The sequence below is a fragment of the Bradyrhizobium australafricanum genome, from assembly GCF_020329495.1.
Lineage (GTDB): Bacteria > Pseudomonadota > Alphaproteobacteria > Rhizobiales > Xanthobacteraceae > Bradyrhizobium > Bradyrhizobium australafricanum.
On sequence record NZ_JAGKJL010000005.1, the window covers coordinates 172,866 to 230,536 of the forward strand.

47 protein-coding genes and 1 tRNA gene (2 of these 48 cut by a window edge) are annotated in these 57,671 nt (G+C 61.0%); 20 read left to right on the forward strand and 28 right to left on the reverse strand.

The features are described 5' to 3' along the window. A protein-coding gene (locus J6525_RS07115; protein ID WP_225643153.1) for a phospholipase D-like domain-containing protein crosses the window boundary here: on the forward strand, positions 1–1,984 show its 3' portion. 62 nt of this gene lie to the left of the window's left edge; the window shows 1,984 of its 2,046 coding nt (coding positions 63–2,046); its start codon lies off the left edge, out of view; its stop codon occupies positions 1,982–1,984. Then, complete coding sequence (locus J6525_RS47235; RefSeq protein WP_225643155.1) at positions 1,981–4,782, forward strand: DEAD/DEAH box helicase; 2,802 nt, start codon at positions 1,981–1,983, stop codon at positions 4,780–4,782. The genes J6525_RS07115 and J6525_RS47235 overlap by 4 nt, the downstream gene beginning before the upstream one ends. Before the next feature lie 928 nt (positions 4,783–5,710). Here J6525_RS47235 and J6525_RS07125 read toward each other — a convergent pair. The 3 genes from J6525_RS07125 to J6525_RS07135 all read right to left on the reverse strand — a co-directional run bounded on the left by J6525_RS07125 (position 5,711) and on the right by J6525_RS07135 (position 9,339). Then, on the reverse strand, positions 5,711–6,160 hold the full coding sequence (locus J6525_RS07125; protein WP_225643157.1) for a hypothetical protein: 450 nt from the start codon (positions 6,158–6,160) through the stop codon (positions 5,711–5,713). A 183-nt stretch (positions 6,161–6,343) separates the two neighbouring features. Then, positions 6,344–8,632 carry a hypothetical protein gene (locus J6525_RS07130; protein ID WP_225643160.1) on the reverse strand — a complete coding sequence of 763 codons (2,289 nt, stop codon included), beginning with the start codon at positions 8,630–8,632 and terminating at the stop codon, positions 6,344–6,346. A gap of 254 nt (positions 8,633–8,886) precedes the next feature. Continuing rightward, positions 8,887–9,339 (reverse strand): hypothetical protein, encoded by a 453-nt coding sequence (locus J6525_RS07135; protein ID WP_225643162.1) that lies wholly within the window; start codon positions 9,337–9,339, stop codon positions 8,887–8,889. Between the two features lie 187 nt (positions 9,340–9,526). Between J6525_RS07135 and J6525_RS07140 the strand changes: the two genes are divergently transcribed. Together J6525_RS07140 and J6525_RS07145 are read left to right on the forward strand one after the other, a co-directional pair. Next, entirely contained in the window at positions 9,527–10,912 is a 1,386-nt protein-coding gene (locus J6525_RS07140) for an AAA family ATPase (protein ID WP_225643164.1), read from the forward strand. Then, positions 10,912–11,214, forward strand: coding sequence for a hypothetical protein (locus J6525_RS07145; protein ID WP_225643166.1), 303 nt, complete (start codon positions 10,912–10,914; stop codon positions 11,212–11,214). The genes J6525_RS07140 and J6525_RS07145 overlap by 1 nt, the downstream gene beginning before the upstream one ends. A gap of 94 nt (positions 11,215–11,308) precedes the next feature. Here J6525_RS07145 and J6525_RS07150 read toward each other — a convergent pair whose 3' ends face one another. Beyond that, positions 11,309–11,548 (reverse strand): hypothetical protein, encoded by a 240-nt coding sequence (locus J6525_RS07150; protein WP_225643168.1) that lies wholly within the window; start codon positions 11,546–11,548, stop codon positions 11,309–11,311. 84 nt (positions 11,549–11,632) lie between these two features. Between J6525_RS07150 and J6525_RS07155 the strand changes: the two genes are divergently transcribed. The 3 genes from J6525_RS07155 to J6525_RS46920 are packed head-to-tail and all read left to right on the forward strand — an operon-like array spanning position 11,633 to position 12,281. Beyond that, complete coding sequence (locus tag J6525_RS07155) at positions 11,633–11,896, forward strand: hypothetical protein (RefSeq protein ID WP_225643169.1); 264 nt, start codon at positions 11,633–11,635, stop codon at positions 11,894–11,896. Next, positions 11,896–12,135 carry a hypothetical protein gene (locus J6525_RS07160; protein WP_225643170.1) on the forward strand — a complete coding sequence of 80 codons (240 nt, stop codon included), beginning with the start codon at positions 11,896–11,898 and terminating at the stop codon, positions 12,133–12,135. The genes J6525_RS07155 and J6525_RS07160 overlap by 1 nt, the downstream gene beginning before the upstream one ends. A 17-nt stretch (positions 12,136–12,152) precedes the next feature. Continuing rightward, positions 12,153–12,281, forward strand: a complete 129-nt coding sequence (locus J6525_RS46920; RefSeq protein ID WP_283848614.1) for a hypothetical protein — start codon at positions 12,153–12,155, stop codon at positions 12,279–12,281. A gap of 303 nt (positions 12,282–12,584) precedes the next feature. Here the strand turns inward: J6525_RS46920 and J6525_RS07170 are convergent, their stop codons facing one another. Continuing rightward, entirely contained in the window at positions 12,585–13,391 is an 807-nt protein-coding gene (locus J6525_RS07170) for a metallophosphoesterase (protein ID WP_225643251.1), read from the reverse strand. 563 nt (positions 13,392–13,954) lie between these two features. Between J6525_RS07170 and J6525_RS07175 the strand changes: the two genes are divergently transcribed. Then, positions 13,955–14,404, forward strand: coding sequence for a cupin domain-containing protein (locus J6525_RS07175; protein WP_225643174.1), 450 nt, complete (start codon positions 13,955–13,957; stop codon positions 14,402–14,404). A 41-nt stretch (positions 14,405–14,445) separates the two neighbouring features. Here the strand turns inward: J6525_RS07175 and J6525_RS07180 are convergent, their stop codons facing one another. The 7 genes from J6525_RS07180 to J6525_RS07210 form a co-directional block, all read right to left on the reverse strand. Continuing rightward, positions 14,446–15,315: a hypothetical protein gene (locus tag J6525_RS07180; RefSeq protein WP_225643176.1), complete on the reverse strand. Its 870-nt coding sequence runs from the start codon at positions 15,313–15,315 to the stop codon at positions 14,446–14,448. Continuing rightward, a complete protein-coding gene (locus tag J6525_RS07185; protein ID WP_225643178.1) occupies positions 15,312–16,169 on the reverse strand; it encodes a multinuclear nonheme iron-dependent oxidase in 858 nt (285 codons plus the stop codon). Before J6525_RS07185 ends, J6525_RS07180 begins: the two co-directional genes overlap by 4 nt. Continuing rightward, positions 16,156–17,793 (reverse strand): B12-binding domain-containing radical SAM protein, encoded by a 1,638-nt coding sequence (locus tag J6525_RS07190; protein WP_225643180.1) that lies wholly within the window; start codon positions 17,791–17,793, stop codon positions 16,156–16,158. The genes J6525_RS07185 and J6525_RS07190 overlap by 14 nt, the downstream gene beginning before the upstream one ends. Positions 17,794–18,185: 392 nt before the next feature. Further along, positions 18,186–18,377: a hypothetical protein gene (locus J6525_RS07195; protein ID WP_225643182.1), complete on the reverse strand. Its 192-nt coding sequence runs from the start codon at positions 18,375–18,377 to the stop codon at positions 18,186–18,188. A 525-nt stretch (positions 18,378–18,902) separates the two neighbouring features. Beyond that, positions 18,903–20,021, reverse strand: a complete 1,119-nt coding sequence (locus J6525_RS07200) for a trypsin-like serine peptidase (protein WP_225643184.1) — start codon at positions 20,019–20,021, stop codon at positions 18,903–18,905. Beyond that, positions 20,018–21,352, reverse strand: a complete 1,335-nt coding sequence (locus J6525_RS07205; protein ID WP_225643185.1) for a hypothetical protein — start codon at positions 21,350–21,352, stop codon at positions 20,018–20,020. Before J6525_RS07205 ends, J6525_RS07200 begins: the two co-directional genes overlap by 4 nt. A 21-nt stretch (positions 21,353–21,373) precedes the next feature. Further along, positions 21,374–22,024 (reverse strand): hypothetical protein, encoded by a 651-nt coding sequence (locus J6525_RS07210; protein WP_225643187.1) that lies wholly within the window; start codon positions 22,022–22,024, stop codon positions 21,374–21,376. 258 nt (positions 22,025–22,282) lie between these two features. Here J6525_RS07210 and J6525_RS07215 point away from each other — a divergent pair, with 258 nt between their 5' ends. The 5 genes from J6525_RS07215 (at position 22,283) to J6525_RS07235 (ending at position 27,900) form a co-directional block, all read left to right on the forward strand. Beyond that, positions 22,283–22,990 carry a hypothetical protein gene (locus J6525_RS07215; RefSeq protein ID WP_225643188.1) on the forward strand — a complete coding sequence of 236 codons (708 nt, stop codon included), beginning with the start codon at positions 22,283–22,285 and terminating at the stop codon, positions 22,988–22,990. A gap of 18 nt (positions 22,991–23,008) precedes the next feature. Continuing rightward, complete coding sequence (locus tag J6525_RS07220; RefSeq protein ID WP_225643190.1) at positions 23,009–23,851, forward strand: hypothetical protein; 843 nt, start codon at positions 23,009–23,011, stop codon at positions 23,849–23,851. A gap of 150 nt (positions 23,852–24,001) precedes the next feature. Then, positions 24,002–25,738: a hypothetical protein gene (locus tag J6525_RS07225; protein WP_225643192.1), complete on the forward strand. Its 1,737-nt coding sequence runs from the start codon at positions 24,002–24,004 to the stop codon at positions 25,736–25,738. Between the two features lie 395 nt (positions 25,739–26,133). Beyond that, the gene (locus J6525_RS07230) at positions 26,134–27,450 is read left to right on the forward strand and encodes a type 2 periplasmic-binding domain-containing protein (protein WP_225643194.1); all 1,317 of its coding nucleotides are present in this window, start codon (positions 26,134–26,136) and stop codon (positions 27,448–27,450) included. A gap of 45 nt (positions 27,451–27,495) precedes the next feature. After that, positions 27,496–27,900 (forward strand): Rap1a family protein, encoded by a 405-nt coding sequence (locus J6525_RS07235; RefSeq protein WP_225643195.1) that lies wholly within the window; start codon positions 27,496–27,498, stop codon positions 27,898–27,900. Positions 27,901–28,246: 346 nt separating this feature from the next. Here the strand turns inward: J6525_RS07235 and J6525_RS07240 are convergent, their stop codons facing one another. The 10 genes from J6525_RS07240 to J6525_RS07285 all read right to left on the reverse strand — a co-directional run bounded on the left by J6525_RS07240 (position 28,247) and on the right by J6525_RS07285 (position 40,906). After that, positions 28,247–30,157, reverse strand: a complete 1,911-nt coding sequence (locus tag J6525_RS07240) for an alpha amylase C-terminal domain-containing protein (RefSeq protein ID WP_249795938.1) — start codon at positions 30,155–30,157, stop codon at positions 28,247–28,249. Between the two features lie 52 nt (positions 30,158–30,209). Beyond that, entirely contained in the window at positions 30,210–31,511 is a 1,302-nt protein-coding gene (locus J6525_RS07245; protein ID WP_225643199.1) for a cupin domain-containing protein, read from the reverse strand. A gap of 18 nt (positions 31,512–31,529) precedes the next feature. Continuing rightward, entirely contained in the window at positions 31,530–32,777 is a 1,248-nt protein-coding gene (locus tag J6525_RS07250; protein ID WP_225643201.1) for a cupin domain-containing protein, read from the reverse strand. A 2-nt stretch (positions 32,778–32,779) separates the two neighbouring features. After that, the gene (locus tag J6525_RS07255) at positions 32,780–34,633 is read right to left on the reverse strand and encodes a GMC oxidoreductase (RefSeq protein WP_225643203.1); all 1,854 of its coding nucleotides are present in this window, start codon (positions 34,631–34,633) and stop codon (positions 32,780–32,782) included. 20 nt (positions 34,634–34,653) lie between these two features. After that, positions 34,654–35,703 (reverse strand): gluconate 2-dehydrogenase subunit 3 family protein, encoded by a 1,050-nt coding sequence (locus J6525_RS07260; RefSeq protein ID WP_225643205.1) that lies wholly within the window; start codon positions 35,701–35,703, stop codon positions 34,654–34,656. 230 nt (positions 35,704–35,933) lie between these two features. Further along, complete coding sequence (locus J6525_RS07265) at positions 35,934–36,110, reverse strand: hypothetical protein (protein WP_225643207.1); 177 nt, start codon at positions 36,108–36,110, stop codon at positions 35,934–35,936. A gap of 178 nt (positions 36,111–36,288) precedes the next feature. Continuing rightward, positions 36,289–36,378, reverse strand: a tRNA-Ser gene (locus J6525_RS07270). A gap of 546 nt (positions 36,379–36,924) precedes the next feature. Then, the gene (locus J6525_RS07275) at positions 36,925–38,376 is read right to left on the reverse strand and encodes a trehalose-6-phosphate synthase (RefSeq protein ID WP_092079243.1); all 1,452 of its coding nucleotides are present in this window, start codon (positions 38,374–38,376) and stop codon (positions 36,925–36,927) included. 202 nt (positions 38,377–38,578) lie between these two features. Continuing rightward, positions 38,579–39,412: a trehalose-phosphatase gene (gene otsB / locus J6525_RS07280; RefSeq protein WP_375166737.1), complete on the reverse strand. Its 834-nt coding sequence runs from the start codon at positions 39,410–39,412 to the stop codon at positions 38,579–38,581. A gap of 3 nt (positions 39,413–39,415) precedes the next feature. Then, complete coding sequence (locus tag J6525_RS07285; protein ID WP_225643210.1) at positions 39,416–40,906, reverse strand: MFS transporter; 1,491 nt, start codon at positions 40,904–40,906, stop codon at positions 39,416–39,418. Between the two features lie 184 nt (positions 40,907–41,090). On the opposite strand from J6525_RS07285, the gene J6525_RS07290 reads away from it, so the two are divergent. Further along, positions 41,091–41,459, forward strand: coding sequence for a DUF3175 domain-containing protein (locus tag J6525_RS07290; RefSeq protein ID WP_225643212.1), 369 nt, complete (start codon positions 41,091–41,093; stop codon positions 41,457–41,459). 190 nt (positions 41,460–41,649) lie between these two features. On the opposite strand, the gene J6525_RS07295 is transcribed toward J6525_RS07290, so the two are convergent. Further along, the gene (locus tag J6525_RS07295; RefSeq protein ID WP_225643214.1) at positions 41,650–43,683 is read right to left on the reverse strand and encodes a methyl-accepting chemotaxis protein; all 2,034 of its coding nucleotides are present in this window, start codon (positions 43,681–43,683) and stop codon (positions 41,650–41,652) included. 464 nt (positions 43,684–44,147) lie between these two features. Between J6525_RS07295 and J6525_RS07300 the strand changes: the two genes are divergently transcribed. Together J6525_RS07300 and J6525_RS07305 are read left to right on the forward strand one after the other, a co-directional pair. Continuing rightward, complete coding sequence (locus J6525_RS07300; protein ID WP_092079249.1) at positions 44,148–45,320, forward strand: FIST N-terminal domain-containing protein; 1,173 nt, start codon at positions 44,148–44,150, stop codon at positions 45,318–45,320. Continuing rightward, the gene (locus J6525_RS07305) at positions 45,317–46,690 is read left to right on the forward strand and encodes an ATP-binding response regulator (RefSeq protein ID WP_092079252.1); all 1,374 of its coding nucleotides are present in this window, start codon (positions 45,317–45,319) and stop codon (positions 46,688–46,690) included. Before J6525_RS07300 ends, J6525_RS07305 begins: the two co-directional genes overlap by 4 nt. A gap of 105 nt (positions 46,691–46,795) precedes the next feature. On the opposite strand, the gene J6525_RS07310 is transcribed toward J6525_RS07305, so the two are convergent. The 4 genes from J6525_RS07310 to J6525_RS07325 form a co-directional block, all read right to left on the reverse strand. Further along, entirely contained in the window at positions 46,796–47,536 is a 741-nt protein-coding gene (locus J6525_RS07310; protein WP_092079258.1) for a LuxR C-terminal-related transcriptional regulator, read from the reverse strand. Between the two features lie 280 nt (positions 47,537–47,816). Beyond that, positions 47,817–48,497: a response regulator gene (locus J6525_RS07315; protein WP_092090006.1), complete on the reverse strand. Its 681-nt coding sequence runs from the start codon at positions 48,495–48,497 to the stop codon at positions 47,817–47,819. A 135-nt stretch (positions 48,498–48,632) separates the two neighbouring features. Continuing rightward, on the reverse strand, positions 48,633–49,838 hold the full coding sequence (locus J6525_RS07320; RefSeq protein ID WP_312009753.1) for a c-type cytochrome: 1,206 nt from the start codon (positions 49,836–49,838) through the stop codon (positions 48,633–48,635). A gap of 26 nt (positions 49,839–49,864) precedes the next feature. Then, positions 49,865–51,580, reverse strand: a complete 1,716-nt coding sequence (locus J6525_RS07325; protein WP_225643218.1) for a PQQ-dependent dehydrogenase, methanol/ethanol family — start codon at positions 51,578–51,580, stop codon at positions 49,865–49,867. Between the two features lie 404 nt (positions 51,581–51,984). Here J6525_RS07325 and J6525_RS07330 point away from each other — a divergent pair, with 404 nt between their 5' ends. The 4 genes from J6525_RS07330 to J6525_RS07345 all read left to right on the forward strand — a co-directional run bounded on the left by J6525_RS07330 (position 51,985) and on the right by J6525_RS07345 (position 57,175). Continuing rightward, positions 51,985–52,470, forward strand: a complete 486-nt coding sequence (locus tag J6525_RS07330; RefSeq protein WP_028335209.1) for a (2Fe-2S)-binding protein — start codon at positions 51,985–51,987, stop codon at positions 52,468–52,470. A 90-nt stretch (positions 52,471–52,560) separates the two neighbouring features. Beyond that, positions 52,561–54,900 (forward strand): xanthine dehydrogenase family protein molybdopterin-binding subunit, encoded by a 2,340-nt coding sequence (locus J6525_RS07335; protein WP_225643220.1) that lies wholly within the window; start codon positions 52,561–52,563, stop codon positions 54,898–54,900. A 13-nt stretch (positions 54,901–54,913) separates the two neighbouring features. Continuing rightward, on the forward strand, positions 54,914–55,714 hold the full coding sequence (locus tag J6525_RS07340; RefSeq protein WP_225643223.1) for an FAD binding domain-containing protein: 801 nt from the start codon (positions 54,914–54,916) through the stop codon (positions 55,712–55,714). A gap of 348 nt (positions 55,715–56,062) precedes the next feature. Then, on the forward strand, positions 56,063–57,175 hold the full coding sequence (locus tag J6525_RS07345; protein ID WP_225643225.1) for a CaiB/BaiF CoA transferase family protein: 1,113 nt from the start codon (positions 56,063–56,065) through the stop codon (positions 57,173–57,175). Positions 57,176–57,340: 165 nt separating this feature from the next. On the opposite strand, the gene hppD is transcribed toward J6525_RS07345, so the two are convergent. Further along, positions 57,341–57,671 carry the 3' end of a 4-hydroxyphenylpyruvate dioxygenase gene (gene hppD / locus J6525_RS07350; protein ID WP_225643227.1) on the reverse strand. Its footprint extends 788 nt past the window's final position, so the window shows 331 of its 1,119 coding nt (coding positions 789–1,119); its start codon lies beyond the right edge, outside the window; its stop codon occupies positions 57,341–57,343.

The window sequence follows — 57,671 nt, forward strand, 5'->3', positions numbered from 1 at the left end:
CGGCGAAGAGGCTTTCGGCCGTCCAATTGGCTGCGTGACAACCAGCTTTACGTTCGACGCTGAGCTCTTCGAGGAGCAATGTCTCGCGCGCTTCCTGTCGATTCAAAGCAATCCGAACGAAACGGCGAAAGCGTACCTCATCGAGCGCGAGGAGAAACTCTCGCAATCTTTCGCCTGTGTACTGGTCGATAGCGCACACGCCGCTCGCGATCGCAGCCTGCGCTGGCACATGTTGCCCGTCACCCTGCCGGGCGGCGGGGTGTTGCATGCAAAGGTGACGTTGCTGGTTTGGGAGCACTTCATCCGGATTTTGGTCGCCTCCGCCAATCTCACCGAACCCGCCTACCGGCGCAATCAGGAGATCATGGCTCCCCTCGATTTCGGCCCCGAGGGCAATCCAGGACCGGAGCTGCTGACCGAGTGCGTCGCGTTCCTCAATCAGGTGCGCGCCTTCGCGCCAGGCTTTGACCGGTCCGACGTCGGTCCGCAGGCCGCATTGGCCGGATTTCTGACGGAGGTCGAACGACGCGCGCGCTTCCTTCCGCCGGCCGATCGCGACGAAGCCGAGTGCGCTCTCATTGGTCTCGTTCCGGGAGGCGATACGGTCGTTCAGCAACTCGCCGCCCGATGGGTTGGACCACGGCCGGATCGAGGGTGGGTCGTTAGTCCGTTCTTTGACGAAGACGCTCGCGCCGGATCGACGGCGGCGGAATTCGCGACGCTTCTCACGACGCGCGGCGAACGCTGGCTGCATTTTGGCGCACCGGGAAGAACTCTGCCGGACGGAACCGTGCAAATCGACGCCCCGGCTACGCTGACGACGCCATCGCATTCATCGCTCCGGCATGCGTTCTCGTTTGTCGAGCAGCGCCCCGAGATCGACGGCAAAGAGCAGGATCGGCCGCTTCATGCGAAATCCGTCTGGCTGGAACGTGACGAGCGCGCGCTGTACATGCTGGGATCGAGCAACTTCACCGCGGCGGGGCTCGGGCTGCATCCGCGCCACAACATCGAACTGAACCTCGCCTACAACATCCGTGATCGCGGATCGCGTTTTGGCAAGCTCTGCGCGCTGTCATGGCCGGAAGAGAATGAACTCGACGACATCGACGACGTCCAATTTCTTGGCGGATTGCCCGACTCGGCGGACAGCTCGGACACGCCCCCGTTGCCGGCCGCGTTTGGTCTGGCCCTCTTTTGCCTCGACGAGCGCGGCGGACGGCTCGAATTGGAGATTAGCGGCGATGCACCGCCCGTCTTCGCGGTCGAGTCCAAAGAGCAAGGGGCGCTCCTGGACAGCCAGAGCTGGATCAGCAGCGGAAGTCCCGGCACGATCGTTGTCCCATGGGACTCGAAGCGGTTGTCCAGCTCACTGGATGTCCGCTGGCAGGATGACGAAAAGCGTGAGTACAGCGCGCCATGGGTCATCAATGTTGCCGACATGGCGGCCTTGCCGCCTCCCGACGAGCTTGGCAGCCTCTCGCTCTCGGAGCTCATCGAGATCCTGACCTCCGCTCGACCGTTGCATGAAATCGTGGTTCGCCTCCTTCAACGCCGGGACAGCCAGAAAACGTCCGGAGCGACAATCGAAATCGATCCGCATAAGAAAGTCGACACGAGCCAATTTCTCCTGCGCCGTATGCGGCGCGTTGCCCAGGCGCTTGAGGGCATGCGCGAGCGCTTGCAACAGCCGGTCAGTTCGCTGGAAGCGCTCCGCTGGCGCTTGCGTGGGCCGATTGGACCCATTGCCTTGGCGAAACGCCTCTCCGCCGAAGACCCCGAAGGCGCTGCGTTCATGATTGCCGAAGTTGCCACGACCTTGCGCAGCGTAGCATGGCGACCGCTGGCGTCGCTGCGGCCTGCGGCAATCCGCTTCGAGATTGCCACGATCATGCAGTCGCTGCACGAGTTCGCTCGCCAAGCGCCGGCGGCGCCTGGGCTTCGGAATTACGTCACGTCCTCTTTCGAGGAGCTTCTTTTGTGACCTGGCCCGTCGACACCGCCGATCTCGGAGAACGCCTCGATCTTCGAAATGATCGCGTCAGCGACTCGGACGCGCTTCGCCAGCAGCGAACCATCGCTGAGATACTGCGGCGGCTCGGTCATCAGCCGGGCATCGTACTCGCCGATGAGGTGGGCATGGGCAAGACTTTCGTTGCGCTCGGCGTCGCCATGATCGCCGCTCTTGCCGACCGCGGGAAACGGCCCGTCGTCATTATGGTGCCGTCATCCCTTCATGGAAAGTGGCCGCGCGATTTTGCCGTGTTCAAGGAGCGCGTGATCGAGCGTCCTGGCGACGCGTCGCTTCGCGCCGAACCCGTTGCCTCTGCCTTGGACTTTTTCCGACTCATGGATAGCGAAGCGAAAAGCCGCCCTCACATTATCTTTCTCAAACACGGGGCTTTCCATGTCCAGAACATCGATCAGTGGGTTCGCCTCGCGCTGATCAAGCGCGCGATCAGCGGCATGCATCTTGGCGAAAAACGCAGCGCCCTGCCTCGGTTTGCGGCGGGGTTGCTGCGAACTAAATCCTCCTACAACGATCCCGAACTTTTCGCAAAGCTCCTGCGCGTTCCGAACCGGGAATGGCGAAACGTTATCAACGACCACTACAGGGACCGGCAGCTCACGGAAGCTCCCGTTCCCGAGGCCATCCAAAAAGTGCTCGATTCGAGCGACATCGACGTCGCCGGATTGCGCGAGTGCCTGCGTGACCTTCCGGCGCGGGAGTCGGTCTCCATCGACGAACGCCTGGAACGCGCGCGCCGCGCGATCAACGATGCGCTCCGCGCGATGTGGCCGTCGACGCTGGCAAAGGCGAGCTTTCGCTCGCCGCTCCTGATTCTCGATGAAGCCCATCATCTGAAAAATCCGGCGACCCGTCTGGCGTCCCTCTTTGTAACCGATGACGCGCGGGAGGACGCCGGCACGATCACGGGTGCTCTGGACGGCTCGTTCGAGCGGATGATGTTCTTGACCGCCACGCCGTTTCAACTCGGACATCATGAGTTGCTCAACGTCATTGGCCGCTTTCAAGGTGTTGCCTGGAAAACGCTGTCCCAAAGCACGAAAGAGGAGTTTGAAGCAGAACTAGCGTCGCTTGGCACAACTCTTGACCGGGCTCAGCACCGCGCCGCTGAACTCGACAAGCGCTGGTCCTCTCTCCGTCCAGAGGATGTCGCCGGTCCGAACGGTGGCGAGCTATCCGTCGAGGATTGGTGGCAGGACACGATGTCCAATCCCGCAGCGCGGCCGGAACGCATTCAGATCGTCATGAGGGCCTTCCAGCAGGCGCAAGACGCCATGAAGGAAGCCGAAGCACCTTTGCGCAAGTGGGTGATCAGGCATCTCCGCGACTCGTTGCTCCCAGGCACCACCGTACCGCGACGCTCGCGGCAGGTCGGCCGTGCGATCTCTCTGTCGGCCGACGGCTCCGGCGGATTGCCTGTCGGCGACGACGCTTTGCTCCCGTTCCTTCTCGCCGCGCGCGCACAAGCCGTCGTCGTTCGCGAAGGCATGCGAGCCGGGCGAGCCACGTTCGCCGAGGGCCTCGCGTCAAGCTACGAAGCATTTCTGGAGACGCGACGCGGCGCACCGCTCGGCGAGGACGAGGAGGAGGCAGCGAAGTCAGTTGCTTCCGACAAGCTCGTAAACCTCTATGTCGAGAAGCTGGCCGCCGCGCTTCCTAATGAAGCGGCTTACGCGCAGCATCCGAAGATTGCTCCGCTGGTTTCGCGCGTCCTTGATCTCTGGCGGCACCGCGAGAAGGTGGTGGTCTTTTGCCATTACCGCGAAACCGGTCGCGCCATCGTCAGGCACCTCTCCGCTGCATTGGAAGAGCAGCTTTGGAACGACGCCGCACAACGGTTTGAGCTCGGATATGCAGATGTTCGCAAAGCCGTCATCGATTTTGGCGCGCGCTTCGACACGGACGGCGGCATGCGCCAGCCTCTGGATGATGAACTAATCGGACGGCTTGCGCCTTATGCTGAACTGAGCGACGGCGAACGGGAGAAGGTTCACGATGTCGTCCGCCGCTTTGTGCGAACGCCTTTGTTCGTCGCCCGCTACTTCGACATTCGCGCCCGCTCCGGCAAAGAAACATTGCAGGCGGCCTTCGACACCCGCGACCTGTCGGGCGTCGCGCTAGGCGAGAAGATCGACGGCTTTTTGAAGTTTATTGCCCGGCGATGCTCGCCTCGGGAGCGGCACGACTACCTGGACGCCTTGACCCGAATGCAGCCAGGAATCCGCGGAGAGACTCAACGCGATACGGACGATGATTTGAGCCAGATGAAAGGCGCCATCGTGATGCCAAACATTCGGCTCGCGAACGGACTTGTAAAGCAGGAAACGCGCCAACGATTGATGCTCGCTTTTAATACCCCGTTCTTTCCGGAGATTCTCGTCGCCTCAAGCGTTCTCGCCGAAGGCGTGGACCTTCACCTAAGCTGCCGTCACGTGATTCATCACGATCTAAGCTGGAACCCCAGCACCTTGGAGCAACGAACCGGCCGGGTCGATCGGATCGGCGCCATCGCCGAAACCGTTGCCAAGCCGATTGAGGTCTTTCTTCCGTATGTCGGCGGCACGCAAGACGAAAAACAATTTCGCGTCGTCATGGACCGGGAGCGCTGGTTTCAGGTGTTGATGGGCGCCGACTATCGAACCGACGAGTCCTTTACGGAGAAGGCCGCGGAGCGGATACCTTTGCCCGCCGCTGCCGCAAAGGCCCTTGCGTTCGACCTATCCGTCAAATCCGCCTCCGACGTCCAAGAATAGGACCGCCCTCGCTGGGCTCGGTCACGCTCCAGAGACACGTCGCCCGTAGGAGGGTCGATCGGATGCCCGCGTCAGAACTCGTGCCCTCGCTTCCATAACTGCTCATTCCGCGAATTGATGAGCCCAGCGGATCGCACGCTCTCGACACACCTATTCATACCTGCGGATGGTGTCGTACGCCTCACCGGATTTCATACCATCGCGTCGAGCCAATGAAAGCTGGTCCCGACGTTGCGTTTCCGGTTTGGGCACCACGGAGGCCCCATCAGCCGGCTCAAAGAACGACGCTCAGCGAACCTTTATAGTTCGCTGAGCGCATCTCTACTCTGTCGCGATCGCGAAGCTCTCGACAGCGAGGAAGCGGGTCCGGCCGCGGGTCCAAATTTCCGCGACATAGATCTCGCCGCCATTGGCAAGGTAACCATCCTGCCGGAATATCACTTCTGCCGTTTTGCAGTAGCGTCTCGCGAGGGTGCGAGCGCCTGCTTCCGCGGCAGTCATGATGTCCGTAACCAGGACGCCATTACGAACGAGACCGGGTCGCATTGGCCGGACCGAACAGTCCCGCCGAAACGGTCGTGTCAGCGCCCTCCCGTCGTTGATTCTCGAGTGGAAAATAAAGGCCTGCACTAGACCTCCTGAGTTTGCGCCACGGACACATGTCCGTGGTAACCCGCGCGAACGCGGAAGCAGGAGAAAATCGGCCAACCCGCGCGGACGCGGAGCTCGAGAAGGTAACCTCAGTCGCGAATGACCTTTAGGTGCCAAGATCTTTCGTCGCAGACGATGTATGTCTCAATCCTCTTGAGGTCTACATTGTTTAGGGCGGAAGGTTAACGGCCGTTAGTTTTGTGACACCAAGAGCCGAAAGTGGCGCCACCCTGACGAGCAGTAAGTCGTCAGAAGCATGTCTCCTTTCACGAATGTTTCAGAATGGCAGTTCGGACTCCGGGCTCTCGACGGCGACCTTCAGCGCCGGCGCCTCGCGATCACCGGGATCGACGCAGCGATTCCGCATCCGGCGCAGGGTCTGCTTTGCCTCGACGACAGAATACCCGCGCGCGTGCAGGTCCATCAGCGCTCTGCCGAGGAGGTCGCGATCCGTCCACGTCAACTCGGACAGGCGAGACGTGATCAGGGCGTGGACCAGGGCCATGCCGATCTCGCGGGCGTCCGGCGCTGCGCGGCTATCCATCCGGTTTCGCCAAGCGGCGCTCCGGAGACGCGTCTGCGCCCGCACGATTTCCACCGGCACGCGCCGGCCCATCTTCTTCGGCTTAAAGACCTGCGCATCGGGGCGATCCGGGATCCGAAAGTGTTCCTCACGGCGCGTCCTGTCGATCTGCTCGACGACCCGATCGATACCCTCTGGCTTCATGCTAATTCATCCCCGTCTTCCGGTGCACGGCGTGTTCACAATGCTCCGAGATACGGGCTCCGTCCGCAACGCGCAAGGATCTGAGGGACATGGCCGGAGGACGTGGCCGGAGGGCGGGGCTCCGCAGGACGTAACCGGAAGCCGGGACGCTGGCGCCTGGAAGGCCTGCAGTACGCGACCGGATCACCGGCAGCGAAAGATCGGAGGTGTTGGGCCGGAGGTTCCGGATGCCAGCTCAATGTCGACGGTGACCCACCCACGAGGACCGGTCGAGCACCAGCCTCCGGAAGGCCGGGTCGTCGGCGAGGTCGACCCCATGGCCGGGCGGCGACGGGCCTTCGCTGCGCGCCAGGCGGCCACGGCGACGGCCCAGTCATCGCGCTGCAGGCAGGCCTCCTGCCACTCCGTCAGGGAATCCTTGTCCACGACCCAGGCAGGAAGATTGGTGGTTTGGGCCGGAATTCGCACGGCCTGGGGCGGAACGGTGACAGGATCGACGGTGACGGGCTCATCGGACGGGGTGACGGGCGAAGACTCGACGGGCTGGCTGGGCTGCGAGGGAATGGGATCAGAAGGGCGGACTTGATATCTTGCAGCCTGGCGGACAACCAGGAGAACATCATCGAAATGGTCGTAAGCCGTTGCACGCGCGCAGATTCCGGCGTTGATGAGCTCTTTGACGATCTCGGATTTCACGACCGCAACGCCGGCCGACAGGCGGCGCTCGATTGCCTCGGCGATGAGTCCGCGGTGGACGCGCTCCTTGTGCTGCTGGGTGGAGGTGCCGGCCCGCCCCTTGATCAGGTCACGGCGGGTCTTGCGCTCCTCGGCGGTCGCCGTGGGCGGAAGCGGCGCGAGGTCGTCGTTTGCCTTAGCGTCCCGGCCGCGGTTTGAGAACTCGCCGATCTCGTCGGGGGTCTGCCCCAGCTCGAGGACATACTCGCGCTGAGCGGCGATCACCGCGCGCACGGCCTTGGTGTCGCCGTGGAGCTCGACCAGGCGCTGTGTCACAACGCCGTTGCCGTAGCTATATAGCCAGTCGACGAAGGGCGCGACTTTGCCGGGGCGGCACTTGCGGACGGCGGCCAGATAGGCCGGATCCTGGGTCGCCTGGGCAGTCTTGATGCAGAGGCGACGGGCGGCGATGCCGTCGTTCCAGATCGCCAACGACTCCTTGGGGTCAGCGCCGGTCTGCTGCTCCGCCTTGTGCAGCTTCGTGCGGCGGATCATGTCCCGGCGGTCGCAGGTGAGCGTCGGCAGGAACGCGCGCCATGCCTCCATCGTCTGGAAGTAGTCGTCGCAGACCTCCGCCGACCAGCCCACCGACAGGCAGTTCTTAGTCTTGTTGATGTTGGTGTGTCCGCCATCGGCGCCGATGTCGATCAGCAGGTTGACGATGGCCTTCTGGATCATCTTGTGCAGCTCGCGCTGCGACTTCTTCGTGAAGCCCAGGACGCGCGAGCCCGGCGGCAGCAGCCACTCGAGGTGCGCCCCGTCGACGCCGGCGCCATCCTCCTCGCGGCCGCGATGGGTGATGATGTTCGGCATGAACTCGATCGGGAATTTCGTTCGCAGCTTCGCGCGCAGAGCATCCATACCTGCCGTCCAGCCGTCGAGATCGACGACGAAGCCAGTGCAGCGACACTTGTCTTTCACCACGTAGCTGCCGTCGAGCGCCCAGATGCGTTCCATGCCGCTGAATTCGGCGGTCTTGTCGTTGCCGTAGGTGACGCCCCGGCCCTTTTCGAGCGCGGAATTGAACAGCTGGAAGGAAAGCAGGCCGAGCCAGCCTCGGATTGCCGGCGCGGGCGTGCCGTCCTCGTGCTGGAACGTCTCGACCACGGGCGCATAGTTGCGGCCGGCGAACCGGCCGCTGAGCTTCGCGCGGCGGATGCGCTCCTTGCGCTGCTTCGCGCTGCGGGCGCCGAGGATGTGATGCAGCAGTTCCGGGTCCTTGATGTAGTTTTCCCAGTTCGGCGGCGGATCCTTCGGCTCGGGGCGCTTCGGCAGCGGCCGGCCCTTCTCCAGCGCCTTCTTGCAGCGGTCCTGGTACTTGGCCTCGGCGCCGTCTTCGCGGGCCTTGAAGAACGCCTTGCGCTCTTCGGCGACCTGCTTGGCCTTCGCGATCGTGGCGGCCTTCGCGCGGGCCTCGGCGTCGAAGTAGCGCTTCCAGCCCTCGGCGGTGGTCGCGTCGGTGTGCGGGACGACCGGCTTCACCGGGCCGGTGACCACCTCGATCTTGTCTCCGATCCGGCGGGTGATGACCGGCCTGTGGGCGAACAGCTTGCGCGGCTTCGGCGCCTCGTAGGGGACCGGCTTGCCGTCGTCGGGACAGGGGATGTCGCCAGGCAAGATGGTCTGCAGGCCCCCGCCACGAATCCTGGCGTTCGGGGCAACCGCCGGCAACGCGTCGAGCGCCGCGCGGGGGGCGGCGGTGGCGTCGTTCAATGATGGGGGCGGCGTGTAGAGCATCGGGGTCCATGCTGATGGACCCCGATCCTTGAGCTGGCGGAAGCCAAGGTCAAGGACGAACGGCACCCAAGAATTCAAGATTCCGGTGGAGAGTCAGACGGTTAAGAGGCTGCTATGTGAAGCTAAGGCGTCAGGAATTGCGACCGCATCCGGTCGCATCGTGCCGAACTGCCATCATTGGATTCCGGCAAGCCCCGCCGTTATTGGGTTTCTCGACCACAATTCGACATTGCGATGTTACGAGACTCGAATTGTCAGTCGTCCTCATCGGGGTCCGCGACGTAGGCGCCCATCTGCCGGGCCACGAAGTCGGATGGCTCGTCGAGCCACCGGTCCGGGGGTTTGAAGCCGAGCAGGCTCTCGTTGAGGGCGACGAACTTGGCCCAGGCTGCGCCGAAGCGGACGGCGTCGTGGGCCTTCGAAAGGGTCGGTCCGTCCGTCAACACCCGCCCCCAAGCGTCGAGCTCGGGATTCCTGGGGTCGGCCTGCAGGAAGGCGACCAGCAGGCGCTCGATGAACCTGGAACGGCTCTCTCCCCTCTCCCGCGCGCGGATGTCGACGAGGTCGTTCAGGCTTTGCTGAACCCTCATCACAAGCCGCCCGTCTCGCAACCCCTCGGTGCTGACGCCGCCCTTCTTCCGGGTCGGTGCCTTCCGGTCCCGCTTGGGCCTCGGCAGCGTGGGACGCGTTTTCGATTCCTTCACCATGTTCGCGGCGATACCTTGCGCGTATGTACGGCGTATGCACAATGTCATGCGACAGAGACACGGCGTGCAGCGGGGGACTACATATGGATTCGAAGGATTCGTCTACCCCCGCCGCGATCGCCGAACTGCTCCGCCTGATCGAGGAGGACCGCGCTGAGAGCGCGCCCCAGCAGCGCGAGGGCCGCCGATGAGACCGCGTTTCGACCATCCGGCCCTGCAGACGCTGATGTTCGGCCGGTGGGACGACGCGTTTGCCCACCTCTGGTCGGTCTCCGAAAAGCTGCTGAGCCCGAAGCGGACGCTGGCGCTGCTCGACGCCGCCGGGGACCGCAAGGGCCTGCGCAAGCAGATCCTCGCGACTGTCGACGAACTGTACGCCGACGGCACGCCTCCGGTCGGCGCCCTGGCGCTGGCGTGGAGCATGCTGACGGTTGACCCGCGGCAGCCGCACATGTTCTGGCCCGTCCTGCCTCAGCTGCAGTTCGCCCTCGACGCCGCCGACCTGCCGTCGGACGACGACGCCGAGGTGCGTGCGCGCATCCGCATCTGGTGGCGCGCCACAGAGGGCGAGTGGGACCAAAGCGAAGTCTCGATTTTCAGGATCGCCGACGTGGAGACCAGCCGGGCGGACGACGAGGATCCAGTCGGTCCCATCCTCGACTTCGAGGCCGGTGTGGTCTCGACGACGCAGTCGTTGTACGCGGATTTGGGCTTGCCGACGCTTGTCGTCATGCCGAAGAGCAAGGCGGCGAAGCTCAAAGGCGACCACTCCGCATACAAAGCAATCCTCGACGTCGCACTCCCTTTGGTCGTCGCGAAGGACGTCGCCGGAATCCGCCGCACGCTGCACGCCGAGTTTCCTCATGCGACGACCGCCGTCGATCTCCTGCTGCGCGACTTGCGAGAGGGCGAGCCCGTCCGCATGAAGCCTGTTCTCCTGGTCGGCCAACCCGGCAATTCCAAGAGTCGCATGATCAGGCGCCTAGGCGACCTGCTCGGGATCGGCGTCTTCAGATTCGACGGTGGAAGCTCCAGCGACGGCGTGGGCTACGGCGGAACGCCTCGCGGCTGGGCCGAGAGCACGCCTTGCGTGCCAGCGCGCGCCGTGCTGGCCTACAAATCTGGCAATGTGATCGCGGCCGTAGACGAAATCGACAAGGCCAGCGCCAACCCGCGGAACGGGGCCCTGTTTTCGGTTCTTTTGGCCCATTTAGATCGGGAGACGGCTTCGCGCTTCCGCGACGCCAGCCTGGACGCCGAGCTAGACTTGTCTTGGGTGTCGCACCTCGCGACCGCGAACTCCGTCGACCCGTTGCCGGCGCCGCTGCGCGACAGGTACAGGATCATCCGCGTCCCGGTGCCGACGCTGCAGCACATGCCCGCGCTCGCCGCCAGCGTGATGCGCGATCTGGCCGCCGACGACGAAGCCCGCGCCGGCGACTGGCCGCTGGCGGATGACGAACTCGCCGTCATCGGCAAGGCTTGGCAGCGGGCCAGGTTCAGTATGCGGGCCCTGCAGAAGATAGTCGGCGCGACCCTCGAGGCGCGCGACCAGCATGCGATGAGGCACTGATGGCGGAAGACGGAGCGGCCAGGCGCGAACTGCTCAAGGACATCGAGTCCTATACCTGCGGCGAGGTGCCGTCGCCTATCGTGATGCTGCGCGCCCCTAGGCTGGAAGAGTGGGAGGCCAAAGTTCGCCGGAGGGGCAAGGAATTCGTGCTGGTCGTCAGCGGTGCGGTCCGTGGGCATCATGAATATCGCGACGGCGAGTGGATCAGCGTCAGCGCGATCGCCTGGTTCGATCGCAAGATGGGGTTCATCCGAACGCACAACAGGATCTACACGCTGGGCCAGCCGTCAGCCGAAGTCTGACGAGATCGACATTGGCGGAGGGCAGCTAACTCGCCTTCACTTCACATAGAATGCGTGATCTTTTTTGCCCTGCAGGGGCGGCGAATTACGTCGTTTACCCCGACGATACGTCTTTTACCCCGGCGCTGATTTCCCGATCGGTAACTTTAGGCTCGCGATGCGCTGCTGACGTCGAAAAATTTCCTGATCGGTAACTCGATAAAGGTTTTTCGTCGAAGGATTCATTTTTCGCTTGGGAGATGCAGACCTGCATCGGATGATTCCTCGCACGATCCCATGCGAACGGTGAGGTATTGTCGGCGAGGCGCAAGGTCAGACCGACGAGATGATCCACCCAATAGGCTTCTGCCGGGCGGACGGCGGGGACAGGTTGTAGGTGACGGAGAAGTCGGAACCCTCGCAGTTACGGAGGCAAGCAATGTCTGGACAGAAAGCGATGTGCCCGGGATGCGGAGCGGAGGCCGGCGTTTCGGTCGGCTATCGCGTCGCCGGCGACCGTCCGACCACGATTGTCGAATCCAACTTCATCTGCAATCACTCCGACGAGTGCCCCAAGAAGTTCAAGCCGAGCCCCTGCGTCGTGATCCTCGACGAAGCCATGGGCGTCGTGCAGATCGCCGGCAAGGGCAACGAGCGCTGGTTCGACAATGAATACACGCAGCGCGCGGCGGAGATCGCCTGATGCCCGCCCTCACCCGCCGCCAGATCCTCGCCGGAGCAGCCGCCACCGCGGCCATCGCAGCCATGCCGGCGAGCGCGATCACTGAGGTCGTTTTGTCGGGATCGCTAGAACTGGCGTCGATCGCCGCGTGTGATGGCGACTATTGGATCGATCAGCAGACCGGCATCGTCTGGAATATGATCGAAGGTGAGTGGCACAGCGCCGGGATATCCGGAAACGACGGTCCGGTTGGTTGCTAAGGCGTGGAGACATCCTGATGCAGACCACTGCGCACTTCGAAAAGGACTTCTTCACCGTGATCACCGATGCCAAGCGTCAGTCGGCCGAGCCCCTCGGCGGACGGGGCAAGAACGCGGTCGGGCCCCGTCGTTGTTACCCCAAATAAGAAAGTCAGGGCGAAAATCGATTCCTTTCCCGACTTCCTTACCCCCCGTCGTTCCCACCGGTAAGAAATCCAAGACAGGCCCCCCACCTTGTCTTGGATTTCTTACCCCCAGGATCCTTTCAATGTCCGACCCAGCCGAGCAGCAACCCGTCGACGAAGCCGCCGAGCTGGAGGCCGCGGTGCGCCAGGCGATCGAGGCGTGCGGCGGCGATCCGGTCGACGCGGTGCGGGCGCTGATCGTGATGAACAGCGCGCTCGAGCAGGAGCTCCGCGGCGGGGGCGGAGGCTGCCGAAGCGCAAGGACTAGCGGAAGCGCGGACGCGGGGTCCAGTCCGGGAGCTCGACGACGAGGTCGCGGATGAATCCCGAATTCTCGTGGCTGTAGCCTAGAGGATTGCAGACGATGCGCGTCGTCTCGCCGACCATATAGTCGTGGTGGTCGTGCACGTGACCGTGGACCCACAGCGACGGCCGGTGCTCCTCGATGATGTCGCTGAGGTCGGAGAGAAACGAGGCGTTCATCGCGCCGTCGCCGTCGTATCGCTCGTGCAGCGATCCGGGGTGAGGGCCATGGTGGGTGATCACCACGGAAGGTCCGTCGTGATCCTCATTCAGGCGATCGGTCAGCCAGCGGCGCTCAGCCAGGTGCCTTTTATAGGCCTCGATCGGCGTGAACGGCGCCGGGAATTCCGCCCCGCCGGAGGTCCTGATGAACTTGTGATCGTTCATGAACCTGCCGGCGCCCAGTCCGTGCGCCTGGCTCTCCGCATCGAAGCGATAGTCCGTCCACATCGTGCAGCCCAGGAAGCGCACGCCGTCGATCACCGGCACCGCGTCGGCGTCTAGGAACGTGACGTTGGTGCCGCGGGCGGCGTCGCGGATCTTGGCTGCGGCGTCCTGCAGCACGCTTCCGTAAAATTCGTGGTTGCCGGCGACGAAAAGCACCGGCTTGCCCCGCAGCCCGCGCTGGTTGGTCAGCCAGCTCACCGCCCGATAGGCGTGGTGGACGTCGCCGGCGAACACCGCGACGTCGAAGTCCAGCCCCTCCGGGACGTCGTAGTCGTGCGGCCACATTTCGCCGTGAAGGTCGGAAGCGACGAAGATTTTCATGGCCGGACGATCGTTCCTACGGCAGCAAGCCGCAAGGCTCTCGGCGGGGGTACAACGACAGGCAAAAAACGCGATCTTGGCCCGGCAAAGTACCCCAACTTCCAAGGATTCGGACTCGCACCAGCGCTTCAATGATGGCAACGTGAGACCGGCTCGCGGCTGCTCCACCAAGTGCTCCACCGCGGTGCTTCACCGCCGATTTCCGGCGGTTCGGGAAGTGCCTTGTTTTGTAGGGATTCTGCGTCGTCGCGATGCGGTGGCGGAGAGAGTGGGCTTCGCATCCATCTTACTGCGTACTTCGACGTGTCTATTGACCAGTAAGACGAGGCCCGCATTCGTAATGTGCAAATCGACATCGTCGACTTTGTGCATTGACTGCTGCGCGTCGATTGTCCCTGAAGTTGCGACCACCCCGGTAGAAATTCGCCGGCGCAGCGTCCCTTGCATCCGTGCATCTGCCGTGGTCTGACTTATCCTGCCGAAGGCACTGGAGAGCGGCATACAGGGGGCGCATAAAGGCTCTGAACCAATGAAGCACATCTGCGAATTAAGGAAGCGTCGTCATGCGTGATCCAATCAACGTTCAAGACTTGGAATGGAACGAATGGAACCACGGGGACAAGTTCGGCGGGAAATCAAAACGAATCTCCGATGCCGGGGGCGGTCAACGCATCGGGGTCATTCTTGAAGAGTTGCCGCCCGGCCGCCAGTCTTCCCCGGCCCATTATCATCTGTCGGAGGAAGAGCACATCTGGATATTGCGAGGGCAAGCTACGCTAAAGATCGGGGAGGAGCGGCGCCTTGTGCGGGAAGGAGACTACTTTTCCTTTCTCTCCGGCGTCGAAGAGCCTCACTGTCTAGTAAACGAGGCAGACGTTCCGTGCATTTACGTCGTGATCGGCGAACGGCGAAAGGAGGACGTAGTCATCTATCCAAAAAGCAGTAAGATATTCGTTCGCCTCCTCGATCGTGTATATCGGAACAATCCCGTCGAATACTGGCTTGACGAGTAGTCCATGAAAGAGTGGCGGACATCGCGCCAATCGATCAACCATCAGTGCGGCTGCGGTTCAACCACGCGAGGCAGCTCACCGCTCAATCTTGCTTCATCAGAAGCTTCGCGCGAACAGCAAAGAAATGATGCGTTAGCGACAAGCCCAATGCGCTCTAGCACACTGCACACTTCTAGGCGTGCCGGAGAATTGTGATCTTGAATCGCTCTACTCAATTCATCGTAATGAGACTTATCTAAAGTTGCTACCGCGACTGATCCGTCAGAGGGGTAGATCGCGAGGTATTCGGAGCCCGTCCCCGGTACAATTCTCTCTTTGTAAAAATCGCTGGCCACGCTACAGGAGTTAAGGCGCTTGATCTCGCGCAGCATACTCTTGACATCGAAGTCGAACGCCAAGAGCGCGCCGCCCTCGGTTAATGGCGGGGTCTTGGCCAGCGGCGGCCAGCCCTGAACAACGCGTCCAGCGTGCCAAATTGCCCAATCGTACGACATTACCTCCAGAACCCAGCTATTGGAACGCGAAGCAAGCTCCTTTGCTTGTTCGATAATGTGCGGACCAACGACATATCCGTCAAATGGCTCCAAGATCCGAATAGACGGGCTGGCATCCTCAGCGACCCGTGCGAAGAAGTTCGCCAGCAATCGATAGAAGAACTGCGTGCCGAAAAACGATAAAATAAGAGGGTGCGAATGCTCGAAGATGGCTTTAGAGGTTCGCTGCAGTGCGGCGGCGCGGCGATAAGCCTCTTCCTCAAGACCATAGAGTTTTGCCGTCTCCCCAAACAGGATCGCTTCACCTCGCGCTTCGGGGAAATGTTTGGCAATCGCTTCCTTTCGATCCTGATGAAATTCCGCTCGAAAGGAGAAATCCCACATCAGCCGCTGCACAATCTCGTAGGCTGCCCTCATGAGAATAAGCCCGTATGCCGTGTCAGGACTCTGGCTTTGCGAAGATGCGTTAATACGAGTTCGTCCTCACAAAACTCCTGCTCCAGCGTCAACCCTTTCAAGTTATGCATACGGTCAATGTTCCGTTCTAGGAACTGCCAGCACAGATCGTGTACCGGGTAAGCGTGCTGATCAATGATGTTGGTGTCGTTCCCAATCCGGCTAAATTGAAGGCCCGCAAGATGAACCTCCACAACCCGGTGGAACGGAAATCTTCCTAACGGCATATCGTTCACCTGCCGTCCGGTGGCTTGTTGATATCCGATGAGATGTCCAATATCCAATACGATGCCGGCGTCAGCGTTTTCCGCAACGACCGAGATAAAATCCAGCATGTGCATCGTCTCGAGAGAGAACGTCACAGGCGGGTTCTCAATCAGAAATGGACACGGGAAATTTTCGTTCAGGTAGCGCACCTTCTTAGCTACCTCTAGAGCAGACCTTTCATCAAAAATCGCGGGCACCAAGAAGGATCCAAGATATTGGCCGCGACACGTCCAGATTCCGACGTCCTGGCCGGTCCAAACCGCATTACAGTGGCTGGCGATAGCCGCAGTCCTTGAGACTACTTCTGGATCTTCGGACTCCTCCAGGGCGATATTGAAATTGATTGGATGAAAGACGATAGGAAGCCCAAGGCTGATCAAATCGTCAATATAATGCTTCACCCGAGCAAGCTGCAGGTAGTGAGCCCCAAAGCTGAGATAGTCGATCGTGTCAGAGTTGGGCGGGAGAAAATTACGGTAGTTCGGAAGAACTCCGGAGACGTCTGCTGCCAGGCCCACCCCGAGCGTGGGAATGCTAGAGAAATGCATCGTTCAAAAACTCCTCTAGCGTGCAAGCTGTCCCGCCGTCCCGGTAAAGAAAAGGAATGGCGCTTCTCAAACTGGGAATTTGACCAGCCTTCGCGGACGAGACGAGATTTCTCAGCACCAGGAATGGTAGGCGACGAATCGTCGCCGCGTTCAATGCTGTCCTCGCAGATTCCCTGCAGCCAACGGTCCGCCGTCTACGTTCGAGCTGTTGAAGCGCTCCAGCCAACCCTGACATCCACGGCCTGAGAGACCACAGCTCATCGAATATTTGCCTTACGGCACCGGGGGTGACGCAGTTGCGGGGTACCGGCAGGTCGTCGTTTGATAATTCAATCTGAAGCTTATCCTGATAGTGTCGACGTATCTCAGTGCCCAGATAAGGGGTCATGTACGAAAACAGGTGGTCCCATGGCACGTAGCTATCGAGTCCATTGCGTTCCAAAAAACTGAGATTGAGCGAAAGGTCGTCTAACGTCGTCTCCGCATCAAACATAATGAAATCGAGAAATAGTTGAATATCGTGTTCCTTCAGTAGCACGATGGCCCTATCATTCTCGGCAACTGTAACATCCTTAGCGAATCTTCGAAGCGCCGCGTCACTCCCACTTTCGATTCCAAGCTCGACCGCTCGTAGTCCTAAGCGTTTGAGTTCAGCGAGAGCCGATTGACCATGAATTAGTTGGTTAACGCGTGTTGAAAAGCTAAACGTAATGTCGGCGCGATATCCGTTCAGCGCACGGGCGATTTCCAATGATCTACGATAGTCCACGAAGAAATTGGCGTCCAAGAAGTAGATGTGTTCGTATTTCGTCTGACCGTCTCGTTCTAGCGCACGAAAATCGGCGACCACCTTCGCCGCACTCATTTTTCTCCACTTGCGGCCTATTAGAATGATGGCGCAAAACGAGCATCGAAATGGACAGCTTCGACTCGTTACCAGAGCCGTCGCCTGCCTAAATCGGCGAGCGCTTCGATCAAAGAACAATGCTTCGGATTCAGGATTCTCACGCTCGAAGTGAAAAGTGGGCGGGGGCAAGGCATCGAGGTCATTGAGCCGTTCTCTTTCCGAATTGATCCTCAAATTACCTGACTGGTGACCGGAGATACCTTTAACGTCATCAAGGGAGATGCCGTGCAAAAGACACTCCATCACATCGCGTAAAACCTCCTCTCCTTCATTTCGCACGATGATGTCGATCTCAGGATGATCTAGACTCATCGTCGAATGGCTCGCCGAAGCGTGAGGTCCGCCAGCGATTATGATCACGCTTGAATTGACGTGTTTGATGGCACGGGCCATCTCGAAGGCTGTGTGGGCGTTTGAGTTATAGAAGGAAAGACCAACGACGGGAAATTCTGCCAGCTTGAAATCCCGTACGATCGTCTCAATCGTCTTTTGGCTATCGGAAACATCGAAGCCAACGACGGAGATACCGTGCGCTGTAAGATAGCTCCCCAGAGAAGCCAGACCCAGCGGCTTGAAGCTCCCTGTCGTGTCGGCGCCATAAGGCACATTCACCAGAGCTATGGCGTTCCTCTCTCGGCGCACATCGAGCCGCGGATAGCGCCACGCATCGCGCGGGACCTCACTTTTCGGGCTGCTCAACTCAAGGCTCTCGCTCATTGTCGTAACCGTAGAGAGATGACGATCCTACGACGGCGCTTTTAGGTGGGCGAGTTCGTGCGTAGAGAGGTCGCGCCAAAGGTCCGTCTCTTCTATAAAGCCAACGGCCCGCAACTCGTCGCGAACATACCCGACACTTCCTCTATTCGGGTCGACAGTATTGTCGCTCAGCAGGTTGATAAAAGCGACCGCGCCCGGTTCGTCCAACCGAACAATGCAATCGCCATCCGTTACCAATATTCCGGAGCCCGACTTTTGCCAGAAGACCCCGTCACGCAAGCGCCAGACCACAGCCGGTTCTGCCAGATCTTGCAAGCACCGGCCCGCAGAAAGCCTAGGCACGCCAAACGTCGTGCCCAGCAGTCCATCGTGACGGGCGCTTTGCCTTAGCTTTAGATGGTCGCTGTTTTGCCGATCAGGGCAAAGAACTCCTCGCCTCCAACCGAGACTTTCGAAACGTTCGCCTGGTCGGCGAGGGTGCTTGGCGCGGACTTGACCGGAACAAGCTCAACTTGAACCTTTACTTGGTTCTGAGAGCCTGGGATGTCGAGCACTTTCTCATGCGTCGTGAAATTTGCAGCCATGGGCAATCCTCCTTCAATAGCACAACTAAAAAAGAGCGAGCCAAAGGTCGTTAACATTGAGAGATTTGGATGATGGCATGTAATTTCCAGCATCGCAACCTTAAATCGGTGGCCTACTTGAACTAGATTTTGAGATCCATCGCAAAGCCAAGGATCAACAGATCCGAAACGGATTATCACCACTCCTGGCATGAGCAACACGGGTGCCAGAACCACACCTGAATAGCGGAGCCACACGAATTCACGAACGTCGAATAGATCCTGAAAGCTGCAGCAGGATCACCATAGAAGCACCGCCCTAGTGATCGGGGACGACACACAATTATATGGCGCCGTCCCTTACAGTTCGCCTAGCGGCGCTCCGATACGTTTTGCAAATCGATGCCTATTCGCTTCGACGCCGTCGGTCTCGAGAATTTTGTTTTCAAATGCCAAAGCTAAATCCGAATTCTTTCCGAGGCCGCCTTAGGATATTGCTAACAGCCTAAGTGGTCGTATCAACTGCCTGTGCTTCGGGTTTCAAGATCAATCAAAGCCGTGAGCCTGAAATTCCTTGCGGAAGTCCGCCACGCGGTCGGGATTGCTAAGAACGAAGTCGACAGGGTAGCTACGAAGTCCGAGTAAACTCAGGAGGTCTTCCCATTCGTCCGGAGGATGCAAGCCTAGAACAAACCCTGCATCGGAGACTGTTGCAAACCAATCGTCTCGACAAAGTTCCCACCGCCGGCAATCGAGCGCAGATTTCCGAACGGTCCAATTCTTCTCAAGCAGATCGAGACGACAGCGGTAAGCGATCCCAATCTCGTTCATGTCGTGCAGTCGCTGCCCGATCTTGGGATCACATCCAGCGGACTTCCCGGCGTCGGCGAAAACCGATGGAATCACCGCGCCTGATGGCGAAGACATGCACTTAACCTTCGCGGAATCGAATCCCGGAATGGTCATGTGGCCTTCCTTCTCGCCACACAGCGCCTTGATGAGGCCCAGGACAGGTTCGGAGATTACACTGTTACTGCCACGAACGAGACCGACCAAACCCGCTTTGGAAACCACCGGACTTCCCGACATGCCAGGCTCATTCACCTGTCCTCCGACCGTCAACTCGAGCCTTTCCATGCGAACGCATCGGTTTTTTTTCAGGCAGTCGTCGTCGAAGTAGAAGCGCACGAATTTGGTGGTCGGCGGATCGCCCGCGGGAACGATGGCGGAGAAGCGGGATCCTGGCGATGGCGTTCCCCCGGCCCAGGCTGAGGGCACTTGGCGCACGTTAATTGCGCAACTGAGGTCTGCGACGACGAGGGCGACGTCGGCAGCTGGGCCACCGTTCAGCCCAACGAGATGGTGCACTGACTTTGGGATCGGCCGGTCGCTACAACCGTCTGGACGCGAGGTCCATCGGATCTCAAAGTTCGTCTCCGCTTCTCCATCGTTCGGCGCCGCGACGACATGATGGGCCGTTGCGATCAGGATCTGACCGTTTGCCGCGCCAATAAGAAAGCCCGCCCCAAGCTCCCCTCCCCTAGCGGGCACGATCTGAACAACTCGCGAAGCAACGCTGTCCTGGATATCGCTGAGCGACATAGCCAATGCGCCGGTAGATACGAACCAGGCAAAGGCCGTCGCAAAAATGCCTTTGAGCCTCATGCCAGCCATCTCTTCAGCAATTGGGCAAAACTCCACAGGTTCGAGAATATAAGCGTAACGACACCGATGATAAGGGTTAGCCCCGGATCCTCTTTCACGATCTCCAGATAGCTCTTACCTAGCTCGCGACCGGGCCAGGCGCCATCGACGTACAAGCTCCCCAGCCCGCCAGCGTCTCTCGTGCTTTGTGTGACCTCGAAGAGCCCACCTTCGGATGGCCCAAGCCTGACCTTCCATATGACTTTATCGGGTGCTTTCAATTTTGTGATCGGACACTGGCGGCCTCGTAGATCGGCATGCCCGGCAGACTCAATTCCAACCAGAGGCACACGCTGCAGGAAATCCACGCTGCCGCTTTGGATCGAGCATCTTGACGGAGCAGCGCCCCATTGCTGATTATCGAGCCCGACATCGTCGAACGTCACTTGAGATGCATCCAGCCGGAGCGGCGGGAGAACGGCGGTCACCGGCAGCGCATCCTTGTCCGCAGCATTCACCCTAATGTTGACGGACGTGTCCGAAACATCTGCAGGAGGACGAAAAGTTACGCTGGCGGGACCGTGCCAGATGTCACTTTTGAACTGGTCACACTGGTCAAACGGTTTTTCGGACGAGGGCAAGCTTGCCTTAAGGGTAAGGGTGCCGCGGGCATCGATCAGGAGTTCGTCAATTCGGTTCACACCTATTTTCTTGTAGGCGGAGAAGACGAGCAACGCATCCGGCGAATAGGTGAACTTCACCCCCTCGGGACGCTGCAAACCAATTGTCCTCCCCTTGATATCAATCGCATAGCACGGTTTGCCGGGCGCGGTACCAGAACTCAGGGTCACGTCCGCCGTACCCGTGCCCGAGTAGACGAGTTTTTCAATGGGAGTCGCTGACGAAACCTCAAAGCCGGCACTGTCCATTGTCTTAGACAATCGAACTGCCACGTGATCGGCCACCGCACGTAGTTCGATACGAGTGATTGGCGCTTTACGTAGTCCAATAGCAAGTACAACGATCGTCACAATAACAATGCAGACCGCTGCAACAACGCGCCCCGCTCCGACCAGACCACGGCCATCGCCGGCGATGGCTTGAAGCGCCAAGATATCCTGAGCCGTCGGGGTCGGGGTGGTATTAGAAAGGAAGGCATCAAGATAGCGCTTCTTCGTTCCTGCAAGGACCGCGGCTGCCGCGTCGGTCTCAACTGCATCCGCGGACTTCGCTGGCCTCTTGCATAAGTTCGAGACCCAAAGATAACAGCAGTTCTTAGCTGGGGCAGCATCTCCGCCGGCCGTTGTTTCATTCGGTTTGCCTGCCACAGGCGGCTTTGCGGGCGGATTCATTTTGTTGCTTTCATGACTTCATCATCGTGACGTCACGATATCGAAGGTTGCGGCGGTCGACTTCTCCAGGTCGCAATTGTCCCCCTTTCGAAGACAGGTCCTTACGAGCAGCCGGAACGCCGATGGGGTCTCGCCCGGCACACTTACGACAAGTTGGCGGAGCGAGGCAGTCTGGGAGGGTAACACCGTTTCCGGTTTGTCGAGCTCCGGCTTCAAATCCGCTCCCAAGGGCAAATAGGTGGCGCGCGCACCTTCGAACGGCCGCGCAGTCAGAAGGCGTATCCGTAGGCCTTTCCCCGTCGGCTTAGATGGAAGCGTCAAACGGACGGGCACGTAAACGACGTCAGCCCCCTTTTGCTGATCAGCAGGACGGAAGGCCACGAAATCAAAGCTCAGAAGCGCCGCGTGGTCGCGAAAGTGCTTTACGTCCCATGTCCTTGGCTTGCCATCCGAGAGATCCGCAGCCATGAAATAGCGTCCGCCGGACAAGGACGCTCCCTTCATGCGAAGTGGTTGCCCCACTGTGGTCGGTAAATCAGGGATGGAGATCGTCACCCGGTCGGCCGACTTCAACGACTTTAGGTCAGCGTCGGAGGGCACCGGCTCGCTCATCAAGCCGACCAAGCTCACGTCGGGCGCCCCGAAAGGCACGGAAATCAGCCCCTCGCACATCTTGCTGTCCGCACGCCATTGGTAGTTGGCAGGATCGTCCGTAAAGGGAGGCTCCTGCTGTGCGCAGCAATATGCCGACGCGCCAGTCCGCGGGCATGCCGGCTCGGCTGCCATGGCCGCCGTCGATAGGACAACAGCAGCTAAGGCTGCGTGGCCCGGGGCAATTAGTTTTATCACCAGGCTGCTCCGTCGAAAAATCTGCAGTCGCACAATCAATTTAATCTGGTAAGGTGATGCCCTACCCCAGATGGAAAGCTTATGCGAACGCCACCGCCATTTACAATGGTCATGTTGGCAGTCCTCCTTACCGGGACGGCGTCGCTGGCCACTGAACCTGCTCCGGTCACAAGGGCCAAGTCCATTGCTAAGGACTACGAGACAGCGCTCAGCCGTCTCACCGGCGGCTTGGATGCCGTGAAGGCCCTTTGGCGTCTGCAGGCGGCCGGAGTCGCTTTGGCGGGTCTTGGAGACATGAACCTGCAGAACAAGCTCTTGAACCGCTTCCATCCGGTCGACTCCAAGGGAGTAAGACTCACGGGTGACGCGGAGATGAACGCATCGGAGCGCTTCCTTCAGCAATTATCCACTGTTCCGGCAACGGCCGATAGGTTGGACAAATGTGTCGCCGCAATCGTCGGCTCCGCACCGGAGTTCGTATTCCTGCCCTTGGATCATGTCCTGCTCGCCAAACGATTTTTGCCGGCGCCGGCGGTGGATGCCTTCCTGCACGCGGCCGACTTAGTCGGACGCGTGGACTCGCTCACTCCGACTGAGGTCGATGAGTTGTACTCGGCTTTGCGTACAGCGATGCGCGTGGACGCAGAAAGACAACTTTCGGCTTGCGTCCAGGTCGTCTCGAATTACCGGGAAATTCGTTTACGTGGCGACGCGGATTTAGATTTGCTTCAAAAGCTTGATCCGAACATCGCACATAGTCCAATTAAGGATCTCAGGACGGTCAATTGAGGCCGTCGAAAGGGTCACATGGCTCGCTTTGCATTGAATATTCAAAACGTCAATCGCTCTCGTGTCGCCAAGTTGTGCAACAGGCTGGCACACCTTGCGCTGTTCGCTGCGTGGCTAATGCCCCTAGCGTCCCTGACCTTCGCGGCAGGGATCAAACTCGACGTCGACGCATGTCCCACCAAACCGAAGGTGACGGTCCCTATTGGGGAATTGTTGGCACAGGCAGAGGACCTTCGGGAAGCGGCTAATCGGCTCCGTCAATATGACTATGACAGATGCTATCGGTTGGGACGTAGCTGCTTCACCGAGGTCGATTCGAAACAGATGACCGGAGTCGAAGACGCCTCATACAAGGCCTGCCGGCTCCTTGAGACAACCGACCGGACTAACCAGGCGATTTGGCTTGAGAAGAAGAAAGCCTTCATCGGGTGTGTCATCGATAATCTGGAGAAACGAGCTGAAGCACTCGAGCGCGGAGCAAAGGGCAACGACGGAACTGACGGCGTCACGGCATCGCTTGAACAACTAAAGAGCCGCCCCGGGAGCATCGATGCAGCGACTCTCAGAAAGCTGGGCGGAGACGTGACATGGTGCTCGACGCGCGATCCAAGCAGAGTTCGGGTGCTTTGCAAGGACTGCACTGGCCTTCTCGCAAATGCTCAGGGGCACCAGTTTATGCTTTGGCGAGTTGACCCAAGTGGGCACCTTTGCTTCGTGGACTTCGACGGCTTGACGACATGCCGCTCCGTCAGCGTCAATGACGGTCTGTTGACGCTGACATCAGCCGACGGACAAGTTGATGACGTCATCAAGATCGTACCGCGCATTGGACAATCCTGGTCTGAAGGTTGCTCGCGGTAACAAGCCCGGAGAATCTAAAAATGCGACCTCCGCTCTCACGATATTCTGTTCGAATATGGATCTTTCCCACGAGTCTCTCTTTCGCCATAACGAAATAATGGTCTCGTTCTGATGATGCTTTCTCGATTAAATCGCAGGCATGCGTTGGGCGTGGCCATTCCGGCCATCGTTGTCTTGGCCGCAGTCACGGCTGGCTTTACGTTTTTTCGAAGGCACGACAATGAAGCATTCGTACACACCTATGTGGCAACGGTGCAAGCTAATGGCCGAGCGTTTCTGATTGGTCATGACAGCCTGGTGAATGACATTCCGCGGCGCGTTTTGCAGTCAAATGAAAAGGACCAGTGGAAGCAACTGTCAGGCGTGTTCTATTCTGATGTGAGGGCACTCGAGAAATTCTATGCGCCGATAGCGGAATGTCTAAACAAGGGAAGCTGTTGGCCCCAGGACGAGGACGGTCCGTTCTGCGGCAAAGCCGCGCTTGAAATGCTTGCGTATGAGGACGTCATGCGTCGTCTCACGCTGATAGAAGGCATAAGTATCAACAGAACCAGCGGAGATGACCCACTGGGCGACTCGTTCGGCTCGAGTTTTCAAGTCGCCCCGATCAGCAATCTGAAGACGATAACTGAACGTGCCTGCGCAAAAAAGCTGGACAGCCTTGTTCAGTCGTTGGCGACTAAGCGGCCGGAGAGAATCGCCGCGGCGCGAGCAGCCTGGGAGCAAATCAAGAAAAGAGAGTCCGTCCTGGAAATGCGCGACTTTCCGGTCTCCTTCGACGTGGCCTTCGAGGCTATATCGAAGTCGGAGTTCGAACAGGCTGTTCAAAAGGCGAGTGAAGCGACAAAAGAGAAGATTCAGGCACAACTTTGCCAACTGCATCGGGATATGGAAGGCGTCCCCGCAGATTTCGACAGCCGCGAAAAAGATTTTCCAAAGTACGTACTGAGTCCAGCGTGCCGACTTGAGCAGGATGGTTCGCGCAAGTGCATTTGGTCTGGCTTCTATTCACAAGCAAATCGTTTGATCATCGGCCGAGCCATCGCATCTGCTGATGAAGCGCGCCAAACGTCCTTCCTGAACGAGATGGTGAAAGTATGTGTTCCGTCGAGTTGTCAACTCAAGCAGGAGACGGCGCGATCCGGCCAGAATGCGCTCGGTTTTGCTTGTAAAGGACTTGATCGGGAGTACGAATGTCCGGGTGATGTGAAGCCACTCGTTGTCTCACTGATGACTTGCTTTAACAGTAGCTCATTGGAGATTAGTACTCCCGCTCCCAAAGCGCCAATCCCTCAAGAGGAAACTGTCGTAACGCCTGATATCAAAGAGGTCGCCGATGGCTACCGCCAATGTCAGGGTAAAATAAGCCTGAGAGGCTGTCTCGCGCAGATTCGCGCTGTCCGGTGCCAGGGCCCCCAAGGCAGCGCTACTAAAGCTAGTTGTGGTGCTGATGTTCTCGCTTCACTGAAGTCGCTTTCGTCTCAGTGCCTAACAAGCGCATATAGTTCAGTAAAGTGGAGCGCCGGTGACAGTTGGCATGTCGCCATACGCGAAACCGGCATGAGCATATCTTCGTCTCCTAAGCTGGAGAACTTGCTTGTTCTGCAGTTTTACGCATCGGAGGATACCGACGCCAGTTTTGGTCGCCTTCTGACAACGAGCTATGGCAGCGGAAGCTATGTTATCGTTGATGGAAAGCGTTTTGACTATAGTGTCAAAGCAGGTGATTTGCTGGAGGCGCTGCTGGCCGGGAACAGCGTGCAGATACCCCACTTGGATTACGCTGACCGATACGAGACGGTACCACTTTCAATGTTTCGAGTGCTCTACGGACAAGTGTCCGGAGTCTACAAAGGGTGTGGCTTTTGGGTAGGTGGAAGGCAGTAATTTCGGATTCTGCACAAGAAGGCGAGGCAGCATAAGCGGCTTGAGACGCATTGAGCGATGAGCTTTCGAAAATTGGCTGGCGATCCTCCCGGGGCGTCGCTCCTAAATCGACGAACACGCTTAACGTTCAACTGGTCGAACCTTTCATCGGCGGCCGCATCGAGCTTTTCGACGGCGCTTCGGCGTCGCAACGCTGCGCTGGCAACGTCCGCTCACGCGTACCGCGATTGGTTGTGGTGTAGCTGATTGGCGAAGCGGCCGCGGCGCCGAATGCGGACCACCGCAATGCCCATTTTCCATGGCAACCTATCGCGTCGCCCGTTAGGGATTGACCACTCTCCGTAGCGTTGTAAGATGCGCTCGGTGCCATCTTCTGGTGGAGGCGGATAGCAGTAATGGAGAGGCGGATTCGCAAGAATGTGCCCCTGCATGACCCGGTAATTCCGGCTCAACGAGTTATTTGCAATAGGTGGCACGTCAGCCAAGCCATCATGCGCGCTCTGGCGATAATCGCCATTACGTTCTTTCTCTGCATCGATGCCAAAGTTGCCTTCGCCCAAGGCAGCGTTGAGTGGCTGACGCTCCGCGTGGCACTCTATCCGGCCGTACCGCAAAGACGAGCGCTCTTCACGCAACTTGAGCAGCAATTCGAGCGGATGTATCCGGGCGTCAACATCGAGCTCGTAGAGACTTATGAGGATGGCGGTCAGACGAAATCATTAGCCGATAACTACTATTCGGGTGGTCTCGCCAAGGTCAAAGCCGATGTCTACGAGATTGACACCATCCTTCTGACAGACCTAGCCGACAGCGGCAAAATCCAACCCATTGAACTACCTTTCAATGACTTTGCCACGACAGCCGTGGACGCCGTCAGGCGGAACGGAAAAGTTTACGCTGTGCCGCACTGGATGTGCGGCAATTTCCTTTTCTATGACAACAGCGACGCCAGCGTTGTCGCCGTAGTGGAAAAGGCAACCAACTGGTCGGCCCTAGTTTCCGGCCTGAAGGCTCTCGACAAGAAGCTCCTCGTCGATCTGTATGGCCGCAGCACCCTCGGCGAATGGTACCTAACGGCCTACTCTGATATCGTTGGTCTGTCTCAAGCTCAAATCGACATTAAAGCAACTTCCCAGCCGGACCCGCGCGTCGTAAATGCGCTCAGCGAGTTGATCTCCGTCTGTGCGAACGGTTTTTGTCGAAGTGACGATTTACACAGCCGCACTGGCTACTATGCCCGCGCATTTGTGCGCAAGGAGGCTCACGTCTACGTGGGCTATTCTGAAACCATCTCCTATGGTCTCCAAGACGCAATTGAGAATTGTCTCGGACACTGCTTAACAAAGGATACCATCGGCATTCGCCGCCTTCCCGCGTTCTTTGAACCGCGCAAAGGCAATGGCGTAGGATGGGTTGATGGATTAGGAATCGACACAACCGTTCATGGACTAAAGAAAGCGCTCGCTGAAGAATTTGTTCGCTTCATCGTTTCTGACGTAGGCTATCGGCTTGCCCTCGAGCCCGAAGGAGACAGTGATGCACCGCGCTATCTCTTGCCCGCGCGCGACAAGCTTAATATTGCAAAAGCACCTCTTTACCCCGCCTTTCTGGCAGCGCATCAGGGCCGAGAAACAGGCATTCAATCGGGCATCAACGAAGCTCTGAGGCTCATGGCACCCAATCTAAATTTGGCCCTCCCGACAAACCCGTAAATCAAAGGTCGCCCGGCCTCAACTGACGCGAACAGGCACCGTAAGATGATTTTTCCGCGAACCATGCATTTGGCCAAAGGCCCGCCGCTTGTCGCAATTCTTGCATTGCTTGGAATCAGCACCCCTTGCGGACCTGCCTCCGCTTGGAATTCAGCGCGAAACTTGAGTGGTTACTGCGCAACACTTATCGAAGAGCTTGATAAAGGTGTAGCTCCATTGTCCTATCGTTCCGTTGTGTGCGTTACCTATTTCGAGGGCGTGGGCGACGCGCTAATAAGGCAGGGAGGCGCCGATCCGACGAACCGCTGTATGGCAGGGCATTATTTGAATTTAGATGATCTTCGCCACCCTAGAATTTTCCAGGAATACCTAAAGAAAAACCCAAATCGTGGTGACGATTTCGCTTCTGACGTTATTCGCGATTCATTAGCGGAAATCTGTCGGCAGTAGGCAGCCGTAACGCTAGATCCCTTCGGGCTCGGACGGATTTCCTTCCGAGATTGGAGAAGGACAATCGCGAGCGCCTATTGAAACTATAAATCCGCGACTCACTCCCAAGTTGACGTTCGGCTCGAGAAGACGGAAAGTTGATTAGTTTGCAGGTTCGCGCAGAGATATCGTCATCACGGTGCTGGCAGCACGTCGTCACCGTCGCTGATACCGATTGCAGCATACTCCTTCCCTCGGCGAGGAAGCAGACCGCGACGTCAGGATCGTCCTGACGACCGCTCGCTTGCGACCACAGCCGTTGTGGGTCGCCCGCGCCGTTGGCTCGGAGAACCATGATTAACCTCGTTCAAGTGTCGACGGCCAGTGCGAATACGACAACTCCATTGGCCGGCAGCACGATGCTCGCCGAACTCGGCAAGCCATGCATGGCCGGACCGCCAGCGAAAACCTGACCTCCATTTCCCGCGACCTGCGGATTGACCCAGCGGTCATAGACATCGCTGTTGAAGGCTTCCACCCACCTGCCAGGTTTCGGAAAGCCCAACGCGTACCCGTAGTGTGTGGACTCGCTCAAGGTCGCCGCAACGACGACATCTTCTCCGTGTCCCTCGATCCATCTGTGAAAGGCAAGGACCCGCGTCGGGTCGTGGGCATGAAATACGTTGGTCCGTCCGCGGCGAAGAGATATCAACCGTCGCCTCAAAGCGATCAACTCGCGCGTGAAACGTAGGTGGTCGCCCATCGCACGATCCTGGTGTAGTCCATCCCACCAGATCCGGTGGTCTGGATCGTCCACGGAATCGCTCCAATGCTTGTCCTCAAGAATCTCCTGGCCCATAAAGATCAGGGGTACCCCGGCGCCGGTCAGGAGGATTGCGTTGGCAACCCGCGCTCTACTTCTGGCGTACCATGAGCGCGAATTCGAGGGGTCGCAGGCGGAGGCGATGCGAGGACGACGGTCTTGCGGCGAGTGCGAACTTAATAGCAGATCATGGTTCTCCAGCATCTGTACGGCCCGCCAGGCTCCATCGAAGCCGCCCGGGGTCGAAAGAGCATCGCGGACGGGCGCAAGGTTCACCGTCGCGTCCTTTCCGCCCGTCGACTGTTCGATGGCGGCTCTCACGGCGTCTCGTATCCCTGCGTGCCAAACCTGATCGAAGCCAGCGCCTCCTGCGTCCGTGGGCGCGACGACCAGATCCTGCCGCTCGTTCCAGAACTCCGCAATCTGAGCGACGGCAGGGTTGAAATGACGCACGGTCGAAGTGAGGTCCTGACAGAAATGCCAGCCTCCGAACCGGTCGATCACGCTCACTTCGTCATATCTGATCCCGTCGGCGTGGTATTCGGCACTGAGGAATACTGCGTTATCGATCAGAAATTGCCTGACGCCCGCGTTCCAATAGGCGAAGACCAAGCCGCCCGCCCAACCCTGATCCGTGAAATAGAGACTGTCGTTGTTGTCGCCGGGCGGAAGCCGGTCGAAGAAATACATACTCTCGTCGCCGAAATCGCCTCCCGCATGGTTGTAGACGACGTCGAAGATCACCGCCAACCCGTAAACGTGCATAACGTCAACCAGAACCTTGAGCTGATTTGCCGCGCCTTGGATATCTTCCTGCTTCAACAGAGTCCGTCCCTTAGCAGCAAGAAGAGCGTTGGCTTGGGTCAAATAGGGGCCGATCTCAAGGGGCGAGACAGCATAGTCGAACTCCGGAGAGAAAAAGTCGACACCATTGTAGCCGAGACTGAATTTGGTCTGGAACTCGGCGATCGGCAGCATTTGAACAGCGGTCACACCAAGCGCGGCCAAATATTCGACGCGACCGAGAACGTCGAGGAATTTTGCGACGCGCCCGGCCCGCCGGTCTTTCCCAAATTGGTCGACCGCGTAGTAGGTGCCGACGTGGAGTTGATAGATGATGAGATCTTCGAATGCGGGCGCGCGAAATTCAGCATCGTGCCAAGGATACAACGCGGGATCCACAACGACGCAATTCCAATCCGGGGCGACGACTTCGCGCGCGTTCGGATCGCGCTTGAAGCCTTTCAAGGCGCCATGGGACACGAAGAACTTGTATTGGTTACCTGCCTTCAATCCCGGAAGAAAGCCGGACCAATATCCGTTCGCGTCCTTCACCAGCGCGAAAGCGTCCTCCTCGGTCCGCCAGGCGTTGAACGGCCCCGATACGTGCACCGCCGTGGCACGGGGAGCCCAGGCGCGGAACGTGCAGCCGCCGGCGACGGTCGTCGCGCCCATCGGCGTATCTGGACCCACCCGGGTTTGGTCAGCGGGCATCGCCGATCCTGTTCTAGTCGTAACCGCCGAACATCAGCAGAAGAATATCGGAATCCGTCGCGTTCATCATTCCGTGCAAGCCTCCCGGCTTGAGCAAGGAGAATTCGCCTGCACGCAATGTCCGGAGTTCGAAACAGCGTTCGCGTCGTGCGAACTGATACCAATCTCCGGTCACCATCACGGCTTGTCCTTCGAGCAGAAAGAAGATCTCCTGATTGTCCCGATGCCTGTGCAAACCGATGCCGCAATTATTCTTGAGGATGTGCAGATCCACGTAGTCGACGCTCAGAAACTTTTCCGAACGCTCCCCACCGGCCTTGCGGCCCGTGGCGTCGAACTGCCAAGGCTCCACGAGCCTCCCGAGTTCACCGCTGTCGGCGAACGCGAAATAGTTCGACAGGAGATTTCGATAGTGCAGGGTGCCGAGGCCGCCATGGGGGTTGGCGCTGATGCCGGCCTTCAGATAGGAATTCCATCCCCGGATGACCATCCCGAATTCATAGTGATAGTTCGCGCCGTCCTTCGAATCCCAATGCTGCGCCGTTTCGTCGGCCCATGCGACCTCGATACGGAGCGGAAGGATCGGGTGCATCGCGCAGTCGGGAGACACTGATCGGATATCGACGTCGTCCTTGCCTTCCCGGTCGAAGTCGCTCTTTGCGCCTCGTATGAGGTCGGGACGAACGACGAGCTCGCCCCTTTCGAGCGAGGCCAACGCCCGTCCGTTGCCGTCGGCTTGAAACACGGCACGCAGATCCACGCCCGAATCGCCCCAGAGCTCAATCTCGTAGCGATCCGTCGCCTCGTTATAGGGGACAGTGATGAGTGCACCAGCATCTTGTGCGTTTACCTTGAGGAACAACCGGATCGCGGGCCCCGGCACTCCGCCGATAGCCTCCGCGAGTTTGGAATCTGGCCCTGCACGATAGGATAGTTTGAGAAACGGTACCGTCTTCTCCGGAAGAGGCTCCATGGCGTCGAGGTCCTTCCACGCCTTCGGGGTGACCCAGCCGCGAAGCAGGTACGTATCGGTCACCTGGAAATCCCGCACGTTCTGCTTCTGAAAATCGGTCTTGTTGTCCTGAGCAACGGGATCGAGGATGTTCGAGTCCGCTCCCTGTGGTCCGGCAAAATCCAGATGGCCGAACGGAAACAGGGAGTGTAGTTCATCGGTCAGGTAGAAATGCCGCTCGGCGGCCAGGCGCTGCGTCTCAGCGACCGACAGCAACTTGCTCAGAGGGTTACGGCTATTGTAGTCGGGAGCCTGCCCCGGTGCGATCTTGAGGACGGTGTCGGAGCGGACGATAGACGGCATTCTGTCACCCCTTCTGCGTCACGACGAGTGATAGCCGAACGCGACGAACTTGAGCGGTCCTGGGTTGCCGGAGGGATTGCGGACGCCATGGATGCCGCCGCTTTTGGTGAAGAGGGTGATGCCTGGCTTGACCGGGATCTGCCGGCAGGGCTTCGGTCCGAGTCCGTAGATGTCGGGCATCGGATTCACGAGCGGATAGGTTGCGTCGACGTGCGGATCATCGCCGTCTCCGATATAGGCGATGCCCTCGCCTTCGATGAAGTAGTACAATTCCTCCGAGCCGATATGTTGGTGTGTACCTTCGACCGCGCCGGGCGGCAGCTCAACTTGGTGAAAATAGACTATCGTGCCACCCAACTCTCTCTGGATGATCCACCGCATACCCATGACGTTCTTCGTGCCGTCGAAGACGCCAGGGTTAGGAAGCGGACCGCGGAAATAATCCGCGCTGCTCGGCTCCATCATGGCGTTCTGATAGAAAACGGGCGGCACCTCGTTAACGTCCTTGACCCAGCCGCGTTGGAAATCGACACGATAGTTCTGGTCGAGGACGGTGTTGTCCGGAGAGTTCGGCGAAGGTTGTTTCGGTTCTTGGTGCGAACGGGCGTAGTCGTTGTCCCAGCCGGTGTTGTTGATCCGGTAATTGAACGGCCGGTCCAAATCCGTTTCGCGAAAAGAAACGTCGACTCCGGTAATGCCATGGATGTCCTTCAGGGCCGAACGAAATCCCGGGATCGCCGTGATAGGCTTGTGCAGTCCCATCTGGTCAAGGACCTTGAAGGAGTGCGACTCCGTTTCCGGCGGCTCCAATGTCTCCCATATCTCGACCTGATAGGCATTGACGTAACGGTCGTAGAACATCTTGACGTACCGTTTGAGATTTTCGCCGAGCGCCGGGTTCTTGTGCGTGAGCTCCACCCAGGCCATCACTTCGTTCCGGAGCAGCCGCCCCCGCTCCCGGACCTGCTCCGCGAGACGCCCCGCCCGGTATTCGATGCGCAGGGCGTTACACAGGAATTTGCTATCGAGATAGACTTCCGTCTTCAAGACGGTGAAGTCGGCGCGCCCGCGAACTTCCATGACATTGTATTGATAGCGCGGGCTCCGCGTCGCATTGAGATATTGCGCATGGTAGATGCGGTCCGGGAAGAAGACGATTTTGAAAATCTGATTCCACGGCGCCGTCACATTCGCGTTGAACCCCGCCGGCCCGGCCGGCGCCGGAATGACGGTATCTTGATCGATGGCCTTGAACCTCGGATCCATGATTAAACTCTCGTGAGCAAATGATCGGCCACGCGGAAGGAATTGGCTTCGATGGTAAGCGTCGGGTTCGCGCCGCCCGAGGTGGGCATGAAGCTACCATCGGTCACATAAAGATTGTCGAAATTCCAAGCCCGACACTCTTGATCGAGCACCGAGTCGGCAGGGTCCGAGCCGAACCGGGCACCGCCCAGGATGTGGTTCGCCATCCGGCCCAACGCGTTTTGAGCCATATAGACAGATCCCTCGCCCTGGATGGGATAGTTTCGCCCGACAGGATCGCCTCCATACTTGAGGATGTTGCCACACTGCTCCGCCATGACATCCATGAGATATCGGTCGTGCTGGTGCCAGTTCTTGATTACGTATGCGACCGGCCGGCCCCATTTGTCCTTGACCGTCGGGTGGAGTTCGATGCGGTTGTCGAATTGGGGAACTTGATTTCCCATGAAACTGATCGACAAACCCCGGCCGAACTCATCGTCCATGAACTTGATGAACCCATCACCACGCATGGTGGTATTCCCCATGAATCCGCTCCATAGCGTGTCGAGATCGGTACTTCCGTAGGTTCGAAACAGTGATAGCGGTAGAGCCTGATCGGAAGTGTTGTTGTAGATCGCGGCGCCGGCCCAGAGACCCTGCGCCTCGAGGAATTCGTCGACGGCACAACAATCGGTCGCCCAATCCGCGTCGAGGGCTTTTGACTTGTCGTAACGACCGGGCATGAGCGCTCTCGCGCCGCCGAAGCAATGGGTCAGAAAATATCGCCCAAGCAGCGGGTTTTGATTGATGCGCTCGTCGAAATTCCGATCGAGCGCGGCAGACAGCTTCAAGAGGCGTACGGTTTCGATCGCCGAACATGCGACAACCACCATCTTGGCGGTCACGATACGCGGGGTTCCGCCGGGATCCAATACGTGTATCGCGTTGACGCGGTTGCCGTCCGAGGAAAGATGCGTGACGACGCAATTGGGCCAGATCGCGAAGTTAGGCTCCTTAGCGACGGGACTGAGCAGCGAAACCCAAGTATTGGACTTCAGGCCCAAAGGATCGCCGTACCGGTTCACGTAGCTGGTCTTCGCGGCCTCGGCATCGAGCTTGCCGTTGGCGTCACGCGGGATCGTCCGTCCGCTCGGCGTGTGATCCTCGGTGATGACGGCAAGCGGCGTGCGGTAGGGTTCTATGTTGGATCCGAGCCGCTTTCCGAGTTCAACCATGCCATCTCGGGCAAACTCGCTGATGGGGTTTGGATTGAGAGGCTTCTGATACTTATTGCCGCTTACGAAGGGCTTTTTCTGATTCTGGATGCACCCGTTAATTCCGACCGCTTCTTCGGCAACGGCATAATATTTTTCGAAGGTGGCATAGTCGACGGGCCAATCTCTCGCTTCCTTCTGTACCGTCCCGGTCGGGTCGCCCTTGAGCGGCGTCCTTCTGCCGCTGTTGAACGTCCGCAACTGCATATCGGTCGGAGTGAACCGCAGCGAAACTCCGCCGTAAAGCTGTGTCCCACCACCGACTACCTGGGCGGTATAGCCCTCGATGGTCGCGTAGTCTTGATTGGCTTCGCCGCGGTAGATGTGTGGTTCGTCGTTGATGTCGGGTTCGACATGGCTGCTGTAGTAGGATACGCCAGAGTTCGCGAGGCCCGGAATGGCGAGTATTTTTTCCGGACTCGAGGAATAGATTTCATCCCTACGGAAGTCGCTACGTCGTCCGGGCACCTGATCGTACGGGCGAAACAGCGGCCCCTTCTCGATCACCAGCACCGACTTGCCCGCTCGAACCAGAATATTCGCTATCGGAGCCCCTCCGGCTCCGCTGCCGACGACGACCACATCGAAAGCGTGTTGCATGGGTGTTCGCACTTTCCGACTTAACGATAATATCGACTAGTCCCCAAGGGCGGCTCCAAAGCGGGCCTCCAATCGAACAACGTGGCCCCCGTTTGTTGGGAAACATAACGCTCAGAAAGATATCCCCAGCCGGCTGCACCGACATTCCCCGCATACTTTGGATGGGAAAAGGCAGCCGTAACCGCGTGCCGCCGCAAAAGATAAAGAAAGTAGGCCGGATTGTCGTATTCCCCGTAATCCCAACCGGGTATCGAATTGTCGCCGGGCTTGCTGGCAGCCATCGCTTCATAGAGCTGCACGTAATTCTCAGCCGGCATCTCATACGGATCGATGAAAGGATTTTGCTTCCGAAGAGCCCGGTCGATCTGCCTCAGACAAAGGCGATAGTCCGTTAGCCTGTGAGCTTCCTCCCGAGCCAATAGCTTGTCGATAGCGTTGACCTCGCCGACCGAAGTGTCCAACCGATATGCCTTGGCCATGTCGTTCTTGCGTTGGTCGCGATTAAGACCGAAATAGTAGCGCTTAAGAAAATTTTCGGACTCGGCGCTGCGGAAGGGCAGGATCTGTTCGATCAGTCTGTATAGCGTACGGAGCTCCCAAAGCTCCAAGACCAAGGGCTGAAGATAGCCATCGGTGAAAAAGCGGGACCACAGTCGGCCGTTCGCGAGTTGCACGCGCTGCGGATTTATAGGGTCCAATATGAATTTTCCGTCGATGTAAAATTTGTAGGTGTGGACCTGGCTTTGCGGGACTACGAACGAAACTGCCCTGTAACCCGTATCATCGCCCTGGAACAACACGCGCTTGAGAGGGATCGGCTCGTACAGCGTCGCAAACGTCCCAAGAATCCGTACCGGCCGCTCGTCGCCCGGCTTGAGCCGGTAGACAAATGTCACGAGATTACCATCGAACGGCGCGGGATTATCCTCGCGCATCGGGCCCACAATGGGAAATCGCCACGCCTCCGATATCGTGGCCGACGACGCCTCATCGAAGCCACTGCGGTTGATATGCTTCGTGCAGTGGTTCAGGACGTATTCGTCACCGGGATCAAGGACTGTTGCTGGCACGCTCCGACCTCCAACCCTCGGGATATCCTTCCAGCTAGGAAGCGGGTTTGCAACCTCCAAGTGCGTCAATCGTGGGCAAATGGTCGCCACTCTTTGCAGCATCGCGAGATCGCTGTCGAGCCGCGGCCCGCAGCGCGAACATTGATCGACGGCTGGAGAGGGGTCTCTGGGCTCGTCATCCGCCCACACCTTCTCGTTCCAGACCTTGCAACAGCGACGGCAACCAACCCTCAGGAGATCTCGGGCAATTTCGCGTAGCCGGGCGCGCATATTGACGATCCGGTTGGCTTCGACCCGGCGTCGGCACGAGCGTCGTTCAGGACGGATTTCCCATATTCGGTCGGCAGATCGTAGTCCGGGGCCAAGGCGGGCGCCACAGCGGCCTGTGCGCCGACGGCAGTAGCCATCTTCATTCCCCACGACGCGAAATCGTTACGAAGGAGTCGTCTTCCGTCGCCGCCTCAATGATGGCAACGTGGGCGAGCGCGGTGTCACATGACGTGCTACACCGCGGTGCTACACCGCTATTTCCGGCGGGTCTTGAAACGCTTGATTTTGAAGGACTTCTGCGCTGTCCGATGTCGATGGCGGAGAGAGTGGGATTCGAACCCACGGTACGGTTTCCCGCACACACGCTTTCCAAGCGTGCGCCTTAAGCCACTCGGCCATCTCTCCGGGAGGCCCTCTCTTGAAGGGCTGAGGCGGATTTTGCAAGGGAGCGCAGGCCGGGAGCGCGAAATTTCCACAACAGATTGAAAACATTGGGTAAATTGATAACGATGGCGGCCGCGTGCCGCGGCCTTGCGCGCGGCCGCGCGCGATTTTGGCCGGCGGTCGGTCAGGGACGGCGCAAATCAATGAGTTCATCCGATCGACGCGCCGTTTCGTCATTCCGGGGGCTCGCCGCAGGCGAGAGCCTGGAATCTATTGGGCCGCGTCACTCGTGGAAGAATGGATGCCGGGTTCTCGCCTTCGGGAGCCCCGTCGCGAGAACGCGAAGTTATGACCACTGACCGAGCAACACACTCAGTGCCGTCCCAGCGAAAGAGGGACCCATAACCACAAATGCCGATTATTGCGCGATGCTGCTACGACGAGCCCCGTTCACAACATCCACCGCGGCGTATGGGTCCCTGCCTAGTGCCCAATTGCGCACTAGGCAGGGACGACAGAACCGCGGATGGGCGAACTAACGCACCCATCCTGCATCGTCATGCTCGCTCAGTGATAGCGCGCGGCAAAATCCGCCGTGCGGCGCGGCCACAGGGTCGGTGGCTCCGGCAGCGCCGCGTTTCCCGCATTGTGCGTATCCTGCAGCGCCTCGATGAAATCGGCGAACCATTGCTGGATGGTGCCGCTGTTGAGCTTCTCCATCATGGCTTCCCAGCGCATCCGCCGCTCGGTCAGCGGCATCGCGAGGGCCGTCGCCAGGGTGCGCGCCATGCCGTCGATATCGTGCGGATTGACCAGCAGCGCGGCGTCGAGCTCGTTCGCCGCTCCGGCGAATTTCGACAGCACCAGCACGCCGGGGTCCGCCGGGTTTTGCGCGGCGACATATTCCTTCGCGACGAGGTTCATGCCGTCCTGCAGCGGCGTCACGACGCCGACCTGCGCGGTGCGGTAAAGGCCTGCGAGCACGCCCTGGCCAAAGCCCTTGTTGAGGTAGCGGATCGGCGTCCAGTCGACCTCGCCATGCACGCCGTTGACGTCGGTGACGAGCTTCGCCACCTCGCTCTGCAGATTGCCGTAGGCTTCGATCGCGCCGCGCGAGGGCGTTGCGATCTGCAGCAGCGACACCGAACGTTTCAGGTTCGGATGCAGCGTCCACATCTTGTCGAACGCCTTGATGCGGTTGACGAGGCCCTTGGAGTAGTCGAGCCGGTCGACGCCGATCGCGAGCTTCTCGCCGTTGAGGCTGCGCCGCAGCCGCGTCACGTCGGGATGCGTCATCGCCTTGGTCGCCTGCTGCGCGAACCTGCCGGGATCGATGCCGATCGGAAACACCGCGGCGCGGGTGCGGCCGAACGACGAATTGATCACGCCGTCGCGCACCTCGAAGTCGAGATCGTGCTGCACATAGCTCAGGAAGTTCTCGCAGTCCTCATCGGTCTGGAAGCCGATCAGGTCATAGGACAGCATCGCCTCGATCAGCTCGCGATGATTGGGCACGCCCGCGATCACCGCGCGCGCCGGCCATGGCGTATGCAGGAAGAAGCCGATCGGCTGCGTGACGCCGAGATCGCGCAGCTCGGCGCCGAGTGCGAGGAAATGATAGTCCTGGACCCAGAATACGGAATCCGGCTTGCGGAAGCGCAGCAACGCGCGCGCCATGAACGCGTTGACTTCGCGATAGCTCGCGTAGTCCTCGCGAGACGCACGAATCAGATCGGCGCGCGAATGCATCGCGGGCCACAGCGCCGAATTGGCAAAGCCTTCGTAATAGCCGCCATAGTGCGCGGCGGGCAGATCGAGCATCGCCAGCGCGCCCGCCCCGAGCGCTTCGACCTCTGCGAAAGGTTCCTTCAGGTTCCCGTCGCGGACGCGTCCGCTGGAACCAACCCATATTGCCCCTGTCTTTTCCACCACCGGCAACAATGCCGCAGCCAGCCCCCCCGTCATGGGTTCATTGGGTTTTCCGCGCGAGACGCGGTTCGATACGACGACGAGGTTCACCAGGTCCCCTCCTGTTGGTCAACTCGCGTATTAACAACCATTCATCAAGATGGTTCCTGACCAAGGAATCTCCCAATTGAAACCAAATTCTGGCGAACACGCACGGAACTCGCGGGAACTCGCGAAAAGAAAATTACGCGCGAGGTTGACGCCGCGACGCAAAAGCACCGTATTCGATTCGGCTGCGATGAATGCGTTTCGGTTAGGACAGGCTGACGTCCCTATCAACGTCGAGCAGATGCGCGAGGAATTCGCGCACATCGCTCGGTCCGTCGAAATGTCCGGCGACGCCGGTTGCGCGACGGCCGACGGAGAACGCGAGACCGTCGAAATCGGGCATGATCGCGAACACGGTCTCGTCGGTGACGTCGTCACCGATGAAGAACGGGCGCCGTCCCTTGAACGGCTCATGCGTCATCAACTCGAGCACGCCGGTCGCCTTGGTGAAGCCGGAATGCTTGATCTCGCAGACGCTCTTGCCCGGCAGCACCTCGATCGGCGCATTCGGCAACTCGGCGCGGATCAGCGACACCGCTTCATAGATCGCCTTCTCCGCCTGCGGCGCCAGCCGATAGTGCAGCGCCAGCGAATAGCCCTTGTCCTCGAGCAGAATGCCCGGGCTGAGCTTTGCGATCGCGGCAAGACGGCGCTTCAATTCCTTGTCGAGCGGCGGCGCGTGTGCGGCAACCGCCTCGCTGTCCGGCTGCAGCCGCATCTCGGCGCCGTGGCCGCCGATCGCAGGAAACACTTCCGGCGCGAAGATCAGGTCGATGTCATTGAGGGAGCGCCCGCTGACCAGCGCCAGCGCACCGTGGGTGCGCTCATGCAGCTGCTTCAGCGTGGTCGACAGTTCCGGCGGCACCCAGACCTCGCGCGGCGTCGGCGCGAAATCGAGCAGGGTGCCGTCGATGTCAAGCAGCACCGCGGCCTGGCGGAGCGGCGGAATCAGCGACGCCGGCGTCGGCACGCTGTCCGTCCTGGCGTCAGGGGCGATGTCATCATCCATGGGCATTTCGGCCACGTCATGCTTCGTCATAGTCTACTCCACACATGCCAGCGGTCGCGCGACAGATTCGAGCGATTTCCGCTCGGCCGCGACGGCATAGCGCCATGCGACCGCTGCGGCGACCATCATGAGTGCCGACCCCAGCAGGTAGCCGGCAAAGACGCTGTTGCGCGATCCGGTGTCGATCAGCACGCCGAACAGCGCCGGTCCAATCACGCCGCCGATGCCGGTGCCGATCGCATAGAAGGCGGCGATCGCGAGCGCACGGACCTCAAGCGGAAACGTCTCGCTGACGGTGAGATAGGCGGCGCTCGCGGCCGGCGAGGCAAAGAAGAAGATCACCATCCAGGCGATGGTCTGGGTCTGCGCGCTGAGCACGCCGATCGAGAACAGATAGCCGGACAGCGCCAGCAGCACGCCCGAGATGCCATAGGTCAGCGCGATCATGGTGCGGCGGCCGAGCGTATCGAACAGACGGCCGAGCAGCAGCGGCCCGAGGAAGTTGCCGGCGGCGAAGGGGAGGATGTACCAGCCGACATTGCTGGCGGCGACACCGAAGAAGTCGGTCAGGATCAGCGCGAAGGTGAAGAAGATCGCGTTGTAGAAGAACGCCTGCGCGGCCATCAGCGTGAGCCCGACCAGCGAGCGCTGCCGGTAGGTGGAGAACAGCGTCACCGCGACCTCGCGGAGCGGCGTGTGATCGCGCATCCGCAGCCTGATCTTCTCGAAGTCTGCGCTCGACTGCTCGTGGCCGAGCACGGAGGTCTCGATATCGGCGACGATCTTGTGGGCCCGGTCGGGGTAGCCATGGATCATCAGCCAGCGCGGGCTTTCCGGGATCCACATCCGCATCAACAGCACGACGAGGCCGAGCACCGCGCCGGTGAAATAGGCGATCCGCCAGCCGTGGTCCGGCGCAAGGAACGCGGGATCGAGCAGGATGATGGCGCTCAGCGCGCCGATCGCCGCCCCGATCCAGAAGCTGCCATTGATGACGAGATCGGTCCAGCCGCGATAGCGGGCCGGCACCAGTTCCTGGATGGTCGAGTTGATCGCGGTGTACTCACCGCCGATGCCGGCACCGGTGAGAAAGCGAAACAGCGCGTAGCTCGCGACATTCCACGACAGCGCGGTCGCGGCGGTCGCCGACAGATAAAGTGCGAGCGTGATGAAGAACAGCTTCTTGCGCCCGATCCGGTCGGTAAGCCAGCCGAAACCCAGCGCGCCGAGCACGGCGCCGGCGAGATACGCGCTGCTGGCAAGACCGACATCGGCATTGGAGAAGCTCATCGTCGGGCTGTCCTTCAGCGCACCCGACAATGCACCCGCGAGCGTCACTTCCAGCCCGTCGAGGATCCAGGTGATGCCGAGCGCCAGCACGACGCGGGTGTGAAAGCGGCTCCAGCCGAGATTGTCGAGCCGGACCGGAATCGAGGTCTCGATGATGCGGTCATCGTCCGGCGTGACCGGAGCCACGGCCTGTTGCGTCGTCGCGGAACTCAATTGTGTCGGCTGCACTGTCATCAGAATCGACCAATGAGAAAAACCCCGGAACGATCTGTTCCAAGGCTCACTCACCCGGAATTGCGGCAAACGGAGTGCCCGCCACGCGGTGTCAACGCCGCAGGCCGGCAAGGGTTCCCGCAATGCGGCATAGGAACCGCGATCGCGGCGAACTGTTCTCGGCTCAAAAGACACGGAGGCATCGATGGCCGCACACAAGAAAGCAACGCGCAAGACGGCGAGGACATCACCGGCACGGTCGACGAGCACGACGCGTCGCAGGCGTGGCACAAGCAAGAGGACGGCGAAGCGCTGGTCGCAGCGGGTGACAAAGGAGAGCGACGCGCTCGACCTCAAGCGCGGCGTGTTCAAGCAGACCTGCGCGAAGAAGATCGCATCATCGCTGAAGCAATCCGCCGAGCACAGCGCGCGCCGCAAGAGCGGCGCCTATCGTTCCGCGCTCTCGATGCTGACCTTCTATATCAACCGCGCCGGCAAGACGCTGCCGAAGATCGAGCGGTCGCGGCTGGAGCGCGCCAAGGTCGAGTTGAAGCATCAGTTCGGACGGGATTAGTCGCATCATCTCACCAACCAACAGCGTTGTCCCGGCGCAGGCAATTAATTCGTCGTCCTGGCGAAAGCCAGGACCCATACGCCGCGGCCCAACAAAAGGGCACGCGGCGAGTTGTGCTTAAAATAATAGTGAGTGGTGGTAATGGGTCCTGGCTTTCGCCAGGACGACGACGGATAGATCCGCGCGCGTCTTACGCCGCGCGGATATTGGCCATGAAGCGGTCGAGCTCCTCGCGCAGCCGCGAGCTCTCGACCGACAGCGAACGGGCCGAGTTCAACACCTCCTCGGACGCAGCTCCGGTCTCGGTGGCGCCGCGATTCACCTGGGTGACGCTGGACGCCGCTTCCTGTGTGCCCTGCGCGACGTTCTGCACGCTGCGCGCGATCTCCTGCGTTGCCGCGCTCTGCTGCTCGACCGAGCTTGCGATGTTGGTCGCGATCCCGGAGATCTGGCCGATGGTGCCGCCGATCTCCTTGATCGCTGCGACCGATTCCTGCGTCGCCGCCTGCATGCCCGAGATATGGGTGGAGATCTCGTCAGTGGCCCTGGCGGTCTGGCTCGCCAGCGACTTCACCTCGGCCGCAACCACCGCGAAGCCGCGGCCGGCGTCGCCGGCGCGCGCGGCCTCGATGGTGGCGTTCAGCGCCAGCAGATTGGTCTGCTCGGCGATCGCCGTGATCAGCTTGACGACGTCGCCGATCTCCTGCGCTGCGCGCGAGAGCTTGCCGATCCGGGCATCCGTCTGCTCGGCCTGACGCACGGCGGAATCGGCGATCTGGCTCGACTCCTTGGCGCGACGGCCGATCTCGTCGACGGACGCCGACAGCTCCTCGGTTGCGGAGGCGACCGATTGCATGTTGCTGGAGGCTTCCTCCGAGGCGCCGGCGACCTGGCTCGACAAGTTCTGCGTGGTCTCCGCCGTCCGGGTCAGCGTACCGGCCGCGGATTCGAGCTGCACGGCGGAGGCCGACACGTTGGAGACGATCGAGCCGACCGCGGATTCGAATTCGTCGGCAAAGCGAATCAGCTCGTTGCGCCGCGCGGTCGCACTCGCCTTGTTCTGCGCTTCCTGGGTCGCGGCATCGCGTTCGGCCTTGGCGATCGCCTGGACCTTGAACTCCTCTACGGCGCCGGCCATCTCGCCGAGTTCGTCGCGGCGGCCGAGGCCCGGCAGCACGACGTCGAAATTGCCCGCCGCGAGCTCGCGCATCGCCGCACACATCGCCGCGATCGGTCGCGAAATACCCTTGCCCAGCAGGAACGCCCAGACCAGCCCGAGCACGAAGCTGCCGGCGGCGAGCATCAGGATCAGCTGCTCGGTCTCGCCGATCATGGTGTGCGATTCGTTTTCAAGCCGCTTCTGGTCGGCGAGCAGATCGGACTTCATCGCCGCCGCGCCCTGGCTGATGGCGGCCGCGGACTCCGTCATCTCGACGGTCAGTTCGTCGATCGACTTCGCGTTCGCGATCAGCTTGGCGAGCGCCTCGCGGTACTCTTCGAGCAGCGCGGTGATGTCCTTCACGCTCTGGGTAATCCGCTCGTTATTCGAGGTGATCGCCTTCACCAGATTGTCGGCGAATTTCAGCCGGGCGAGCGCGCTGGAAGCGACCGTCTTGTCGCCGTTGACGACGAAGGTATTGACGGCCCCGGTGATCGACTGGAGCTGGTCGGCCACCTTCTTGGCGCCGAACTGGATCGACTGCAGCTCGGAATCATCGGCGTTGCTCGGGAGATCGTCGAGCTTGTAGCGCATCGAGGTCGCGCTGCGGGTCAGCTTGTTCTGCGCGGTCTGTGCGCTCTCGTTCTTGATGCGGACGATCTCGGCGAAGATCTTGGTGAAGGCGCGGAACTCGCGCTCCAGCTTGGTGATCTGCTCGAGCCGGGCCGGGTTGGTGGTGCCCTTCATCGACGCCATGATGGCATCCTTCAGGCTGCCCTCGGCGGCGAGCGCGGCCTTGGCGTCGTCCTCCTTGCCGGTCGCAACGAAGTAGCGCGCCAGCGAACGGTAGGAGATCAATTCGCGATCGATGTTGCGGGCCAGATCGGCTTCCGCGACGCTCTGGCGATAGGAGCCGACGCCGGCGGAGACCCGCTCGAAGCCCATATAGGCAAAGCCCATGGTGGCTGCCGAAAGCGCCAGCGTGACGGCAAAGCCGAGCATGATCTTGGCGCGAAATCTGAGGGTTGGGATCCTGATCGACAACGATCGCTTCAGCCCCGGCATTCCAACCCCCGTCTTCATTCTGAAAACCACGCGGGGTCCGGCAGCAACCCGCCCCAGACCCCGGAGCGCAAAACTAAGGCAAAATCGATAAGGCCCGGTAAATGGGCAGCGGCCGCCCGGTCCGGCGCGATACTACCTTGGTCGGGCTAGCCGGGTGGGTAAGGCGATTGACGCGCGGGTCCGGCCCGATAGTTTAGAACCGATCAAACCTGACCCTGCCCGGGCCAGGAGAACACACATCGGGAGGTGTCCCATGTCATCGCGTCGACCGGCGCTATTGGCGCTTGCGGCGAGCGTAGCTGCCGGCGCAGTCGCCCGGCCAATGGCATTTCCCCTCACGACCTGAAAGCCACGGGCAAGCCGGAACGCCAGCCATCGCGGCATGGTCCGGATGCCCTCACGACCCGCGCGGGTTCAATCGGCCGCGCCAAGAAAAGCAAAAATTCTGGTTAGGGAGAGCGCCTTTGGCGAAGCAGAACGGTAGCGCCGCCGACAGTATTGTCGTGGTGCAGGCAAAGACCGACGGGCCGCGGGAAGCAGCCGACGAGATCGCGCGCCAATTGGCGGCGGCTGATCTCGCGATGCTCGTGGTGTTCGTGTCGCCGGTCTACGAGCCGCAGACATTCATTGCCGAACTGTCCAGCCGCATGCCCGACGTACCGATCTTCGGCTGCACCACGGCCGGCGAATTGTCGCCCGGCGGTTGGGACGAGGACAGCGTCGTCGCGATGGGCTTCAACGCGGCCGATTTCGTCATCGCGGCCCGGCCGCTGTTCGACCTTTCGACATTTCGGGTCGATCACGGCCGCTCGATCTGCACCGAGTTGCAGAACGAATTCGCGCAACGCACCGAGCATTGCGATCATACCCATGATTCCTTCGGGCTGCTCTTCATCGACGGCATGTGCCAGCGTGAGGAGACCATCATGTCGGCGATCTATGCGTCGCTCGGCGACATCCCGGTGGTCGGCGGCTCCGCCGGCGACGGCCTGCGCTTCGAGAAATCGTGGGTCTTCCATGGCGGCGAGGCCTTTACCGATGCCGCCGTCCTGATCCTGATCCGGACCCGGCTGCCGTTCCGCCTGTTCAAGTGCGACCACTTCGAACCGACCTCGACCAAGATGGTGGTGACCGAGGCCGACATCGAGCACCGCATCGTCAAGGAATTGAATGCCGAGCCGGCCGCGCTGGAATATTCCCGCGCCGTCGGCCTCAGCGACAGCAAGCTCGAATTGTTCTCGTTCGCCGCGCATCCCGTGCTGGTTCGCGTCGGCGGCGCCTATTACGCGCGGTCGATTCAGCGCACCAACCCGGACGGATCGCTGCAATTCTTCTGCGCCATCGACGAGGGCATGGTGCTGACGGTGGCGCGCGAGCGCGACCCGATCGACGTGACGAGCCGCCTGCTCAAGGAGCTGACCGAGGATCTCGGCGAGGTCTCGATGTTCATCGGCTTCGAATGCGTGCTGCGCCGGCTCGACGTCGAGCAGCGCCAGCTGTCGCGGGAGATGTCGGAGCTCTATCGCCGCAACAAAGTGATTGGCTTTCAGACCTATGGCGAGCAGTATCGCTCCATGCATGTCAACCAGACGCTGACCGGCATCGCCATCGGCAAGCGGGCACTCGCGCCGCAATGACGGATACCAAGACCACGCGAATTGCGGCGCTCGAACGCGAGGCAGAGAAGCTGCGCAAGATCAACGCGGCGCTGATGTCGCGCGTCGAGCGCTCGACCGATCAGCAGCTCAACGCCTTCTCGCTGTTCGAGACCGCGATCGCGCTGGATCAGCAGGTGCGCGACCGCACCCAGCAGCTCAAGCAGGCGCTGCAATCGCTGGAGAAAACCAATGGTCGCCTGCTGCAGGCCAAGCAGCAGGCCGAAGCGGCGAGCTCTTTGAAATCATCCGTGCTGGTCTCGGTCACGCACGATCTGTTGCAGCCGCTGAATGCGGCGCGGCTGACGCTGTCCGCGCTGACCGAGATGGCAACCGAGTCCAAGAGCGTCGCGCTGACCGATCAGATCGACCGTTCGCTGGCGACGCTCGAGGACATGCTGCGGACGCTGCTCGACATCTCCAAGCTCGATGCGGGCGTGCTCAGGCCCGAATTCGGACCGGTCGCGATCGCCTCGCTGTTCGAGCCGCTGGAGCAGGAATTTGTCGCGACCGCCGCCAAGCGCAATCTCGGTTTCCGGATCATGCCGTCGTCCGCGGTCGTTCGCTCCGATCCGCTGATGCTGCGACGGATTCTGCAAAACCTCGTCGCCAATGCGCTGCGCTACACCCAGCGCGGCAGCGTGCTGATGGGATGCCGTGCCAGGGGCGATGACATCTGCATCGAGGTGCACGACACCGGGCCGGGCATTCCGGAAGCGCAGCGCGAAGCCATCTTCGTCGAGTTTCAGCGCGGCGAAACCAGCGCCGGCGACAAGGCCGGCATCGGGCTTGGTCTTTCGATCGTGCGGCGGTTTGCCGACTTGCTCGGACATGACATCAGGCTGAGCTCGCGCGCCGGCAAGGGCTCGGTGTTCTCGGTCACCGTGCCCCGCAGCCAGGATCCGGTTGCGATCCCGGTGCGCGAACAGGCCAGCGTCGACTATCGCTATGGCGGCATGGAGGGCGCCAAGATCCTGCTGATCGAGAACGACCTCTCGAGCGCCGAGGGGCTCGCCCATTTGCTGGAGAAATGGGGCTGCGACGTCGCGGTGACGATCTCCAAGACCGAGGCGCTCGAGCGCATCCATGCGCTCGACGGCATTCCCGACGCCATCATCGCCGATCTGCATCTCGACAATGGCGAGACCGGCATTCAGGCCGTCGATGTCATCCGCGGCGAGATCAACGCCAAGGTTCCGGCGATCATCGTGACCGCCGACTACTCGGCCAAGGCCGCCTCCGACGTATCGGCCTTCGGCCATGAGCTGTTGAAGAAGCCGATCAAGCCCGCCGAGATGCGCTCGCTGCTGTCGTTCCTGCTGGCGGCGGAGCAGTCGGGTGCGCGGTTATGAGCAGAGCGTTTTCGAGCGAAGTGGATACGGGTTCGCGTGAAGAAAACGCGTCAAGACAGAAACCTGGAGCCTTCCCGTTGCGATTCCATCGAAACAGGAAAGGCTCTAGGCGCCATGCGACGACGGCGAGGCCGTCACCGGCGCGTGGTCGTGCTTGCCGAAGTCCAGCTTCGACAGCGCGATGATGGCCTCGGTCCGGCTGCGCACGCCGAGCTTGCGCAGGATCTCCGAGACATGCACCTTCACGGTGGTGACCGAGATATCGAGCTCATAGGCGATGTGCTTGTTCTGCAGGCCGCGGCAGATCATGTCGAGCACGCGAAGCTGCTGCGCGGTGAACTGGCCGAGCTGCTGCACCAGCTCGCGCGCCTCGGCCTGGGCCTTCCGCGCGGCGGCGGTATCGCGAAAGCGCGGCGGCAGGCACACCGCGCCTTCGAGAATGCCGCGCAACAGCCGCGCCAGCTCAAGCTTCGGCGTCGACTTCGGGATGTAGCCGGAAATCCCGAGCGAGATCGCGCCGCCGACGATCCGGGGATCGTCATGCGCCGACACGATCACAAGCGCGCTGCGCGGCGCGGCGGCACGCACCCGGTAGGCGCCGAGCAGGCCCGTGGTCCCGGGCATCGACAGATCGAGCAGGATCAAATCGAGGCCGTCGCGCGCCGCGATCACATCCAGCGCACCGTCGATCGACGTCGCCTGCAGCACCTCGGCATCGGGAAACTCGGCCCCGATCACGCCGATCAGGGCGGCACGGAACAGCGGGTGATCCTCGACGATCAGCAGTCGAGGCGCACCCGCCTTGCCGAGCGGCGGCTCGTCCGCCAGGGGCGCGGTCGTGGTCAATGCTGCGCCGTCCTCCCTCGGATGCTCATGACAGCCATTGTGCGCACGACGTTATCTCAAAGCCGGGTGGCAGCCTATAGGCAGGATTTCGAATGCGTCCGCCTCGCAGTGCAGCACGGCTAGTGTCCCGAATCCGAAGTTCGCATCATTTGCCGCACCTTCGGAGCGAACTTCGGATTCGATAAGGACACTAGCAAACTTATGATTCTAGTGTGCTTTATGAATGCGAAGTTCGTGAAAGTGGCTGCCGCGAAATCGCACGAACTTCGCATTCAGCACACTAGGGCGCCTTCTCCGCCTTTGCGCCCGAACAGACCTCCGGGACCGGAAGCGGAATCTTGCCGAGCTCGATGATAGCCTTGTTGCGGCTGAACAGCTTCAGCTTGCGCAGGATCTCGGTGACATGCGCCTTCACGGTGGATTCCGCGAGCTTGAGCTCGGCAGCGATCTCGCGGTTCTGCAGGCCGCGGATGATCAGATGGAGTACGCGGATCTGCTGCGGCGTCAGCTTCTGAATGCGTTCGCGCAGCGTCCGCGCCGTCTCGGACTGTTCCAGCGCACCGACCGCGACGAAATCCCGCGGCGCCGAGACCGACCCGCTCAGCACGCGCGCGATCGCCTGCGAGAGCTCGCCGAGCGAGGTCGACTTCGGCAGATAGCCGACCGCGCCCATTTCGAGCGCCTCGCGGATGGTATGCTTGTCCTCTTCGCTCGAGACGATGGCGATCGGCAGCCGCGGATAGCGATCCCTGATCTTCTGGAAGCCGGAGAAGCCGACCACGTCGGGCAGCAGCAGATCGAGCAGCGCCAAGTCGATATTCGGCTCGCTGGCGAGGATGCCAAGGGCCCCCTTGATCGAGGTGGCCTCATAGATCCGGGCATCGGGATGCGAGATGCGGATGGCGTTGCCAAGCGCCTCCCCGAACAGGGGGTGATCGTCGATGATCAGGAACCCCATCATGAGGACCCTCGCACTGCTCAAGCCTCCGTTCCGATTGGATCGGAACGAGGCTCTCGATTCATGTTCTGACGCGTTTTCTTCACGCGAACCGGTATCCACTTCGCTCGAAAACGCTCCTCTTGCGAACCGCAGCTTCTAGTTCGATCCGCCGGTATCCTGCACGCTCTGCAGATAGACATATACGTTTCTGAGCTCGTCGTCGCTGAAGACGTCCTTCCAGGCCGGCATGCCCTTGGCCGGCCGCCCGTCATGGACCGTCTTCCAGAATGTCGATTCCATGTCGTCAGCATAGCGCTTCTTGAGCAGCCTGAGATCGATCTTTCGCTCGGCTTGCACCGCGTCCGGGCCGTGGCAATGCGCGCAGGTTCCGTTGAAGACCTCCCGCCCGGCGGTGGCATCCCCCTTGGCGTCGCCGGCGGTCGCGGCGGTCTGAACCGGTTTCTCGGCCGCCGCGGCCGCCTGCCCGACCGTGACGGGCTCGCTGGCGCCGACGGACGACGTCGTCGCGCGGTCGGCCTCGCCGAACTTCACCGGTGCGCTGTTCGGCACGCCATATTTGGCAAACAGGGCGGCAATCTCCCCCTGCAGCCCCGGCAGCACGCCGTCGACTTCATCGCGCAGCGCGCCGGACGCCTTGGCGAAACCGATCGCGGTCGCCCAGAGCAGGCCGTCGCCCTCGGTCGACACGATCTGATATTTGTCGCCGTAGCTGGTCTTGTTGAGCCAACCCGCCACCGGCGCCCAGATGAAGGCGATGTCGACCTTGCCCTGTTCGAGCGCCGCCATGCCCTCCTCCGGGCTGAGCACGGTGACCTTCCGGATGTCGTCGCGCAGCGCGAGCAGGTTCTGCGGCGTCGATTGATACTGCACCGCAACCCGCAATCCCCTGAGGTCGTCGATGCCGGCAAGCTTGCGATCCTTGCTGCCGACCAGCGCATAGCCCTCATGGGCGATCGGCTTCGAGAAGATCACCGCCGGGCCCATGAAATCGTCGATCAGCGGCAGGCCGACCATGGCGTCGCACTGTTTGCTGAGCAACGTCTCCCGCACCGTGCGCTTGCCGAAATAGGACTTGTACCAGTAGGTGCTCACCGTGCGGCCGATCTTCTGCGCCACCGCCTGGCCGATCTCGAGATAGAGGCCGGGCTTGCCCGGGTCGTCGCTCGAGAAAGGCAGGTTGCTCGGATCGGCGCAGAGCCGCAGCGGCGGCTTTGTCTCGTCGGCGCCGGCCGCCAGGGCCGGCACCATGAGCAGGGCGGAGAGCAGCACGGTCCGGATTGCATGTTCCAACCGCGTGTTGCGCGAGGGGGTGCGCAGTTCGTTTCGGGCGATGCAAGACACGGGCAATGCTGCCTCCTTGACGATCGTTACTGCAGGGCGAACACGAACAGCGAGCCGCCTTCGGGCGCCGCGGCGACCATCTTCTTGCCGATGTCACCGAGGAAGGCCGGCAGCGCCGCGGTGCGTCCGACCACGATCGCGACATACTGCTTGCCGTCGACCGAATAGGTCACTGGACCTGCACCGATGCCGCTGCCGAGGTTCTTGCTCCACAGCACCTTGCCGTTCTTGGCATCGATGGCGCGGAAGTCGCCATGCAGGTTGCCGGAGAACACCAAATTGCCGCCGGTCGTCAGCGTGCCGCCGTTGAAGGGCAGATCTTCCTTGATGCTCCACACCTTCTTGTTGGCGATCGGATCCCAGGCCACGAGCTCGCCGAGGAAGCCGCCGGGGCCCGGCTTGGTCGGGAATTCGGCGCCGAGATAGAACACGCCGCGCTTGTAGTTCACGTCAGAGACCGACCAGTCCATGCAGACATTGTTGCTCGGGATGTAGACGAGGCCGGTCTGCGGGTTGAACGACATCGGCTGCCAGTTCTTGCCGCCGATCAGGTTCGGGCAGATATCCTTGGCGGGATGGCCCGGGCCCGGACGCTTGTCCGGATCCTCTTCCGCCCGCATCGTGTTGACGTCCCACTTCTTGGCCCAGTTGGCGAAGACGTATTTCTCCGCGGAGATCACCTTGCCGGTCTCGCGGTTGGCCACGAAGAAGAAGCCGTTGCGGTCCGCCTTCATCAGCACGGGCGTCTCGGTGCCCTTGATCTTGAGGTCGGCGAGCAGCAGCTCGTTGACACCGTCATAGTCCCAGGCGTCGGCCGGCGTGCCCTGGATGTGCCACTTGATCTTGCCGGTGTTGGGATCGATCGCCAGCGTCGAGGCCGTGTAGAGGTTGGTCAGCTTGCCGAAATTGCCGTCGCCGGTGGAGCGCACCGCGGTATTCCACGGCCCCGGATTGCTGGTACCCCAGTAGACCGTGTCGGACTTGGCATCGTAGGAGCCGACCAGCCAGGCGGCGCCGCCGCCGTGCAGCCCGGTGTCGCCCTTCCAGGTGTCGCTGCCGGGTTCGCCCGGCGCCGGCACCGTGTAGGTCTGCCAGAGCAGCTTGCCGTCCTTGAGCGAGAACGCCTGCAACGCGCCGCGGACGCCGTATTCGCCGCCGCCGAAACCGGTGATGACCTTGTCGCGGACGACGAGCGGCGGCGAGGTGATAACCGAGCCCTGCTTGTAGTCGACGACCGTCGAGGTCCAGAGCTCCTTGCCGGTCTCGGCGTCGAGCGCGGTCAGCTTGCCGTCGAGCCGGCCGACGAAGATCTTGCCGTCGGCATAGGACACGCCGCGATTGTTGACGTCGCAGCAGGCGTATTGAAGCACGTCATCCGGAATATCGGGCTGCCAGGTCCATTTGCGCGCGCCGGTCGCGGCATCGATCGCATAGACGTATTTCGGGCCCCACGAGGTCGACACATACAGGTTCTTGCCGATCACAACCGGCGACGACTCGTTGGAGCGGAGCGAAGCCAGCGACAGCGAATAGACCAGCTGCAGCTTGCCGGCATTCTCGGAGTTGATCTGCTTCAACGGGCTGAAGCGCGTATTGCCGTAATCGTGGCCGGCGATTGCCCATCCGTTGGGATCGGACGCCGCCTTCACGACGGAATCATTAGCTTTCGACGCACCAATGCCTGCCAGCACCATGGCGACCAGCGACACGCCGGCAAAGAAAATCCCGCTCCTCAGCTTCATTGGCTTCCTCCAATATGGTTTCGTTGCCGCGATGGGTGCATCGCGCGCGCGTCTCTCGACCCAATTTCGTGAACCAGCGATCTTCCGTCGCTGCGTCGGCGATGAAAATGACAGCAACGCTTTTGCGTCGTTATAGGCGGAAGGTAGTAGCGATCGCGGCGACGATTTTGGCGTGCGGCGAGCACCGTCAGTTTGCCGAAAACCGCTTGCGCTGCCGGGCAATTTCGTCGCGCCGGAGCACGCCGCCGGCTGCTTGCAAATTGCCCATTGAACGGCCGCCTGCTAGGATCGCAGGCACTGCCCGGCGCCTTCATGACAGGGCCGCGACTACGACTTTGATCGCGGTTACGACCCACATGAAGCGTGGTCTACTGGGCCCATAACGAAGCTATTGGGAGAAACGCGTGTCTACAGTCAAACTGACGGTAAACGGCAAGGCGGTCTCGGTCGACGTTGAGGACCGAACCCTCCTCGTGCACCTCTTGCGCGAAAACCTGAACCTCACCGGCACCCATGTCGGCTGCGATACCAGCCAGTGCGGCGCCTGCGTCGTCCATGTCGATGGACGGGCGGTCAAATCCTGCACCATGCTGGCCGGCCAGGCCGCGGGCTGCAACGTCACCACGATCGAAGGCCTCGCCAAGGGCGACGAGTTGCACCCGATGCAGGCGGCGTTCCGCGACAATCACGGCCTGCAGTGCGGCTATTGCACCCCCGGCATGATCATGTCCGCTGTCGACATCGTGCACCGCCATGGTGGCAAGCTCGATGAGGAAACGGTTCGCCACGAGCTCGAGGGCAATATCTGCCGCTGCACCGGCTACCACAACATCGTCAAGGCGGTGCTCGACGCAGCCGGCCGCATGAAGGTTGCGCAGGCCGCCGAATAGCGCGCCACGCACCGCACACGATCAAGCTCACCACCGCCGGTCTCGATGGAAACGGCGGCAAATCGAATCTCCGGTCGGGAGGACTAGACAATGGGTGTTGAAGGAATTGGCGCACGTGTCGTGCGCAAGGAAGATCGCCGGTTCATCACCGGACAAGGACGTTACGTCGACGACGTCAAAATGGTCGGCATGAGCTACGCTCACTTCATCCGCAGCCCGCATGCCCATGCCAAGGTCAAGGGCATCGATTCCGCCGAGGCCATGAAGATGCCCGGCGTGATCGCGGTGCTGACCGGACAGCAGATCGTCGACGACAAGGTCGGCAATTTGATCTGCGGCTGGGCCATCACCTCGAAGGACGGCTCACCGATGAAAATGGGCGCGTGGCCGGCTATGGCGCCGGAGACCGTGCGCTTTGTCGGGCAGGCGGTCGCGGTCGTGATCGCCGAGACCAAGAACCAGGCCAGGGACGCCGCCGAAGCGGTCGTCGTCGATTACGAAGAGCTTCCCGCAGCGGCCGACATCAAGGCCGCGATCAAGCCGGGCGCGCCGCAGCTTCATCCCGAAGCTCCCGGCAACATCGTGTATGACTGGCATCTCGGCGACGAAGCCGCGGTCAAGGATGCCTTCAGCAAGGCGGCCAATGTGGTGACGCTCGACCTCACCAATAACCGCCTGGTGCCGAACGCGATGGAGCCGCGTGCGGCGATCGCGCATTACGACCAGGCCGAAGAGCACTACACGCTCTACACGACGTCGCAGAATCCGCACGTCGCCCGCCTCGTGCTGTCCGCGTTCTACAACATCGCGCCCGAGCACAAGCTGCGCGTGATCGCGCCTGACGTCGGCGGCGGCTTCGGCTCCAAGATCTACATCTATCCGGAAGAGATGGTGGCGCTGTGGGCCTCGAAGAAGGTCAACCGTCCGGTGAAGTGGACCGGTGACCGCTCGGAAGCCTTCCTCACCGACGCGCATGGCCGCGACCATGTCTCGAAGGCGGAGATGGCGTTCGACAAGGACAACAAGATCCTTGGCCTCCGGGTCAAGACCCACGCCAATTTCGGCGCCTATATGTCGCTGTTCTCCTCGGCGGTGCCGACCTATCTCTACGCGACGCTGCTGTCGGGCCAGTACGTGATCCCGGCGATCTATGCCGAGGTGATCGGCGTCTACACCAACACCACGCCGGTCGACGCCTACCGCGGCGCCGGCCGCCCCGAGGCGAGCTATCTGATCGAGCGCATGATGGAGACGGCGGCGCGGCAGTTGAAGGTCGATCCGACCGAGCTGCGCAAGAAGAACTTCATCACCCAGTTCCCGTATCAGACGCCTGTGATCATGGCATATGATATCGGCGACTTCCACGCCTCGATCGACGCCGCGATGAAGGCGATCGACTATGCCGGCTTCCCGGCCCGCAAGGCCAAGGCGAAAGCCGACGGCAAGCTGCGCGGCATCGGCATCTCCTGCTACATCGAGGCCTGCGGCATCGCGCCGTCGAAGGCGGTCGGCAGTCTCGGCGCCGGCGTCGGCCTGTGGGAGTCGGCTGAGATCCGCGTCAACCCGGTCGGCACCATCGAGGTGCTCACCGGTTCGCACAGCCACGGCCAGGGCCACGAAACGACGTTCTGCCAGATCATCGCGGAGCGGCTCGGCGTGCCGATCAGCCAGGTCTCGATCGTCCATGGCGACACCGACAAGGTGCAGTTCGGCATGGGGACCTACGGCTCGCGCTCGCTCGCGGTCGGCGGCACGGCGATCGTGAAGGCGATGGAGAAGGTCGAGGCCAAGGCCAAGAAGATCGCGGCGCATGCGCTCGAGGCGTCCGAGAGCGACATCGTGATCGAGAACGGCGAGTTCAAGGTCACCGGCACCGACAAGTCGATCGCGCTGCCGATGGTCGCGCTCGCCGCCTACACCGCGCATAACCTGCCTGATGGCATGGAACCCGGCCTGAAGGAGACGGCGTTCTACGATCCGACCAACTTCACCTTCCCGGCCGGCGCCTATATCTGCGAGCTCGAGGTCGATCCGGGCACCGGCAAGACCTCCTTCGTCAACTTCGTCGCGGCCGACGATTTCGGACGGCTGATCAACCCGATGATCGTCGAGGGCCAGGTCCATGGCGGTCTTGCGCAGGGCATCGGCCAGGCACTGCTCGAAGGCGTCGTCTATGACGGCACCGGTCAGCTCATGACTGCGTCCTTCATGGACTACACCATGCCGCGCGCGGACGACCTGCCCTCGTTCCAGCTCTCCCACACCACGACGCTGTGTCCGGGCAACCCGCTCGGCGTCAAGGGCTGCGGCGAAGCCGGCGCGATCGGCGCCTCGGCTGCCGTGATCAACGCGATCACGGACGCGATCGGCAACAACAAGCTGGAAATGCCGGCGACGCCCGATCGCGTCTGGCACGCCATTCACGGTTGAGGGAGGAAGAGCCATGTACGAAACAAATTATCACCGCGCTTCCTCGGTCGCTGACGCCGCCGCAACCTTCGCCAAAGGCGCGGAATCAAAATTCCTCGCCGGCGGACAAACCCTGCTTCCGGTGATGAAGCAGCGTCTTGCCGCGCCTTCCGACGTGATCGACCTCTCCAAGGTGCAGGAGATGATCGGCATCGAGGTGTCGGGCGACACGGTCACCATCAAGGCCGCGACGCCGCATTACGATGTGGCGCAAAGCGACGCGGTGCAGAAGGCGATCCCGGCGCTCGCCAATCTCGCGTCGATGATCGGCGATCCCGCCGTGCGCTATCGCGGCACGATCGGCGGCTCGCTCGCCAACAACGACCCGGCGGCGGATTATCCGGCGGCGGTGCTGGCGCTCGGCGCAACGGTCAAGACCAACAAGCGGTCGATCGCGGCGGATGATTTCTTCAAGGGCCTGTTCACGACGGCGCTCGAGGATGGCGAGATCATCACCGCGGTGTCGTTTCCGGTCCCGGCCAAGGCGGGCTACGCGAAGTTTCCGAACCCGGCCTCGCGCTTCGCGCTAACCGGCGTGTTCGTCGCCAAGACCAAGTCGGGTGACGTCCGCGTCGCCGCGACCGGTGCGTCGCAAAGCGGCGTCATGCGGGTCGCGCCGATCGAGCAGGTGCTGAAGGCGAACTGGGCGGCCTCGGCGCTCGACAGCGTGACGATCCCGGCGAGCGGCCTGCTCGCCGACATCCACGGCTCGGCGGATTACCGCGCCAACCTCGTGAAGGTGATGGGACAGCGGGCGGTGACCGCGGCCGGTTGATCAAGCATGATCCGGAAAAGTGCGAAGCGGTTTTCCTCGCGACAAACGCGAAGCGTTTGCGCGGAGATCATGCTCAAACAAAGGGCTAAAGCGTGATGACGAACCTCATCGCGCTTTAGCGCCTAAACACAAGTCTGCAACGGCGCGCAGCGATGCGCGCCGTTCGCGTTTTTACCGGCGGCACAGGACAAAAGGTGCTTGCCACATCCGGCTTTAGGCGAGACAATTTAGCTAATCAGCTAATTAAAATACCGTCCCACGGACGGCTGGGAGAACGCATGAAGTTCGGCACCAAGCCAGCCGTGACATCTCAGCCGCCTAGCGCCCCGCAACCAACGGAAGAACAACGTGCTCGATAAACCTGCCTCCCAGACCGCCGCCCGCACCTCGGGCCCGCTCGCCGGCTTCCGCATCGTCGAATTCGCCGGCATCGGTCCCGGCCCGTTCGCCTGCATGCTGCTCGCCGACATGGGCGCCGAGGTCATCACGCTCGATCGGGTCGGCGCCGGCAAGAATCTGAAGGCGGTCGCAACCCGCGGCCGCAAGGTCATCGAGCTCGACCTCAAGAACAAGGCGGCGATTGCTGAAGTGCTCGACCTGCTCGGCCACGCCGACGCGCTGATCGAGGGCTTTCGTCCCGGCGTGATGGAGCGCCTCGGCCTCGGCCCCGATGTCGTGCTCGCGCGCAATCCAAAACTGGTCTATGGCCGCATGACCGGCTGGGGCCAGGAAGGCCCGCTGGCCAATGCCGCCGGCCATGACATCAACTACATCTCGATCACAGGCGCGCTGGCCGCGATCGGAACCAAGGAGAAGCCGGTGCCGCCGCTCAACCTGGTCGGCGATTTCGGCGGCGGCGCGCTCTACCTCGTGGTCGGCGTGCTCGCAGCGCTTCTGGAAGCGCAGAAGTCCGGCAAGGGCCAGGTCGTCGATACCGCGATGTGCGACGGCGCGGCCTCGCTGATGTCGATGTTCTACGACATGGCCGCGCAGGGCCGCTGGAGCGGCGGCCGCGACCAGAATTTCCTGGACGGCGGCGCGCATTTCTACGGCGTCTACGAATGCTCCTGCGGCAACTTCATCTCGATCGGCTCGATCGAGCCGCAGTTCTACGCGCTGCTGCGCAAGCATGCCGACCTGACCGACGCCGACTTCGACGCGCAGATGGACCGCAAGGCCTGGCCGGCGCTGAAGGAGAAGCTGACCCGGGTGTTCAAGAGCAAGTCGCGCGCGGACTGGTGCCAGATCATGGAAGGCACCGACATCTGCTTCGCGCCGATCCTGACCATGGAGGAAGCGCCGAAGCATCCGCACATGGCGACCCGCCAAGCGTTCGTCGAACGCCACGGCGTCACCCAGCCCGCCCCCGCGCCGCGCTTCTCGCGCACGCCGTCGGCGATCCGCGAGCCGGAACTGGCGAATATTGGCGACGTGACCAGCGCGTGGAAGGCGGGGAAGTAATTCACCGTCGTCCCGGCGAAGGCCGGGACCCATTACCCCAAATGCCGGCTATTGTGCGACGTTGGGGCCGCGATCCCTTCTACAACTAGACTCGGTGGTTATGGGTCCCGGCCTTCGCCGGGACGACGACTGAGAGTTTTGAGCGAACGCGCTCCCCTCCAAGGCCTACGCCGCGTGATCGACCTTCAGCACGCCGCGGCGGATCTGGTCTTCCTCGATCGATTCGAACAGCGCCTTGAAGTTGCCTTCGCCGAAGCCGTCGTCGCCCTTGCGCTGGATGAACTCGAAGAAGATCGGCCCGATCGCGTTCGCCGAGAAGATCTGCAGCAGCACCTTGGTCTGGCCACCGTCGACCACGCCCTCGCCGTCGATCAGGATGCCGTTGGTCCTGAGCCGCGCGACGTCCTCGCCATGCTTGGGCAGCCGGGCGTCGATCCGCTCGAAATAGGTGTCGGGCGGCGACGGCATGAACGGCAGGCCGTCGGCGCGCAACCTC

What these genes read in the sequence shown, in the direction of transcription:
- J6525_RS07315 (WP_092090006.1), bottom strand. Translation starts at nt 48,497, where the DNA reads ATGATGGGGTTCCTGATCATCGACGATCACCCCCTGTTCGGGGAGGCG.
- J6525_RS07250 (WP_225643201.1), bottom strand. Translation starts at nt 32,777, where the DNA reads ATGGATCCGAGGTTCAAGGCCATCGATCAAGATACCGTCATTCCGGCG.
- J6525_RS07145 (WP_225643166.1), top strand. Translation starts at nt 10,912, where the DNA reads ATGGCGGAAGACGGAGCGGCCAGGCGCGAACTGCTCAAGGACATCGAG.
- J6525_RS07340 (WP_225643223.1), top strand. Translation starts at nt 54,914, where the DNA reads ATGTACGAAACAAATTATCACCGCGCTTCCTCGGTCGCTGACGCCGCC.
- J6525_RS07185 (WP_225643178.1), bottom strand. Translation starts at nt 16,169, where the DNA reads ATGCATTTCTCTAGCATTCCCACGCTCGGGGTGGGCCTGGCAGCAGAC.
- J6525_RS07190 (WP_225643180.1), bottom strand. Translation starts at nt 17,793, where the DNA reads ATGAGCGAGAGCCTTGAGTTGAGCAGCCCGAAAAGTGAGGTCCCGCGC.
- J6525_RS07170 (WP_225643251.1), bottom strand. Translation starts at nt 13,391, where the DNA reads ATGAAAATCTTCGTCGCTTCCGACCTTCACGGCGAAATGTGGCCGCAC.
- J6525_RS46920 (WP_283848614.1), top strand. Translation starts at nt 12,153, where the DNA reads ATGCAGACCACTGCGCACTTCGAAAAGGACTTCTTCACCGTGATCACC.
- J6525_RS07335 (WP_225643220.1), top strand. Translation starts at nt 52,561, where the DNA reads ATGGGTGTTGAAGGAATTGGCGCACGTGTCGTGCGCAAGGAAGATCGC.
- J6525_RS07220 (WP_225643190.1), top strand. Translation starts at nt 23,009, where the DNA reads ATGGCTCGCTTTGCATTGAATATTCAAAACGTCAATCGCTCTCGTGTC.
- J6525_RS07235 (WP_225643195.1), top strand. Translation starts at nt 27,496, where the DNA reads ATGATTTTTCCGCGAACCATGCATTTGGCCAAAGGCCCGCCGCTTGTC.
- J6525_RS07205 (WP_225643185.1), bottom strand. Translation starts at nt 21,352, where the DNA reads ATGAATCCGCCCGCAAAGCCGCCTGTGGCAGGCAAACCGAATGAAACA.
- otsB (WP_375166737.1), bottom strand. Translation starts at nt 39,412, where the DNA reads ATGACGAAGCATGACGTGGCCGAAATGCCCATGGATGATGACATCGCC.
- J6525_RS07305 (WP_092079252.1), top strand. Translation starts at nt 45,317, where the DNA reads ATGACGGATACCAAGACCACGCGAATTGCGGCGCTCGAACGCGAGGCA.
- J6525_RS07210 (WP_225643187.1), bottom strand. Translation starts at nt 22,024, where the DNA reads ATGTGCGAGGGGCTGATTTCCGTGCCTTTCGGGGCGCCCGACGTGAGC.
- J6525_RS07265 (WP_225643207.1), bottom strand. Translation starts at nt 36,110, where the DNA reads ATGGCTACTGCCGTCGGCGCACAGGCCGCTGTGGCGCCCGCCTTGGCC.
- J6525_RS07180 (WP_225643176.1), bottom strand. Translation starts at nt 15,315, where the DNA reads ATGAGGGCAGCCTACGAGATTGTGCAGCGGCTGATGTGGGATTTCTCC.
- J6525_RS07295 (WP_225643214.1), bottom strand. Translation starts at nt 43,683, where the DNA reads ATGCCGGGGCTGAAGCGATCGTTGTCGATCAGGATCCCAACCCTCAGA.
- J6525_RS07255 (WP_225643203.1), bottom strand. Translation starts at nt 34,633, where the DNA reads ATGCAACACGCTTTCGATGTGGTCGTCGTCGGCAGCGGAGCCGGAGGG.
- J6525_RS07325 (WP_225643218.1), bottom strand. Translation starts at nt 51,580, where the DNA reads ATGAAGCTGAGGAGCGGGATTTTCTTTGCCGGCGTGTCGCTGGTCGCC.
- J6525_RS07160 (WP_225643170.1), top strand. Translation starts at nt 11,896, where the DNA reads ATGCCCGCCCTCACCCGCCGCCAGATCCTCGCCGGAGCAGCCGCCACC.
- J6525_RS07135 (WP_225643162.1), bottom strand. Translation starts at nt 9,339, where the DNA reads ATGGTGAAGGAATCGAAAACGCGTCCCACGCTGCCGAGGCCCAAGCGG.
- J6525_RS07195 (WP_225643182.1), bottom strand. Translation starts at nt 18,377, where the DNA reads ATGGCTGCAAATTTCACGACGCATGAGAAAGTGCTCGACATCCCAGGC.
- J6525_RS07245 (WP_225643199.1), bottom strand. Translation starts at nt 31,511, where the DNA reads ATGCCGTCTATCGTCCGCTCCGACACCGTCCTCAAGATCGCACCGGGG.
- J6525_RS07140 (WP_225643164.1), top strand. Translation starts at nt 9,527, where the DNA reads ATGAGACCGCGTTTCGACCATCCGGCCCTGCAGACGCTGATGTTCGGC.
- J6525_RS07285 (WP_225643210.1), bottom strand. Translation starts at nt 40,906, where the DNA reads ATGACAGTGCAGCCGACACAATTGAGTTCCGCGACGACGCAACAGGCC.
- J6525_RS07230 (WP_225643194.1), top strand. Translation starts at nt 26,134, where the DNA reads ATGGAGAGGCGGATTCGCAAGAATGTGCCCCTGCATGACCCGGTAATT.
- J6525_RS07215 (WP_225643188.1), top strand. Translation starts at nt 22,283, where the DNA reads ATGCGAACGCCACCGCCATTTACAATGGTCATGTTGGCAGTCCTCCTT.
- J6525_RS07175 (WP_225643174.1), top strand. Translation starts at nt 13,955, where the DNA reads ATGCGTGATCCAATCAACGTTCAAGACTTGGAATGGAACGAATGGAAC.
- J6525_RS07130 (WP_225643160.1), bottom strand. Translation starts at nt 8,632, where the DNA reads ATGCTCTACACGCCGCCCCCATCATTGAACGACGCCACCGCCGCCCCC.
- J6525_RS07155 (WP_225643169.1), top strand. Translation starts at nt 11,633, where the DNA reads ATGTCTGGACAGAAAGCGATGTGCCCGGGATGCGGAGCGGAGGCCGGC.
- J6525_RS07125 (WP_225643157.1), bottom strand. Translation starts at nt 6,160, where the DNA reads ATGAAGCCAGAGGGTATCGATCGGGTCGTCGAGCAGATCGACAGGACG.
- J6525_RS07290 (WP_225643212.1), top strand. Translation starts at nt 41,091, where the DNA reads ATGGCCGCACACAAGAAAGCAACGCGCAAGACGGCGAGGACATCACCG.
- J6525_RS07240 (WP_249795938.1), bottom strand. Translation starts at nt 30,157, where the DNA reads ATGGGCGCGACGACCGTCGCCGGCGGCTGCACGTTCCGCGCCTGGGCT.
- J6525_RS07200 (WP_225643184.1), bottom strand. Translation starts at nt 20,021, where the DNA reads ATGAGGCTCAAAGGCATTTTTGCGACGGCCTTTGCCTGGTTCGTATCT.